The organism is Devosia oryziradicis (assembly GCF_016698645.1).
Taxonomy (GTDB): Bacteria; Pseudomonadota; Alphaproteobacteria; order Rhizobiales; family Devosiaceae; genus Devosia; species Devosia oryziradicis.
In genome coordinates this window covers 2,895,604-2,952,774 of the sequence record NZ_CP068047.1, presented here as the reverse complement: position 1 = coordinate 2,952,774, position 57,171 = coordinate 2,895,604, and the positions used below count along the sequence as shown (strand labels likewise).

Genomic DNA, 57,171 nt, shown 5'->3' with positions numbered 1-57,171 from the left:
TGACATTGGAGAGGATCGGCCCATCACGCTCGGAACTGTCCCGCGCACTGAGCCATGCCGGATCGGCGATGAAGGCCGACCATTTCCGCTCCCGCTCGGCCAGCGACTCCCAGGCCAGCAGATAGGTCAGGCGGTTGTTGCTCTCCCCGATGACCGTGGTGAAGAAACCCGCCTGCCGGATGCCATGCCGTTCCCAGATGCCCAGCGTATGCTCGCTGAACCGCTTGAGCAGCGCCGGCAGCTTGCCCGGCAGGCAGTCATAGATGCGCAGTTCGTAGATCATCCGCCTAGCTCCACGTCCGGTCCCATGAATACTCGTCGTCCCAGCGATCGGTCGGCTGCCAGATGCCGGTGACACCCTCCTGCAGATGCTGGCTGATGACCTCGTCCACCACGTCGTCGATCCCCAGTCCCGGCCGGTCCGGAACGTCGATGAAGCCGTCCTTGACCAGCGGCTTGGGCAGCCCGGTGACGATGTCGTCCCACCAGTCCACTTCGACGCTGTGATATTCGAGCGCCATGAAGTTCTCTGTAGCCACCGCGACATGCGCCGCGGCCATGGCTGCGATCGGACTCTCGGCCATGTGGATGGCCATGGCAACACCGCGGTCCTGCGCCATGTCGCCAATCTTCTTGGTTTCCAGAATTCCGCCCGAGGTCAGCAGGTCCGGATGGATCACCGCTACCCCGCCACTATCGAGCAGCGGCTGGAATCCTTCCTTGAGATAGATGTCTTCGCCCGTGCAGATCGGCACCGTCGTGGCGTCCTGCAACTGGCGGTACTGTTCGGTATATTGCCAGGGGATCACGTCCTCGAGCCAAGCGGGTACGTACTTCTCGATCCGCCGCGCCAGCCTGATGCCGTTCTGCAGCGAGATATGGCCCACATGGTCGATGGCCAGCGGCACTTCGTAGCCGATCACCTCGCGGACCTCGTGGATATATTGCTCGAGCAGGTCGATGCCCTTGTCGGTGAAATGCAGACCGCTGAACGGGTGCCGCACATTATGCGTGTCATAGACTGCATTGCGGGCGCGGCGATCCTCCATGGATTTGACGGGTCCGCGGCCGGGGTGGACGCGATAGCCTTCCAGCGAACCCGCCGGCGCCACCACCGCGCCGGGCACATCGGCGATCTGCATCAGGCCCAGGTCCATCTTGAGAAAGGTGAAACCCAGGTCCATGCGCGCCTTGAGCCGCTTGCCGGTCTCGGTGCCACTGGGCTTTTCGGCATCGGTGTCGCAATAGCAGCGCACCTTCTCGCGGAACCGCCCACCCAGCATCTGGTAGATGGGCACGCCATACGCCTTGCCGGCCAGGTCCCACAGCGCGATCTCGATGCCCGACACGCCGCCGCCCTGCCGACCGTGCCCGCCAAACTGCTTGATGCGCCGGAACAGCCTGTCGATGTCACAGGGATTTTCACCCAGCAGCCGGCTCTTGAGCATCAGTGCGTAGGTGGCGCTAGCGCCATCGCGCACCTCGCCCAGCCCGACAATGCCCTGATTGGTATAGATCTTGATCAGCGCCGAGGTGAAGGGCGCCCCCACGATCTCCGCCACGCGCAGGTCGGTAATGCGTAGATCGCTCGGATTCGAGCTGGTGCGGACATTGTTCTCGATGCGCTCTCCGGCGCTCATTTCACTCGTCATTGAAACGGCTTCTCCTCAAATGCCTATCGCGCTCGCCGGGGCGCTCAATCGAACGCCACCAGGTTTGCCGCCAGATAGTCCCGGTTCATTTCGATACCGAGCCCCGGCGTCTTGTTGAGCTTGAGCCTCCCGCCGGAATTGTCGAGCGGCTTATCGATCAGGTGGTCGTATTTGCTCAGGTTCCATTCAGAGGTTTCGAGCTTGTAGAAATTCGGCACGGTCATCATTACCTGCGCGCCGGCCACCACGTTGATCGGCCCGGCTGCGTCGTGCGGCGAAACCGGGATGTAGTAGGCTTCGCACAGTGCCGAGATTTTCTTGAGTTCGGTGATCCCGCCGGTCCACGTCACGTCGGGCATGATGTAGTCGGCCAGCCGGTTTTCGAGGATCGGCACGAAGTCCCATTTCGTATGGCCGCGCTCGCCCCAGGAGATGGGCACGTTGACCTTGTCGCGCACCTGCCGCAGGGCGTTGACGCTTTCGGGCGGGCAGGGCTCCTCGAACCAGTCGATGTCGCCGGCCTCCTCCAGTGAGTTGCAGAGGCGGATGGCCGTCGGCACGTCGAAGCGCCCATGCGCGTCGATCAGGATTTCGATATCCGGCCCCGCGGTCTCGCGGATCAGCGCCGTCAGCTCGGCCGCCTCGCGCTCGTCCTTTCGGGTCATGGAGCCCTCGAGATAACCCTCGGACTGCTCCCGCGCGATGCCGTTCTTGCCCTTCTGCCCCTGCTGGGCATAGGGGTCGAACTTGAGCGCGGTGTGTCCCGAGGCGACAATGTCACGGATCTCCTGGATCACGCCTTCCTTGCTGGTAAACTTGCGCTGGTCGGGATGCGTGTAGAGCTCGATGTCGTCGCGCACCGGGCCGCCCAGCAGTTCGTAGATCGGCCGGCCCAGCACCTTGCCCTTGATGTCCCAGAGGGCGATGTCGATCGCGCTCACGCATTCCACCGCGGCGCCGCGGCTGCCCATATAGGTGAAGTTGCGGAACACCTTGTGCCAGATGCGCTCGATCTGGGCAGGGTCGTCACCCTCTACGATCTTGCTGATCTGCCGCAGCATCACGCATAGCGCCCGATTGGCGACAAAGGTCGTGGTGGTGATCTCGCCCCAGCCGGAAACACCCCCGTCCGTCGTCACCTCCACGAACAGAAACTCGCCCCAATACGACGCCGAGGACTTGATCAGCCACGGCTTGACCCCCGTGATTTTCATCTGTGTTGCCTTTTCGGTGAGCTTGGTAAGGGTTGGTCCGCCGCGATCTACCCGGCCTTGGCGGCGTTGTAGGCCCGCATCTGCTCCAGGATATGCCGGCCCGAGGCCTCGACATGGCGGGCAACGCAGTCCGCGGCCTTGTCGGCTTCCCCCGCCTTGACCATCTCGATCAGCTCGCGATGCTCGCGGATGACCTGGCTGCGGCGCGCCAGCGTATAGGGAAAGCGTTGCGTCACGGCCCGCAGCACCTGCCGGTGCTTCCACCAGATTTCGGCAGCGTGCCGGTTGTAGTGCCGCTGGTAGACGACGGTATGAAACTGCACGTCGAGCCCGCTATGCAGCACCGGGTCGACGAAATTGTTCTCTTCGATCAACCTTTGGATACGCTCGAGTTCGGCAATGTCGGCTTCGGTGGCCATGCCCACGAACCAGCGCGTCAGGGCCGGCTCGATCAGCACGCTGATCTCATAGATATTCCTGACGAAGTCGTGGTCGATCGGGCGCACCCGCGCGCCGCGATTGGGGGAGAACACGACATAGCCTTCCCCGCGCAGCATCTGCAGCGCCTCGCGCACCGGGTTGGTCGATGTCCCCAGCCGCTCCGCGAGGTCCGCCACCACCAGGCGCTCATTAGGCTTGAGCTGGCCCGAAAGAATGTCTTCCCGAATGGTCTCGTAGAGCGAAACCGCTCTTTGGCTTGAGACATCGATCTCCTCGAAGCCCTCGGGCGGGGAAATCTTGAACTCGCTGGTACTGGCCAAACCGCGCTCCCAATCCGGCGTTTTCCGGTTGATAGCATACATGGCCGCCCGCAAACAATGTACGATCTTGACGTGTTGACACGCAATTCGCGATCTGAAAGCGTATGACACCAGCGGGGGTGTACATAAGAGCGCGAAGCCGGCCCGCCCCCAGGAGGCCCGACCATGCAACCGCATGGCGGAGGAGGAATCTGGAGGAATCAATGACAAGCCTGAAATTCGGTGCCGTTCTGCGCGGTGCTGTCGTCGCTGCCCTCATGACGTCGACCATGTCGACATCTTTGCAGGCGGCCCCCCCGGTCGACCTGAGCCAGTGGTCGCCTGAATATGTCCGTTCGATCGCCGGCACCGAGGAATTCGATACTGCCGAACTGTGCGGGGCCGTCACCCCGCTCGATTACGAGGGCAAGCTGACCTTCTGGTACCAAGGCGTCTTCGAGGGCGACCCCGACCTGCTGCGCCAGTACTACAAGGACTTTTTCGAGGCCTTCCGCGCCACCTATCCCAATATCGACCTACAGGAACAGGCGCTGACCTACAACGACCTGCTCGACAAGTTCCGCACCGCGCTGCTCGGCAATGCCGGCCCCATGGTCGTGCGCCTGCAGATCCTGGGTGGCGTCGAATTCGCTTCCAAGGGCTACCTGCAGGAACTGAGCCCCGAGGATGTCGGCTGGAAGACTGAGGACTTCTGGCCAGGCGCCATGAAGTCGGTGATGTGGGAAGGCAAGACCTACGGCATCCCCACCAACAACGAGACCATGGCGCTCATCTGGAATGCCGACATCTTCGAGCGCGCCGGACTTGATCCCGAAACCCCGCCCGCGACCTGGGATGATGTGGTCGCCTACTCCAAGCAGATCCACGACAAGCTCGGCATATCAGGCTACGGCCTGGTCGCCCGCAAGAATGCCGGCAACACGCCTTACCGCTTCATGCCGCAGCTCTGGGGCTATGGCGGTGGCGTCTTCGACGAGGCCGATCCGAGCCCGACTTACGGCGAGGTCCGCCTCGACAGTGAAGAGAGCAAGCGTGCTCTCCAGGCCTCCTATGACATGTATGTCCGCGATCAGTCGGTCCCGGTCTCGGCCCTGACCAACCAGCAGGCCGACAATCAGCCGCTGTTCCTGGCCGGCCAGCTTGCCATGATGATCAGCCATCCGTCCGACTACAACGTGATGCTCGACCTCCAGGCCAAGGCCACCGGCGCCGACAAGGACACGGCCCAGACCGTCATCGACAACATGCGCTACGGCCTTGTCCCGACCGGTCCGGACGGTCGCCGTGCCGTGGTGTTCGGCGGCTCCAACATCCACATCCTCAACCCCGAATATGTCGAGGGCGGCGAGGTGGACGAGGCGGCGGCCAAGGCGATGGTCTGCTTCTGGACCAGCCCCGAATGGTCGCTGAAGATGGCCTATGCCGGCTCCAATCCTGGCAACCTCAATGGCTTCAAGACCAAGTGGATGAAGGAGCGCCTGGACTCCATCAAGTTCCTCGACGTCACGACCTCGATGCTGCCCTACGGCGTCCCGTTCCCGACGCTGCCTGAAACGCCCGAGATCATGAACATCATCATTCCCGACATGCTGCAGAATGCCCTCACCGGCGCGATGACTGTCGAGGAAGCCGCCGATGATGCCGCCCAGAAGGTCAGGGACCTGACCGAGGGCGGCGGCCTCTGACACCCTCCCATGCAAACCGGCTGGTGGCATTCGTGCCACCGGTCACCCCCAGTTCGCCAGGCGCCGGAGCATTTCCATGACCAGCCATGCCAACGCTCCCCATGCCGGTATGCCCGCGCGACCGAGCATCCTGCGGCAGATGTGGCTCAATCGCGCCGACTACCTCTATGTGCTGCCGGCCATCGTGGTGATGCTCGTCGTCATCGCCTATCCCATCTACTACACCATCGACCTGAGCTTCTTCAAAACCCCGCCCGGGCTGCAGCTGCGCGACAAGATCTTTGTCGGCGCCGACAATTACACGGCCATCCTTTCCAGCGACGTCTTCTGGCGCGTCACCCTCAACACCGCGATCTGGACCTTTGCCTCGACCCTGATCGCTTTCGTCCTGGGCTATGCAGCCGCGCTGGCGCTGCATCGGGATTTTGCCGGCCGCGCCATCCTGCGCGCCATCCTCATCATCCCCTGGGTCATCAGCGCCGTTGCCGCCTCCTACATCTGGAAGTGGATCTACCACTCCGATTTCGGCATCCTCGGCGCCGTTCTGGTGCAGTTCGGCATTCTCGACCGCCAGCCCAATTTCATCGACAACGTCCACACCGTTCTGCCCTCCCTGATCGTGGTCAACATCTGGCGCGAGTTTCCCTTCGCCATGATCATGATCATGGCCGGCTTGCAGACCGTGCCCGAACAGCTCCTGCGCGCGGCAAAGGTCGATGGGGCCTCGGCCTGGCAGCGCTTCTGGCATGTGACCTTCCCGCATCTGCGCGGTGTCTCGACCGTCACCATCCTCCTGCTCGCCGTGGCTAACTTCAATTCCTTCATCATCCCCTGGATCATGACCGGCGGCGGCCCGTCCAATGCCTCCCACATCTGGATCACCCACATTTACGAGCTCGCCTTCGGGCGGCAGCGCTGGGGCGTCGCGGCGGCCTATTCGGTGCTGCTCTTCGTCATCCTGATGGCGCTGGGCTACTTCTATGTCCGGGCTCTGAGCGGCAACGAGAAGGAGCAGGGCGCATGACCACCACTCCCGATATCGCAACATCCCGCAGCCGCCGGAAGATTGACGGCTGGCGCTGGGCCGGCCGCATTTTCCTTGCGCTCATGCTGCTCTACACCGCCCTGCCCATGGTCTGGATGCTGCTGACCTCGATCAAATCGGGCTTCGCCGCCATGCAGTTTCCGCCGCAATGGTGGCCGACCGAGCCCACCCTCGCCAGCTACCAGAAGCTGCTCGATCCGCAGAACAGCGTGGGCCAGGATTTCCTGCGCTTCTTCTGGAACAGCCTCTTCGTCTCGGTCTGTACCACCATCCTGGCCGTCGCCGTGGCGGTGCCGGCCGCCTATGCCTTCTCCCGCTTCCGTTTTCCCGGCCGCCGCTTCCTGTTCTTCGCGGTCCTGCTGCGCAACATGTTCCCGGCGGTGATCTTCCTCGTGCCGCTCTTCATCCTGATGCGCGTGCTTGGCCTGGTGAACACCCACGGTTCGCTGATCCTGACCTATCTCACCTTCGGCCTGCCGCTCGCCATCTGGCTGCTCAAGGGCTTCTACGACAACATTCCCGTCCAGCTCGAACAGGCCGCCCGCATCGATGGCGCTACCCGCTTCCAGGCGTTCCTGCTCATCGTCACGCCGCTATCGGTCCCCGGCATCATCGCCACTGCCATCTACTCCTTCATCGGCGCCTGGAACGAATACATCTATGCCGCCACCTTCCTCACCAAGAACGAGCAGCTGACGCTCCCCGTCGGCATCCAGCGCTTCTTCTCCGAGAACACGACGGACTTCCCGGGCCTGATGGCCGCCAGCTTCATGATGAGCGTACCGGTCGTGGTGCTGTTCCTCGTCCTTCAGAAATACTTCGTGCGTGCCCTCACCGAAGGCGCCGTCAAACACTAGAAAGCTCTCCAATGGCCCAGGTGGTTCTCAAGGATCTCGTCAAGACCTATGGCTCGGTCTATGCCGCCAAGGACGTGTCGCTGACCGTGAACGATGGCGAATTCGTTGCCCTGGTCGGCCCGTCCGGCTGCGGGAAGACCACGACGCTCAACCTCGTGGCAGGGCTCATCCCAATCACTTCGGGCGACATCGTTATCGGCGACCGCGTGGTCAACGACCTCGATCCCAAGGATCGGGACATTGCCATGGTGTTCCAGAACTACGCGCTCTATCCGCAAAAGACCGTGTTCCAGAACCTCGCCTTTCCGCTGCAGATGCGACGGCTGCCCAAAAGCGAGATCGAAGCAAAGGTCAAGCAAGCTGCCAGCGTGCTTGACATCACCCACCTGCTCGAACGCAAGCCGCGCGAACTCTCGGGCGGCCAGCAGCAGCGCGTCGCCCTCGGCCGCGCCCTGGTGCGCGACCCCGCCGTGTTCCTGATGGACGAACCGCTCTCCAACCTCGACGCCAAGCTGCGTGTGCAGATGCGCAGCGAAATCAAGCGCTTCCACCAGGATCTAAACGCCACCATCATCTATGTGACGCACGACCAGCTCGAGGCCGTCACCATGGCCGACAAGATGGCCGTCATGAACGGTGGCCTGCTGCAGCAATACGACACTCCGGCCAACGTTTTCGCCAATCCAGTCAACATGTTCGTCGCCAGCTTCATCGGCAGCCCGGCGATGAGCCTGGTGCCGCTGGAAGCCGGTGAGGTGGACGGTCGCACGGTGCTGACCAGTGCCGAAGGCTGGAACCTGCCGCTCTCCGATGCCAATGCCCGCAGGGTTGCCGGCGCCACGTCCCGCAAGGTCGTCCTCGGCGCCCGCCACTCCACCATCAAGCTGCACAAGTCGCAGGTCGCCGGGTCGGTCCCGGCCAAGGTCTATACCGTCGAGCCCACCGGCGACATCACCTTCGTCCAGGCATTCCTGTCCGGCGCCATCGTCAATATCAGCCTGCCGCCTACCGCTTCGGTGGCACCCGATGAAATGGTTTGGCTGGAATTCGACCAGGACCGCATTCACCTGTTCGATGGGGCAACAGAAATGGCCCTGCGCGCCGACTGATCACCGAGACCACCATGTCCCTCAAGCTCAAGATCACCGCCATCAAGCCCTATCCGGTCTGGGTCGGCATCCGGAACCAGTTCTTGCTTAAGATCGAGACCGATCAGGGCATCAGCGGCTGGGGGGAGAGCGGGCTTTCGGGCCGCGAGAAGGCGGTAGCCGGCGCCATCGAGCACTACAGCCGGTTCCTGATCGGCCAGGATGCCATGCAGATCGGCCGCATCTGGCAGGAAATGTATCGCAGCCAGTATTTCGAGGGCGGCCGTGTGCTGCAGGCCGCCATTTCGGCCATCGATATCGCGCTGCACGACATCAAGGGCAAGGCCCTCGGCGTTCCCGTCTATGAACTGCTCGGCGGCAAGCAGCGCAACGCCATTCCCACCTTCGCCTCCACCGGCGACAGCGCCGGGGAGGGGGCCGTCGATCGCGCTCATGAGCTGCGCGAAATGGGCTTCAACGCCATCCGCTTCTTCCCCATCGGCCAGGATAGCCGCGACATCTTCGAGCCGCGGCAGTCCATTGCCGCCACCGCGCGCATCCTCAACAAGGCACGCGAAGAGCTGGGCGACGAGGTGGTGCTGGGCATTGACTATCACCACCGCCTGTCGGTGGCCGAAGCCGCCAGCTTCTGTGCCAAGCTGGACAAGGGTGTGCTCGATTTCCTCGAGGAACCCATCCGCGACGAGACGCCGGAAGCCTACGAGTCGCTGCGCTCGATGACCGACATTCCCTTCGCCATCGGCGAGGAATTCGCCAGCAAGTGGCAGTTCGTGCCCTACATTGAACGCGGCATCCACCAGTTCAACCGCCTCGACGTCTGCAATGTCGGCGGGCTGACCGAGGCCATGAAAGTGGCCGGCTGGAGCGAGGCCCATTATGTCGACCTCATGCCCCACAATCCGCTCGGTCCGGTCTGCACGGCCGCGACCGTGCACTTTGCGGCCGCGGTCCCTAATTTTGCCTGGCTCGAAACCCGCGCCCCCGAGCGCGCGCTCGGCTTCGACAACAGCGAGTTCTTCCCTGTTCAACCCCAGCTCGAGGGCGCGGTGTACCCCGTCAGCGACGCGCCGGGCCTGGGTGTGGAAGTCAATGAAGACCTTTTGGCCAGGCAGAGCTTCAAGTTCTGGGAAGCGCCACATTTGCGGCGCAACGACGGTTCGGTCACCAACTGGTAGATCAGCAATTCAAGTGGAGGAATGACGATGGCTATAGGCGCCGAAATTACGCGGCCGGCAAAGCACCTGATCGAAGGGCTTCGCGGCCTGGGTGCTGCGACCATCGCCGGCACGCTCGGCCATATGGGCTTCAAGAACCCGCACATGACCGGCATCCTGCCCCAGACCAAGGGCAAGGCCATCTGCGGTCCTGCTTTGACGCTCCAGTGCCTGCCACAGCGCCCGGACCTGTTCAGCGAAGGCGAATATGCCGACCCCGAGACGCAACTCCATCGCCATGTGCTCTATCACGTGCAGGAGGGCGACGTAGTGGTGGTGGATGCGCGCGGCGACATGCGCTCGGGCATTTTCGGCGATATGATGAGCACCTATTTCAAGGGCCGCGGCGGCGCCGGCATCATTATCGACGGTGTGATGCGCGACCGGCCCAATGTGGAAAAGCTCGATCTGGCGCTGTGGCTCAAGGGCTGGTCGCCCAACTATCACGTGCAGACCGACATCTACCCCAATGCCGTCAACGTCACGATCGCCTGCGGCGGCGTCACCGTGGTGCCGGGCGACATCATTGTCGCCGATGACGACGGCGCCGTGGTGGTGCCGGTCTCGATGGCCGAGCGCGTGCTCGAGGATGGCCAGAAGCATGCCGAATGGGAAGAATTCTCGCGCATGAAGCTGATGGCCGGCCAGTCCCTCCAACGCTACTACCCGCTCCACCCCGATGCCGAGGAAGAATATCAGGCCTGGCGCAGGCTCAACCCGGTCAAGCCAGTCTGAGGTGCGCTTCATTCACTAACCGGTCAGCAGGTGTTCGCAACGCTGTTCATCGCGCTTTCGGATATGGTATGGCAGCGGCCTCATGACCGCTGCACCCAAGCTTGACAGGCGCTTCAGCGTCGCACCGATGATGGACTGGACGGACCGGCACTGCCGTTTCCTCCATCGCCTGCTGACGCGCCACGCCCTGCTGTTCACCGAAATGGTCACCAGCGCCGCTATCGTGCATGGCGATGCCGACAGGCACCTGCGCTTCGATCCTGTCGAGCAGCCAGTCGCTTTGCAGTTGGGCGGCTCCGATCCAGCCGAGCTGGTCAAGGCCACCCGGCTCGCGCACGACTGGGGCTATGCCGAGATCAATCTCAATGTCGGCTGCCCATCGGATCGCGTGCAATCGGGCCGCTTTGGCGCCTGCCTCATGGCCGAGCCTGACCTGGTCGCCGACTGCGTTCGTGCCATGCGCGACGCCACTGACCGCCCGGTCACCGTCAAGTGCCGCATCGGCATCGACAATCAGGACACCGAGGAAAGCCTCGACCGCTTTGCCGATGCCATGGTCGCCGCAGGCGCCGACGCACTTTATGTCCATGCCCGCAAGGCCTGGCTCAAGGGCCTCAGCCCCAAGGGAAACCGCACCATCCCGCCGCTTGACTATGATCGTGTCCATCGCCTGCGCACGCGCCTGGCGCCGCTGCCGGTGATGATCAATGGCGGGCTCGAGACGCTCGAGGCAGCGGAAGCGGAAATGGCCTATATGGATGGTGTCATGCTCGGCCGCGCCGCCTATCACAGCCCCATGCTGCTGGCCGAGGTCGACCGACGCTTCTACGGCGCCACCACCCCGGCGCCGACACTGGAGGCGATCATCGCAGCCATGGCCGACTACGCGGACCGCGACGCCGCCGCCGAGGGCACGCGCATCAACAATATCGCGCGCCACATGCTGGGCCTCGCCAACGGACTGCCCGGCGCGCGCCAGTTCCGCCAGATCATGAGCGTGGATGCCTGCAAGCCCGGTGCCGATTCCGCGGTGATGTTCCGTGCCCTCGAAGCCGTCAACCGCCCGCGTCTTGCCGAAGCCAGCTAGTCGGCCAGTTCCAGCGAGTTCTGTGTCACGCTGTAGCGGCTGAGCGTTTCGAGAAACGTCATTCCCAGCAGGCTCATGTCCAGCGCACCGTCCTCCGTGACGAAGGCGACTACGCGCTCACGCACGATGCCACCCACTTCCATCCGGTCGATCCGCACCCGCGCCGCCCGGCCGGTGCCATTGGCGGTTGATACGGGGATGGTGTAGCTCAGCCCCTTGGTATCGATGCCTGCGGCCTCCGCGTCGGCTACCGTCAGTACCACTGCGCTCGCGCCGGTATCGAATATCATCGGCGTCGTGTGTCCGTTGACCGTGGCGTTGATCTCGAAATGCCCGCCAATGCCGCGGCGGAATGTGGCAATGCCGGCCTCGCTGTCGACCACGGCAACGCCGGGCTGCAATTCGCCTGCCACCCGCGCTGCCACGCCGGTCAGTTCGTCGCGATAGGCGTAGGTGAGCGCCGCGACCCCGAAGATCCCGACCCACAGCAACACGCTGCCGACCAGTTCGCCCATCTTGCGCCGCCGCGTGAACAGCCCGCCGGCAAAGATGATCAGGATGACGAGGAGCGGGACCAGTTGTGCTGTCTGCGCCTGGGTCAGGCCCACCATGCTGCCGGCATCCGCACTGATGAGCAGGGCGATGCCAACCGCGATGACCAGCGCAATGCCGATAAAGATCATGCCCGCGCCTCGCCTACGTTTGTGTCCATAGTCTCGATAAAGGCATAAGCGAGGGCGTTTTCAAGGCCATCAGGCAAATGGCAACAGCGCCGTCAGCACGGCGATCTCTACCAATGCCCCCAGCGCCCCGATCAGGTCGCCCGTCTGTCCGCCTACCAGCCGCCGGCAGAGCGCCATCCACCCCGCGATGACAGCAACCGCCAGCAGCATTGCCATGCCAAGCCCCACGACGCTCGTCCCCGGCCCAGCCAGCACGAAAAGCAGGATGGCCGCCAGAACCGCGCCGATGGCAAAGCTCTGGGGCGGCAATCGTCCGGCGGTCGCCGACGCGCCATCGTTTCGTGCCGGCGGTAGCGCGACGGCCAGCCACAGCGCACCCGAGCGACCCACAATATTGGCCGCCAGCCAAATCGCGCCCGCAGCGAGGGGATTGATCGCCGTCACAGCGCCCAGCGCCGTCACCCGCAGCAGAATGAACAGCGTCAGCGCGGCCACCCCATAGGTGCCGTGCCGGCTGTCCTTCATGATCTCGAGGCGACGCTCGACGCTATGCGCGCCAAACAGCCCATCGGCGGCATCCGCCAGCGCATCCTCCGCCATGGCGCCACTGGCGATGATCATCGCCGCCACGGCCAGAGCTGCTGCGAAATAGCTCGGCAACCCGATCAGCGTCGCCCCGATCAGCAGCAGAACCGGGCCGATGCCGATGGCGACACTGGCCAGGGGCAGCGCCATCGCGATCCGGCCTAAATCCGGCGTCTGATGCGGCGTCTCGCCCGTTGGCAGCCGCGAAAAGAACCGCAGTGCCATGATGAAATCGTCGCGCAATCCGACGCCGCCAGCGGGCGCACGTGGGCTGCTGGGCTCGTCGGGCTGGACCGAAGGTTCCTCGGCGTTCAATTGCTTTTCATCCTGCAATCGGCAACAAGTCGCGTCCTTCCTAACCTGAACAAGACCGACTCGCCATGCCCCAGCTCAGCCCCGCCTTTGCCGACGTCATCGAGCTCCTGACCATCCTCCCCGATGGCGACGAAGCTGCCGTGGCCGCGGTTCGCGCCCGCGATGCGCAGCTGACCAAGCCGGCCGGTTCGCTCGGCGCATTGGAGGGTCTGGTCGAGTTCCTGGCGCGCTGGCAGGGCAGGGCACAGCCGCGTCTCGACAATCCCATGGTCACCATCTTTGCCGGCAACCATGGCGTCACCGATCAGGGCGTCTCGGCCTTTCCGCGCGAAGTGACCGCCCAGATGGTCGCCAACTTCACCAATGGCGGCGCGGCCATTTCCCAAATCTGCGCCCTGCACGAAATCAACCTCCGCGTGTTCGAGCTCGCCCTCGAACTGCCCACCGGCGACATCACCCAGGAAGCCGCGCTTGACGACAAGATGTGCGCCGCCACCATCGCCTATGGCATGGAGGCCATTGCCGGTAAGCCCGACCTGATCTGCATCGGCGAAATGGGCATCGGCAACACCACCGTGGCCGCCGCCCTCTATGCCGCGCTCTATGGCGGAACCGGCGCCGACTGGGTCGGTCGAGGCACCGGCGTCGACGATGCAGGTCTTGCCCGTAAGGCGGACGCCGTCGATCGTGCGCTGGCCCGCCACGCCGGCGAGCTCGGCCACCCCTTGGCCATCCTCGCCCGCCTCGGTGGCCGCGAGATTGCTGCCATGTTGGGCGCCTTGCTGGCCGCCCGCCACCAGAAGGTGCCCGTCATCGTCGACGGCTTCGTCGCCACCTCGGCCGCCGCCATCGCCCATGCGGTCAATCCGGCTGCGATCGACCACTGCATTTTCGCCCATGTCTCGGCCGAAAGCGCCCATGCCCGCGCGCTCCAGGCCATGGGCCAGAGGGGCCTTCTCGATCTCGGCATGCGCCTGGGTGAAGGCAGCGGGGCAGCTCTGGCAGCCGTGCTGGCCAAGACCGCCCTGCACCTGCACAACAACATGGCGACGTTCGAGAGCGCGGCGGTGAGCGGCAGGGAAGGTTAGGCGGCGGCTCGCGGCGCCAGCATGATGCGGCCAAGTTCGCGGACCAGGCTGGTTTCCAGCTTGCCGACCGAGGCCATTGCGTCCATCACGATCATTGCCTGCGCCGGGCTTCTGGCTGGCTTGTAGCTGCGCCGTTCGATCAGTGCGGCATAGACGTCGCAGACCGTCAGTATTCTGGTCAGGTCGTCGATTTGCGGGGCATCCAGGCCATCGGGATAGCCCTTCCCATCAAGCAGTTCATGGTGGCTGCGGACGCTGGTGAGAATGTCCGAGTCGATCCCGCTCTTCTCCATCAGGTAGGTGCTGCCCACCACCGGATGAGAGCGCATGACCTTCAATTCGTCGTCGGTCAGTGCTCCTGGCTTGTCGAGGATTTCGATTGGAATTGCCGCCTTGCCGATATCATGCAGCAATCCGGCCACCGTGAGCTTGATCACGTCGCGGCGGGCCATGCCCGAACCGATGCCGAATGCCGACGCGACGCCGGTGACGAGCATGCAGTGCTGATAGGTTCCCACGTGGTAGCTCTTGACGGTGGCCAGCCATTCATTCGCCCCGACGCCCCTGATCGCGTCGGCAATTTGCCGGCTGGCGCCGTCCATTCCGGCCATGCTGAACGCCTTCCCCTCGACCAGCGCCTGGAAACTGCCGTCCATGGCATCCACGCCTGCCTGCACAGACTGGCGCACGGCGGCGCCAATGGCGCCATCGCCCTGCTCGATGCCGAAGTGAGTGGCGATCGCCGCGTGGATGTCGATGACGCTGGCGGAGGTTGGCAACACGGCCGTGGCGCCCAGCGCTCGCGCGTTTGCGGCTGCTGCGGGCGCGAGGGGATCGACCAGAAACAGGCGGCAGGCGCCACTGACGCGCGGCAGGATCGCTTTCAGTTTGCGCATCGTCTCGGGCGACCGCAAATCCAAGTCGATGATGAGACTGGGATCGACCAGCAGGTCCGCGGGGGCAAGGCTCGACAATGCGACGGCCTTGGCACCGATGCCGCTTGCAAATAGGCTTTGCCGTTCGCGAGGAGAACCGGCAACCACATAAAATAAAGCGTCGCGAGCGGCGTGATGACGCAATTGCCGAATTACTCCAATTCAGCAAATATAGGACGTAGGTATTTCTACTATATTAAGTTATAGTTCAGCCGGCTTCCGAAAATATTTCGAGCCGGTTGCGCTTTTCCACCACGGGCGCCAGCGCATCCATCACGCGGGCGCGCGGGAACGTAGCGATGACCTCTGTGCCGAAGCGCAGTTTGCTGAAGAGGTCAAAGCGGCCCTGATGCAGTTCCATGATCTTCTGCACGATGGGCAGTCCAAGGCCAGCGCCTTGTTCGGCGGTCTTCTGCGCCAGCGAGCCCTGGCCGAATGAGCTGAGCACGGTTTCGATCTCGTCCTCTGGAATGCCGGGGCCGTTGTCCTTGACCGAAATGAACTGTCCGCCATCGCCACTGCGCGTCACCACCAGCGTCACCTTGCCGTGCTGCGGGGTGAACTTGATTGCGTTGCTTAGCAGGTTCAGGATCACCTGGCGGATGGCGCGCTCGTCGCCCCAGAGCTTGGGCAGGTTGTTGCCCACATTGTAGACCAGCTCGATGCCCTTGGACTTGGCGCGCAGCTCCATCATGCGGCGGCAGTCCTCGGCGATGTCGACCAGCGACACAACTTCCTCGTTGAGCTCGTACTTGCCCGCTTCGATGCGGCTGAGGTCCAGCAGCTCGTTGATGAGGTTGAGCAGGTGCTGGCCCGAACCGTGGATGTCGCCGGCATATTCCTTGTATTGGGGCACCTGGTGCGGCCCCAGCAGCTCCGATTTCAGCACTTCGGAAAAGCCGATGATGGCGTTGAGCGGCGTACGGAGCTCGTGGCTCATGGTGGCGAGGAATTGCGACTTGGCGATATTGGCCTGCTCGGCATGGCGGCGCGCCTCGTCTGACATATGGCGGGCCTCCTCCAGTTCGCTGATCAGGGCGTCTTTTTCGGCCTGGTGCGAAATGGTCTCGAGTTCGGTGCCATGCATCTGGCGGGCCAGGTACACAAAGAAGATTTCGCCACAGATCGCCACGGCAGCCAGCGTGTAGTTGAGCGTGCCGCCCAGCGCGATGAGGTTGCCCGAAACCGTGAGCGTGACGGGCAGGGTGCTCATCAGGGTGGCCGGCGGCAGGGTATGGGTGGTGATCGCATTGGCCGCAACGCTCACCAGCACCATGGCGAACATCACCGGCGTCAGCGCATCGGCCGGTGCCACCAGGGTGAACATGGCCAGCAGGGACCAGGCCAGCCCATAGACCAGCTCACCGGCCACAAAGGTTGCGGTCCACTGGCTGGCATTGAACTTGGCCGCCTCCGTGCCCTTGAAGCGCTGCGCCATCAGGGCCACGATCAGCAGGCTGAGGGTCACCAGGCCAGCCCATAGCGTGGTGAACACCACCGGCACCCAGAAGCTGGCCATGATGCCCAGGATAGCGACGATGGCCGCCATCGGCAGCGCCGCGTTGAGGCGGGACTGCGCATAGTCGTGCATCAGTTCGAAATCGAAGTCGGCGCGCGTTCCCGAGCTCGAAGTAAGGCGCTGGCGCGCGTCGAGCACGGTCTTCTGCGCAGTGCGCTTGCTGTCCCGCCCCATTTGCGAGCGAACGTCATCGATGACAGCCGGCTGCGAAGCCATGGACTCGGTACTCGTTACTAAATGATGCGAACAAAACACGCATTCGCTACGCTGGTGCCAACACTAGCCAGCACGTAGTTAACGGGTGATGAAATCGGTCCCCGACTCAACCATCGCAAATCTCTGTTTCGTGGCCCCGGCGGCGCAATCGTCGCGATCGGAGTGCTCATCCTCGCGGCCATGGTCGCAGCGGCCCTCGATCAGCCGCCGGCGCCTGTCTCGGGCTCAGCCAGGGCCAGCGATGGCGACAGCTTCCGCCTGGGTCCGGATCGCGTCAGGCTGCTTGGCCTGGACGCCCCCGAACTGTCGCAGGATTGTTTCCATGCTGATGGCCAGAGCTGGCCATGCGGCCGCGCCGCGCGCGATCGCATGGCGCGATTGCTGGCTGGAGGCCCGGTCCATTGCCGCCCCGAGGATGTCGACCAGTATGGTCGCCTGCTCGCCACCTGCCAGGTGTCCGGCCACGATATCGGGGCCATGATGGTGGCGGAGGGCCTCGCCGTCTCCTCGGGACGCTATTGGAGCGAAGAGGCAAACGCGCGTCGCGACCGCGCGGGGATTTGGGCCGGGGACTTTGACGCCCCGCGCCAGTGGCGGGACGATCATCCGCAGGGTCGGGGATTGCTGGGCTGGTTGGCGACGATCGGACTCTAGGTTAACAATGTGTAGTTGCCGATCACACAGTTCGCCCGCGCAAGATTATTGCTAATCAGGTCGGGACGTGGCAGGTAACCCGCCAATTTCGGAGTGAATTGAGCCGGAATTGGAAATCTGATTTCGCGGGGGCGATATGGCACTGGACAAGATCGATCGGAAGATTCTCACCCTTCTGCAGAAGGACGCCACCATGCCGGTGGCTGAAATCGGCCGCAAGGTGGGGTTGTCCACCACGCCGTGCTGGCGCCGCATCCAGAAGATGGAAGAAGACGGCGTCATTCAGCGCCGCGTGGCCGTGCTCGATCCCGCAAAGGTCAATGTCGGCGTCACGGTCTTTGTTTCGGTCAAGACCAACGAGCACAACGACGCCTGGATGCGCAAATTTTCCGCCGTCATCGATGAATTCCCCGAGGTGGTCGAATTCTATCGCATGAGCGGCGAGGTCGACTACCTGATGCGGGTCGTGGTGCCTGATATCGGTGCCTATGACGCCTTCTACAAAAAGCTCATCAGCAAGATCAACCTGACGGACGTCAGCTCGGCCTTCGCCATGGGCCAGATCAAATACACCACTGCCTTGCCGCTCGACTTTGCCATCGTCGTGGACGACGACAAGTAGCGCCCGATGCTGATTGGCTTCGAACATGTCGGCATGACCTGCAGCAACCTCGACCGCACCATCGCCTTTTATTGCGACCTGCTGGGCCTGACCCTGGCCTTGCGCAAGACGAGTGACCGCGGTGAGATGGTCTTCCTCGATACGGGCAGCGGCATGCTCGAAATCGCTTGCCCCAATGCCGACATCTCGCGCTCGCGCGACGTGCCACCCCACGAAGCGGGCGTCCGGCATATCACCTTTGCCTTCGACGACGTCGATGCGATGGTCGAAAAATGCGAGGCCGCCGGCATCGAAGTCATCGAAGCGCCCCGTCCGGCCTTCTTCACCGAGATGATCCGCCGTGTCGCCTTTGTCCGCGACCCCGATGGCATTCTGGTTGAGCTGGTCGAACGGGCCGACTGGCGATAGGGGGGCCACAAGTGTCCAATATCCAGCTCGTCGTGCATCATGACGATCTCGGGGCCAGCCACGGAGCCAATCTGGCCTTTGTCGAGCTGGCCGACCTGGGTGTGGTCACCTGCGGCTCGGTCATGGTGCCGTGCCCCTGGTTTCCCGAAATGGCCGCCATCTGCCGTGATCGACCTGATCTCGATGTGGGCGTCCATCTCACCCTCAATGCCGAGTTTGCCGGCTTTCGCTGGCGTCCGCTGACGGGCGTCGCCACAAACGGCCTCACCGACACCGACGGCTTCATGTGGCGCCGCGTTCAGGACGCCCGTCATGCCGATGTAGCCGCCGTCGAGGCCGAATTGCGCCGCCAAGTCGAAACGGCGCTCGCCGCCGGCATCGACGTCACCCACCTCGATTCCCACATGGGCACGGTGACCATGCCCGAATATGTCGAGATCTACCTCAGGCTGGGCGAGGAGTTTCGGCTGCCGGTGGTCTTTGCGCGTGATGTCGGGGACAGCGCTGGGTCCGGCCCCGCATATGATGCGATCGTCGAGCGGCTGGTCGCCCGCGGCAATCCGGATTTCCAGCGCTTCATCATGTCGCCCTTCGGCAATCTGGCGCCTGATGCCACCACCTATGCCGGGATTTTCCGCCGCGCTGTTCCCGGCCTCAACTGGGGCGCCTTCCACTTCGCCCAACCCGGCGACATCGAGATGTATTCCGATGACGCGCCCATGCGCGTAGCCGAATACGAGCTCTTTCGTTCCGGTCGTGCGCAGGAGTTGCTCGACGCGGCCGGGGTCGAGATCATCGGCATGCGCGGCTTCCGCGATGCCATGCGGGCCTAGCCGAGGGCCGCGATCGCCTCACCCAGCGTCGCCAGCATGTCCAGGCGCGTTCCATCCGGCAGCACCAGCCGCAGCCGCTGTACGCTGTGGTCGTTGTAGAGGCTGACCATGAAGTCTTCGACCGAAAGGGTGCCGTAGTCGGCAATTGGCACTGGCACCGCCTCGATAACCGGCCGCGGCCCACCCTCGCGCCACGCACAGAGCGCGAACACCGGCGCCAGCGCCGGGCTCCTGGCCGCCAGCCCCGCCCGGAATTCCAGGATGTCGTCCGGCTCCGGCAGCGCCGCGAACTGCCGGTCCACATAGGCGTCGATCAGCGCCGCCACCAGCATCGCCTTGCGCACCGACAGTGGCGCCGCTAGTGCAGCCCGCCACGCCGCGTCGAGATAGTCGCGATGCGCCTCCAGCCTATCCAAGATGCTGGCGGAAGAAGTCGAGCGTGCGGGCCGAGGCTCTGGTGCAGGCTGCCTCGTTGAAGTTGGATGCCCGCTGGTTGTTGCAGAAGCCGTGTGCCGCCGGATAGGTGTAGATGTCGGCTTCCGGATGGCGGGCCTTGAGCGCTTCGATCTGCTCGAGCGGAATGCCGGTGTCCTGGTCGCCGTAATGCATCTGGATGGGAATGCGGGGCATGAGGTCGATATAGTTCGGCACCCCGCCACCATAGTAACCCGATGCTGCGCTAAGCCCCATTCCCTCGTGGGCGGCCGCCCGCCAGGTCACCGCACCACCAAAGCAATAGCCGGTAATGCCCACCTTCCCGCCGGCAGCGGCAGCCCCGATCGCTGCCGCCACATCCAGCAGCGCAGTCTTGTGGTCGAATTTCTTCATCAGCTCGCCGATGATGACGAACTGTTCGGGCCCGTAATCGTCACTCTCGTAGCCGAATTCGACACGGTCGAACATCGCCGGCGCCACCGCGAGGAACCCATGCCGGGCATACCGGTCTACCACGTCGCGGATGAATTTGTTGAGGCCCCAGACTTCCTGGATCACCACCACGCCCGCTCGTGGCTTGCCTTCGGGCATCGCGCGATAGGCATTGAGCGTGAAGCCGTCGCTGGCCGTCAATGTGATGCGTTCGCCCATCCTAGCCTCCGGTCACACTCATATGCCGGCCCAGCGCCGGCTCGGGGCGGGTCCGGTCGATGACGAAATCGTGCCCCTTGGGCTTGATCAGCATGGCGTGGTCCAGCGCGGCATCCAGCGCCGGCGGTCCGCCATCGCGTAGCGCGTCGCGCAGGTTCACCTGGTCATCTTGCCCCAGGCAGAGGTAGAGCTGCCCGGTCGCAGTCAGGCGCACGCGGTTGCAGCTCTCGCAGAAATTGTGGCTCATCGGGGTGATGAAGCCCAGCACGCCGCCGGTCTCGGCCACATGCACATAGCGCGCCGGTCCCCCCGTCCGCTTGTCGAGCTTGCTCAGCGTGTAGCGCCTTGCCAGCTGGTCGTGCAGTTCGCGCAGCGGCAGGTAGCTGTCGACCCGGTCGATGCCGACCTCGCCCAGCGGCATGCCCTCGATCAGCGTCAGGCCCATGCCGCGGCCATGCGCCCAGGCCATCATGGGCTCGATTTCGTCGTCATTGACGCCGCGCATCGACACCATGTTGATCTTGATCGTCAGCCCCGCCGCCTGTGCCGCGTCGATCCCGTCGAGCACGTCTTCGAGCCTCCCGCGGCGGGTAATCGCGCGGAAACGGTCGCTGTCGAGCGTATCGAGCGACACGTTGAGCCGTCGTACGCCTGCATCGGCCAGCCCCCGCGCATGCTTGCGCAATTGGCTGCCATTGGTGGTGAGGGTCAGCTCCTCCAGGCCATGCCCGATCTGGCCGCCCAGGGTCGTAACCAGCTCCATGATGTCGCGCCGCACCAGCGGTTCGCCGCCCGTGAGCCGGATCTTGGTCACCCCGCGGGCGATGAACGCACCCGCGATCGCCTCGATTTCCTCAAAGCTCAGCACATCGCGCTTGGGCAGGAACGTCATGTCCTCGGCCATGCAATAGACACAGCGGAAGTCGCACCGGTCCGTCACCGATATGCGCAGATAGGAAACATGCCGCCCATAGCGGTCGACAAGCGGGCGGGCAGGGGAGGCGGATGCGGTCATGGCCGCAACCTAATCCCCGTCTTTGACTTTTCAAAGCCACCCGCAAACAAAAAGGCCGCCCCAAAAGGCGGCCCTTGTCAATTCTGCGCCAGTACCAAGTCGGTCAGGCCAGCATCACCTGCTCAGCGCCGGTATTAGTGGTTGACGACGATGAGGGCGCCCACCTGAACGCGATCGTAGAGATCGGTGATGTCGTCGTTGGTCAGGCGAATGCAGCCCGACGAGACGGCCTGGCCGATCGACCACGGCTCGGACGTGCCATGCACGCGATAGAGCGTCGAGCCGATATAGAGCGCGCGGGCGCCCAGCGGGTTGTTGGGGCCGCCTTCCATATAGGCCGGCAGGTCCGGGACGCGCTTGCGCATCTGCGGCGGGGGCGTCCAGCCTGGCCACTCGGCCTTGCGGGTAATGCGGTGGGTGCCGGACCAGGTGAAGCCGTCGCGACCGACGCCGACGCCATACTTCATCGCCTTGCCACCCTCGAGGACGAGGTAGAGGCGGCGTTCGTCGGTTTCGATGACGATCGTGCCGGGCTTGTGGTTGGTCACGTAGTCGACGATTTCCTTGCGGATGGGGCTGCCACTGCGCGGGCTTGGCGCGGCGATGGTCGCCTCGTCCACCCAGCCGCCGGTGTTGCGGTCGTATACCAGCGCAGCCGTGGCAGGCATGACGCTGCTAGCCGACAAGATAATCGACAGCCCGATTGCTATCGTTGACTTGATATTGAACATCTGACGACTTGGCCTCTGGAACATATGGGCATTCGACTCGCCCACGTGACAATTGCGGTTGCTTACGCGGTTTGCGTTATAGCGAAAAGAGGCGGGTGCCTCGGAATCGCCACACTCGCGCCACCTTCGCAAAAGTGTGTTGCTGCGAGGTTACAGTTCTCGTTCACCAATCCGTGATTTCGCGGTTTTTTCGGCATTGACACGCACGTCGCGCCCCTGCATTGCCGGTGTCACTGGAGGGCCCATGAGCGAAGATCTGAAGCGTCAGGCCGCTGCGATGGCGTTGACCAACCTGCGACCCGGCATGCGCCTGGGTCTGGGGACGGGCTCCACGGCTCGGCACTTCGTCGACCTGCTGGGCGAAAAGGTTGCTGCCGGGTTCGATTGCATCTGTGTGCCGACCTCCGAAGTCACCGCGCGCCAGGCGCTCTCCCTCAATATCCCGCTGTCTGATCTCGAAACGCTGGACCGGCTCGACCTGACCGTCGATGGCGCCGACGAGATCGACCCCGATCTCAACCTCATCAAGGGGGCCGGTGGCGCCCTGTTGCGGGAGAAGATCGTCGCCGCGGCTTCCGACGCGATGGTCGTGATCGCGGACGACTCCAAGCTGGTTCCCGCGCTGGGTCCGCGCTTCCCCCTGCCGATCGAGGTCAATCGTTTTGGCCTGGGTGCCACCCAGCGCGCGGTGGCCGACGTCATGGCCAGGCATGGCGCCCAGGGCCCGCTGCGCCTGCGCGAAACCGCGCCTGGCTCCCCCTATGTGACGGACGGGGGACATCTCCTGCTGGATGCTTTTTTTGGCCGTATTTCGCAGCCAGAAGCGCTGTCGCGCGACTTGCTCGACATTGCCGGGGTTGTACAGCACGGGCTGTTCCTCAAAATGTGCAAGACGGCTTATGTGGCGACCCCGGATGGCGTAAGAACCCTGACGAGCGGCACGAACTGATGGATCGGGACAAGATGGGTTTTTCAACGATGACCAGTATGATCATGCGCGCCAAGGCGCTGCTGGCCGTGGCGCTGAGCGCCGCCATTATCGCCGTGGCTGCGCCGGCAGCCGCACAGGAAGTTCCGCCCGACCAGCTCGCTCTGGCGCGCAAATATGTCGAGCTCACCGATAGCGCGGGTGTCTACGAGATCGCGCTGGTCGACATCGGCATGGGCACGCTGAGCCAGCTGACGACACAGAACCCCGAACTGGCCAAGGAAATCGATCTGGCGATCGGCGCCGTGCTGGAGACCTATCAGAGCCGCAAGGGTGAACTGCTCGACCAGTTCGCGCGCGTCTATGCCACGCGCTTCACTGTTGAAGAGCTCCAGGAGATCGTCACCTTCTATGAATCGCCCACCGGCCAGAAGCTTGCCTCGGCCAATACCGAGGTCAATTCCGACCTCCAGGCGGTCCTGCAGGTATTCACCAACAACACGCGTTCCGAATTCTACGCCAAGGTCCGCGCCGAACTCCGCGCCAAGGGTTTCGACGTCTGATCGCTCGAGCCCAGCTATTGGTGCACACCAGCCATCCGGCCCCGCCTTGTGCGGGGCCTTTGTTTATGCGAAGTGCCTGCCGATATATCGTCATATGCCGATGAATATTGCCCAAGGAGCCATCCATGTCCGCCGATAGCTATGATCTTGTTGTCATCGGCGCCGGCTCCGGCGGCGTTCGCGCCGCCCGCATGGCCGCGACCTATGGCGCCAAGGTTGCCATCGTGGAGGAGTTCCGCGTTGGCGGCACCTGCGTCATCCGCGGCTGCGTGCCCAAGAAGCTCTACGTCTATGCCTCGCGCTTCCACGACATGTTCGACGTCGCGTCCAGCTTCGGCTGGCAGGTCGACGCGTCCTTCGATTGGCCCACGCTCGTGGCCAACAAGGAAAAGGAAATCACCCGGCTCGAAAGTGCCTACACGGCCAACCTGGAAAAGCCCGGCGTCGAGATCATCAAGGATCGTGCCGTGGTCACCGGCGCCAACAGCGTCCACCTGGTGGGGCAGGATCGCGACCTGACCGCCAGATACATCCTGGTGGCCACTGGCGGGCATCCCTATATCCCCCCCATCCCGGGCGCCGAGCTGGGCATTACCTCCAACGAGGCCTTTGACCTTCCCGCTCTGCCCCATTCCATTCTCATTGAGGGTGGTGGCTATATCGCGGTGGAATTTGCCACCATCTTCGCCGGCCTTGGCGTCAATACCACCATCATCTATCGAGGCTCGCGCATCCTGCGCACCTTCGATGATGACATGGCCATCGGCCTTGAAGCCGGCCTCACCGACCGCGGGATCAAGCTCATCTACCAGACCACGATCAAATCGCTGGCCAAGTCGGGCAACGACATCGTCGCCACCTTCAGCGATGGCGTCTCCGCCCCCTATGGCGCGGTGATGTTCGCCACGGGCCGCACCCCGAACGTCAAGGGTCTTGGGCTCGAGAAGGTCGGCGTCAAGCTCACGGCCATGGGCGCGATCGCGGTCGACGCCTATTCACAGTCATCCGTGCCCTCGATCTACGCGGTAGGCGATGTCACGGGCCGCGCCGCGCTCACCCCGGTCGCCATCCGGGAGGGCTGGTACTTCGCCGAGACGGTCTTCAACAACAATCCCCTGGCCGTCGATCACAGCCAGATCCCGACCGCCGTATTCGCTGACCCTGAAATCGGCGTCATCGGCCTGACGGAGACCGAAGCCGCCACCCATGGCGATATCGACGTCTATGTTGCGCGCTTCCGGCCCATGATGAACACGCTCTCCACCCGCACCGAGCGGATGGTGCTCAAGCTCATCGTCGGCGCCAATGGCGGCAAGGTCCTTGGCTGCCACATCCTGGGCCCGGGCGCCGCCGAGATGATCCAGCTCGTCGCCATCCCCTTGGGCATGGCCGCCACCAAAGCCGATTTCGACCGCGCCATGGCCCTCCATCCCAGCGCCGCCGAGGAACTGGTGACCTTCAAGGCCCCCAGCTACACCTATCGCAACGGGCAGAAGGTGGGCGGCTGACCGACTGTGAGGCACCATCTCCGACAACCCCCGGCCGGACGGAAGCGTGTGCGCGACCGGCCCGGTGCTGCTCCAAAAACCGGCACCCCGAGACGGCTTCCGTCTCACTAACTTTCACTTTCGGCGCGAAGGCCGTCTCGGGGTCCGCCCGTTGCCATCTGGCATACGGCTCGCTGCGCTCTTGGGCATGCGACTTTGAAACCCGCGATCCGGCGGCGCGTCCGCATGCGACCAATATCTCACCCCGAATATCCTTGTCCGTCGCCGCTGCCCTTGGTATTCCGCCCGCAACAATGCGTAACGCCGCGTGAACGAGACCTGACATGAGCACCTGGACCCCCGATAGCTGGCGCAATAAGCCCATCTCCCAGGTTCCGGCCTATCCCGATCCTGCTGCCCTGGCCGAAGCCGAGCGTCAGCTTGCCACATTCCCGCCGCTGGTCTTTGCCGGCGAAGCCCGTGATCTAAAGGCGCGGCTTGCCGCCGTCGCCCGCGGCGAGGCCTTCCTGCTCCAGGGTGGCGACTGCGCCGAGAGCTTTGCCGAGCACGGTGCCGACCATATCCGCGACTTCTTCCGCGTATTCCTGCAGATGGCCGTTGTGCTGACCCATGGCGCATCCAAGCCCGTGGTCAAGGTCGGCCGCGTCGCCGGCCAGTTTGCCAAGCCGCGTTCCGCCGATACCGAAACCATCGACGGCGTCGAACTGCCCTCCTATCGCGGCGACATCATCAACGATATCGGCTTCACCGAGGCCTCGCGCCTGCCCAATCCGGACCGGATGCTGCAGGCGTACCGCCAGTCGGCGGCCACGCTCAACCTGCTGCGCGCCTTCTCCATGGGTGGCTACGCCGAACTGACCCGCATCCACGAATGGACCGTCGGGTTCATGAAGGGCTCCAACTGGTATCCGCGTTACGAGGAAGTCGCCCGCAAGATCGACGACGCCATCACCTTCATGGGTGCCCTCGGCCTCAACCCCGACAATACCCCGGCTCTGCGCCAGACCAGCTTCTTCACCAGCCATGAAGCGCTGCTGCTCGGCTATGAGGAAGCGCTCACCCGTCGCGACTCCATCACCAATGACTGGTACGCCACTTCCGGCCACATGCTCTGGATCGGCGACCGCACCCGCCAGCCCGATGCCGCTCATGTCGAATATTTCGCCGGCATCAAAAATCCCATTGGCATCAAGTGCGGCCCGTCGCTGTCGGCCGATGATCTCCTGCGCCTGCTCGATCGGCTGAACCCAACCGACGAGGCCGGCCGCATCACCCTGATCAGCCGCTACGGCTCCGACAAGATCGCCGATCACCTGCCGCGCCATATCGAAACCGTGCAGAAGGCCGGCCGCACCGTCGTCTGGTGCTCCGATCCCATGCATGGCAACACCATCAAGGCGTCGACCGGCTACAAGACCCGCCCGTTCGACCGGGTTTTGTCCGAAGTTAAGTCCTTCTTCGAAATCCACCGCGAGATGGGCACGTATGCCGGCGGCGTCCATATCGAGATGACCGGCGACGACGTCACCGAATGCACCGGCGGCAGCTTTGCCACCGTTACCGAGGCCTCGCTGTCGGATCGCTACCACACCTATTGCGATCCCCGCCTCAATGCCAGCCAGGCCCTTGAACTGGCCTTCCTCGTCGCCGAAGAAGTCCATGCGCAAAAGCCGCCGCGCCAGCGTCTTGCTGCCGGCGAATAATTATCTCGGTTCGTGAACCGCTTGGTGGGCCGCGCGTTGCACGATCAACGCGCGGCCTTCATAGTGGGCTATCCGCCGACCCGTCCATGAAAGCCGCGCATGCCCCAGTCCTTGTTCCCCTCGGCCAGTCCTGAGGCACGCGCCCGCCTCGAGCAGGACCCGACGCTCAAGCTGCTCAACGACTTCGATTGGTCGAGCACGCCGCTGGGCGCGATTCCCGACTGGCCTGCAGGCCTCAAGGGCGCCGTTCGGCTGATGATGGTGGCTTCCACCCCCATGGTCATGATGGTCGGAGACCAGGGCATCCTTATCTACAACCACGCCTACGCCGAATTCGCCGGCAACCGGCATCCTGCCATCTTCGGCATGCCGACGCTCGAGGCCTGGCCGGAAATCGCCGATTTCAACCGCGACAACATCGAGCGCGGCCTCCGCCGACAGTCCTGGAGCCTGCGCGACCAGGAGCTCGTTCTCAACCGTCACGGCCAGCTGGAATCGGGCTGGATGGACCTCCACTACAGCCCCATCATGGGCGATGACGGCCAGTCCCTGGGCACATTGTGCATCGTGCAGGAGACAACCGACCGCGTGCTGACCGAGAAGTCCCTCGCGCGCAGCGAGGAGCGACTGTCGCTGGCCCTCGATGGATCGGGCCTCGTCGGCACGTGGGACTGGGATATTGCCAACGACATCGTCACAGCCGACGACAAGTTTGCGGCATTGTACAATCTCGACCCGCTCCGTGCCGGCCTGGGCGTGCCGATCTCCGAATTCCTGGCCGCGATCCATCCCGAAGATGTTGCGCGCGTAAACGAGCAGATCGAAGTTGCCCTGCGCGATCGCATCCCCTTCCGCAGCGAATACCGCCTCGTCTCCGCCACCGACGGGGAAGTCCATTGGGTCATCGCTTCGGGCCGACCGCGCCTCGGCGCCGATGGGGCGCCGATCCGCCTGCCTGGCGTCGTCGTCGATGTCACCGAGCAGCGTCGTACCTCCGACGCCCTGGCTGCCAGCGAGCTGCGCTTCCGGACCCTGGCCGACACCATGCCGCAAATGGTCTGGTCGACGCTCCCCGACGGCTTCCACGACTACTACAACAAGCGCTGGTACGAATTTACCGGCGTCCCCGAGGGGACGACCGATGGCGAAGGCTGGAACGGCATGTTCCATCCCGAAGACCAGGAACGCGCCTGGCAGGCCTGGCGTCACTCGCTGGAGACCGGCGAGCCGTACCAGATCGAATATCGCCTGCGGCACCACAGCGGTGCCTATCGCTGGACGCTGGGCCTGGCACGGCCTATCCGCGACGCCAGTGGCCAGATCGTCCGTTGGTTCGGAACCTGCACCGATATCCACGAGACCCGCCTGGCTGCCGAGGAACGCGAACTTGTGGCCCAGGAACTGAGCCACCGGATCAAGAACATCTTCGCCGTCCTGACCGGCATCATCAGCCTGTCCGCGCGCAGCCGGCCCGAGGCCAAGGTCTTCGCCGACGAATTGCGCCAGCGCATCTATGCCCTCGGGGAAGCACACGATTTCCTCCGTCCGCACAGCCACATTTCGCGTCCGCCGGAAAACCAGGGTTCGCTCAAGTCGCTGATCGACCGCCTGATGCAACCCTATCGCCAGGACGGTGAAGGCCGCCTGGTCTTCGAGGGGGACGATGCTGTCGTCGACGACGGGGCGGCGACGCCCCTGGCTTTGCTGTTTCACGAACTGGGCACCAATTCCGCCAAGTATGGCGCCCTGTCTGCCGCTGGCGGCAGGGTCGAGATTTCCGGCCGCGCGGATGGCGAGCGCTACCATTTGACCTGGAAGGAAGTAGGCGGTCCACCCATAACCGGGGAAGTGGAACTGAGCGGCTTCGGATCACGCCTCATCGTGCTGAGCATCGAGGGACAGCTGCGCGGGCGCATGGAGCGGTTGTGGGAGCCCGGCGGGCTCCGGGTCGAGATCGACATGCCGACCGACGCGCTCCGGCGTTCGGCGCGGCTCGCCTAGCTCAACCGGTCGCGCTGAGCGCGGTAGCTTCCTCGAACAGGCGCAGCCGGGCAGGGGGCGCAATTTCAATGCCTGCGCGCCGGCCCAGGGCATAGGTCAGCGCTTCGCGCAGGTCGCCGTCGCTGACCGGTTTAGCCAGCACGCCCAAGGCGCCGGCTACGCCGTTTCCGAGCTGGCTGGGGTTTGCGGTCAGGAACAGCACGGTGGCGCCATGCGCCTGGGCCAGCGTGCCCCCGATGCGGATTCCGCTGGGTCCATCCTGCAGGTTGAGATCGACCAGGGCGACGTCTGCCTGCGAGGCCAGCACCATCGCCGAACGCTCGTCATGGGCTATGCCCACCGACGTCAGGCCCATCTCTTCGATCACATGTTCGATTTCGGTAGCGACGAAAATCTCGTCTTCGACCACCAGTACCCTGGTTACCATCACTAACTCTTCGTCGCACTCTGCCTTCTGGCCTCTGGGCAACTCCCCGCGATCTGCCGGGTTGCTTTTGAGGTGCATCACAATGCCAATTTGCGCGCAGGGGGTTACCAAAGTCCCAACCTGTTGCGTCGCCGCAAGTTTCCTGGAGCGACCGCCCACGCGCTTACTCTCCCCTTGCGGTACCGGATGCGGGGGCGGTATGGCAAGGCACCGACAGCGTCCGCCCACCACCCAGTTAGGCCAGCCCGTGACCGACCGCCTCCGAATTGCGCTTGCTCAGCTCAATCCCAAGGTCGGCGACCTCGCCGGCAACCTGGCATTGGCCCGTGGGGCCCTGGCCGATGCCGTTGCCGCCAAGGCCGACATCCTCCTGCTCTCCGAGCTTTTCCTCACCGGCTATTTCCCTGACGATCTGCTGTTCAAGCCAAAATTCATCGCCGACGCCATGCAGGCAGCGCGCGACCTTGTCGCGGACACGGCGGGGACCGACGTTGTCCTCATCCTGCCCACCGTGTGGCTGGAAAAGACCGGCCTTCACAACGCGGTCGTGGTTGCTGAAGACGGCCGGATCATCGCTACCCGCCTCAAGCGCGAACTGCCCAATTCCGACGTCTTCTACGAACGGCGCTATTTCGTGCCGGGCCCGCTGACCGAGCCGGTGCTGATCAAGGGCGTGCCGATCGGTATCCCGATCTGCGAAGACATCTGGCACCCGAGCGTCTGCGAGCACCTGGCCATGCGCGGCGCCGAGATCATGCTCTGTCCCAATGGTTCTCCTTATTGGACCAACAAGCAGCATGTCCGCAAAGACCTCGTCCGCGCCCGCGTCGCCGAAGACGATGTGCCCATGCTCTATCTCAACCAGGTTGGTGGCCAGGACGAACTGGTGTTCGACGGTGCCTCCTTCGGCATGGAACCGGGCAACAAACTGGTCTTCCAGGGCAAGTCGTTCCAGACCGACTTCATCGTCTCCGACTGGGTGCGCGGCGACAACGGTTGGGTCTGCGTCCAGGGCGAGGTCGTCGACCTCACCACCACCGACGAAGCGCCCTGGCTCGCCTGCGTGCTCGGACTGCGCGATTACGTCCACAAAAATGGCTTCAAGCAGGTCGTGCTAGGTCTCTCCGGCGGCATCGACAGCGCCGTCGTTGCGGCAATGGCCGTCGATGCTCTCGGCGCTGAAAACGTCCACTGCATCATGCTGCCCTACCGCTACACATCCGAGGCCAGCCTCAAGGACGCCAAGGATTGCGCAGAGCGCTTGGGCGTTCGCTACGACGTCGTTTCCATCGGCGATCCCGTCGACCAGGCACTGGCCGAGCTGGCCCCGATTTTCGACAACCGCCCTGCGGACCTTGCCGAGGAAAACATCCAGTCGCGCATGCGTGGCGTTGTGTTGATGGCGGTGTCCAACAAGCTGGGCTCCATGCTCCTGACCACCGGCAATAAGTCGGAAATGGGCGTCGGCTATGCCACCATCTATGGCGACATGAATGGCGGGTACAACCCGCTCAAGGACATGTTCAAGATGGATGTCTATCGCTTGGCCGGCTGGCGCAACAGCCATGTGCCCGGCGACTGCAAGGGCCCGGCAGGCGAGGTCATTCCCCAAGCCATCATTGCCAAGGCGCCCTCTGCCGAACTGCGCCCCAACCAGACCGATCAGGACAGCCTGCCGCCCTATCCGGTGCTCGATGCCATTCTCAAGGGCATCGTCGAGGATGAGTTGTCCCTCGCCGAGATCGTCGCCCAAGGCTATGACCAGGCGCTCGTCGAGCGCATCGAGCGCCTGCTCAATATCGCCGAATACAAGCGCCGCCAGTCTGCTCCGGGCCCCAAGCTGACCGTCAAGGCTTTCGGCCTGGGCCGCAAATACCCGATCACCAACGGTTACAAGGATCGGACGATAGGATGACCAGCCCGATACCCACCGTTCGCTGGGCGCCGTCTCCCACCGGCCGCATCCATCTGGGCAACGCCCGCCCGGCCTTGCTCAACTGGTTCTTCGCCCGTCGCCACGGTGGCCGCTACGTGCTGCGCATGGACGATACCGACGTCGCCCGCTCGACGCGCGAATCCGCCGATGGCATCGAGCGTGACCTGGCTTGGCTGGGCATCACGCCCGATCTTCTGGTGCGCCAATCCGAGCGTCTGGAACTCTACGACGTTGCGCGCGACCGCCTGATCGCCAGTGGTCGGCTCTACCCGTGCTACGAAACCGAGGAAGAGCTTGATCGCAAACGCGCCCGGGCGCGTCTGCTCAACAAGCCGCCAATCTATGATCGTGCCGCGCTGAACCTTACGGCAGAGGATCGCGCGCGTTTCGAGGCCGAAGGCCGCAAGCCGCATTGGCGCTTCAAGCTCGATGGCCGCCCGGTCCATTTCAAAGACCTCATCAAGGGTCCGCAGACCGTCAACACGGCCTCGATGTCCGATCCGGTGCTGGTGCGCGAGGACGGCACTTACCTCTATACGCTCTGCTCGGTCGTCGACGACATCGATCTGGGCATTACCCACGTCATCCGGGGTGAGGACCACGTGTCCAATACCGGCACGCAGATCGAGATCTTCGAGGCCCTGGGGGCCGAGGCACCCGTCTTTGGGCACCACAATCTTCTGACCGACGCGGACGGGCAGGGCTTCTCCAAGCGTCTTGGCTCCCAGTCCATTAGCGACTTCCGCGACGAGGGCTACGAGCCCATGGCTGTAGCCATCATGGCGAGCCTCACGGGCACCAGCCTGCCGATCGAGGCCTACGAAACCCTCGATGAGATCGCCAACCGCCTCGATTTCTCGATGATCTCGCATGGTGCTGCCCGCTTCGATCCGGCTGAGCTGGATAGCCTCAACGCCCGCCTGCTGCATGTGCTGCCCTATGAGGGTGCCAGTGCCCGCCTTTCGGCGCTGGGTCTCGAAGGAGAGGCCATGTGGCTGTTGCTGCGCGAAAACCTGCGCAAGTTCCACGAGATCGCCGAATGGTCCAGGCTGGTGACCGGACCGATAGAGCCCGTCATTGCCGATGAAGATCGAGACTTCTTGGCGTTGGCCAAGGCGCTGCTGCCGCCCGAGCCGTGGGACGAGACCACTTGGAGCCAGTGGACCGAGGCCATCAAGGCGGCCACCGGTCGCAAGGGCAAGGCCCTCTTCCTGCCGCTACGACTGGCCCTTACCGGCCGTCACGACGGCCCCGAGCTTAAGTCCCTGCTCCCGTTGGCTGGGCGTAAGGCGTGTCTGGACCGACTACCCTGACCACCTTGTCGCCGAACTGCACCAGGCGCAACTCGGTCTCCGCCTTGGCTTGAACCGGTCGGGTCACCGGCGTTTCCCCCGGGCCAGCAGGGCGGGGGCGAGGCAGCGGCACATCGACCAGGGTTGCGGTTTCGAGCGGCGCCTGAACCGGCACCTCGGCCGCCTGCACGGGCGCCACGCCGCGCGGATCACGCAAGGGCAGGGGGAACGTCACGCCATTGACCTCGATCATCGTGCGCGTCGAACCATCCGCGCCGGTCGCAACACTGAGCGCACCGTCCGATTTCGGGGCCACCTTGCAGTTCGCACCCGGGCTGGTGTCGACTGCCTCGCGATAGCGGAACGCCGTCGGCAGCGCCGTATAGGGCTCGCCATACATGTTGCGCATTTGCTCGGGCTCCTGGCCCGGATTGTCATAGAAGTAGAGATCGACCGCCGTGGTCGGACAACTCTGCTGGCAGGTCATTGCATCATTGCTGACATAGTCGGGTAGGGTTGCGTAGCTGATGGGCCAGAAATAGCCATCGCTTAGCCGGACGCACACCGTGCGCACGGTCTGGTAGCCGGAATAGCCCCAGTAGTCGCCGCCATCGATCATCTGCCCATCGGTGAAGTCGCCCTGCGACGTGGTGCCAAAGATCCGGTCGAACACCGACTGCCGCTCGGTCGTGAAAGTCGCGCTCGAACCCTGGTTGGCGCCGCAGCCGAAGCGCGCCATTTCCTGCAGGATTGCCTCGCGCTGGGCGCCAACGGCGTTGGCCGTTTCCACCTGCTGGTTCACGCCGGCCGCCACTTCACGCAGCCGCAGCACTTCGCGACCGATCTGCCGGCATTCCGGCGTCAGCTGGCGACCGGCCTTGGCATCGTCATTGCATCCGTCACGGATATAGCGGCTTTCCATGGCCTGCACATCGCGCTGGGCCTGCCGGGCAGCCTGCGAATTGCCGCCCATCTGCTGGTAGGACGAGTTGTTGTCGAACTGGCGCAGGGCCTGTTCGAGCTGGAAGCACTGCGCTGCCTGCGCATAGGCCGTGTTCACGTCCAGCACCAGGCAGATCGCCGCCAGCACCATCAATACAAGGGCGCGTACGCCGTTCCTGCCCAAGCTGCGAACTATCCTCTTCGCGGCGCGCCGCGCGCCGATCCACCCGGCCCTTAAGACAACGATAGGACCGATTGCAACACTATAGTGGCGCGGCTGCCCACGTGGTAGCGCTGCAAGGCCACACAGTTGCGAGATTGCGCCGATGAAGCTTGCCACGCTCAGGAACAGCCGCCCGGACGGCCAGCTTGTCGTTCTCTCGGCTGACCTCACCCGCTTCGTCTCCGCCGGCCGCATCGCTCCCACGCTGCAGGCAGCCCTGGACGATTGGAACGCCCTGTTGCCGGGCCTTTCCGCGCTTGCCGCCCAGCTTGACGCCGGCGCTATCGCCGGTCAGCCATTCGACCCGGCCATGGCTCTGGCGCCGTTGCCGCGGGCCTACCAGTGGATCGACGGCGCCGGCTATCTCAGCCACCTCGAGCGCGTTCGCAGCCTCAAGGGTAGCAAGGACGAGGAACTCCAGTCGGTCAGGCCGCTGCTCTATCAGGGCGGTTCCGATTCGCTCTCGGCGCCGACCGACCCCATCCGGGTGACCGATCCCGACCTGGCCATCGACTTCGAGGCAGAGGTGGCGGTCATCATCGGCGCCGTGCCCATGGGAGCCACCAGGGACCAGGCATCCGCAGCCATCAGGCTGGTGACCGTCTGCAATGACGTATCCCTTCGGCGCCTCGTCGCCGACGACCTGCAGAACGGCTTCGGCTTCTTCCACGCCAAGCCCTCCACCAGCTTCGCGCCAATCGTGGCTACGCCCGAAAGCTTGGGCGGTGCCTGGCGCGACGATCGCCTTCACCTCCCGGTGCGCATCGAGGTCAACGGCACCCTCTATGGCCAACCCAATGCCGGCGCGGAAATGCACTTCGATTTCGCCGACCTGATCGTCGAGGCTGCCCGCACCCGAAACCTTGCATCGGGTACGATCGTGGGCGGCGGTACCGTATCGGTTCGCCACGATGAGAGCCTACCGATCAAGGCCACCGGCATCGGCTTTGCCTGTATCGCCGAAGCGCGCACTGTCGAGAAACTCAAATACGGCCGTGCCCGCACACCCTTCCTCAAGCCCGGTGATACGGTCCGCATCGCGGCCGTTGCGGGCGACGGCCAGTCGGTTTTCGGGGACATCGTGCAACGGGTGGCGCTTGCCTGACGCCACCAGGCAAGCGCTAACGCCTTGCAATACCTGGTAACATTCCCGTGTAGACGTTGGGCATGTCATTTTCACATGCCACTTTGCCCAGGCTGCGGCGTTGTCGCTGTGTGTTTGTTGAGGGTGCACTCATGTCGATCAAGAAGATTTCTGCCATCGCAATTGCCGGGCTGTTGGCTGCCAGCGTTGTCGCGACCGTGGCGCAGGATGCGTTTGTGGCTCCCGCTACTCCCGAGGAAGCTGTTGAAGCCCGCCAGGCCCTGATGCGCGAAGATGGCGGCATTCTGCGCAGCGCTGCCGGCCTCAGCGGCGCCGAGGCCGTCGCTGCCATGCAGACCATCAAGACCAATTACAGCCACATCCCGGCCCTGTTCCCTGAAGGCTCGATCGTGGGCGACAGCGAGGCCTTGCCCGCCATCTGGGAAAACTGGGACGCCTTCGTGGCCATTGCCAAATCCGGCGAAGACGCCGCGGCGGCAGCTGCTGCAGCGGCCGAAGCGGGGGACGCGGATGGCTACGCTGCGGCCCTCAAGACTTTGGGCGGTACCTGCGGGGCCTGCCACCAGCAGTTCCGCGGCTGAACTGCCCAGTTTCACTGATCGCCTCCAAAGCGATTGGCGGCCCGCCGGGCCGCCTTTTTTCTTTCCGCTTGCTTTCCGTTGCGCCTGCAGTCAATCTCCGGCCCATGAAGACCGGCATCATTCTGATTACCCGCTGCATTATTACCTGCTAACCAACTGTTGGCGGCGCGGTCTTCTTCATCCAAATAACCTGATACTCGAAGAGCCGTCTGCCAGCGCCCATTCGCATGGCCAGGGACGGACCATATGACGACGCCACAGCTGACGCTCTACAACACGCTCACCCGCAGCAAGCAGGCCTTCACGCCGCTCGATGCGAACAATGTGCGCATGTATGTGTGCGGTCCGACGGTCTATGACTTCGCCCATATCGGCAATGCCCGCCCGGTTATCGTGTTCGACTTGTTGTTCCGCCTGTTGCGGCACGTCTATGGCGCCGATCACGTCACCTATGTCCGCAACATCACCGACGTGGACGACAAGATCAACGCGCGCGCCCTGCGCGACTTTCCGGACCTGCCGCTCAACGACGCCATCCGCCGGGTGACCGAGAAGACGGAAGCCCAGTTTCTGTCGGATGCCACCGCGCTCGGCGCCCTCGAGCCGACGGTCCAGCCCCGCGCCACCGACAACATCGCCCAGATGCAGGAATTGATCGGCAGCCTGATCCAGCGCAGCCACGCCTACAACGCGGCTGGCGAGGTGCTGTTCGACACCACTTCGATGCCGGATTATGGCCAGCTCTCGGGCCGCAACCTCGAGGACAATCTTGCCGGCGCCCGGGTCGCAGTGGAGGCGCACAAGAAGAACCCGGCCGATTTCGTCCTGTGGAAGCAGTCCTCCGACGACGAGCCGGGCTGGGACAGTCCCTGGGGTCGCGGTCGCCCCGGCTGGCATATCGAGTGCTCGGCCATGTCCGAGCGCTATCTCGGCCAGACCTTCGACATCCACGGCGGCGGGCTTGACCTAATCTTCCCGCACCACGAGAACGAAATTGCCCAGTCGCGCTGTGCCCACGGCACCCACGCCATGGCCAATGTCTGGATGCACAACGGCTTCCTTCAGGTCGAAGGCCAGAAGATGAGCAAGTCGCTGGGCAACTTCGTCACCATCAACGATCTGCTTGAAACCGGCGCCATGGGCGGCCGTGCCTGGATCGGCGATGTGCTGCGCTTGGCGATGCTGATGACGCATTATCGCGAACCGATCGACTTTTCGGTCAAGCGCCTCGAAGAAGCCGAAGCCAAGCTGCGCGACTGGCAGCGCGCCGCCCGCGGCGCGGAGCTGGCCGATGGCGACGCGCCCGACGAATCGGTGGTCCGCGAATTGGCCGACGACCTCAACTTCCACCGCGCCTCGGTGGCGCTCGACTTCATCGCGAAGAAGGCGAACCGCGACGAAGGCAATGCCCGCCATTGCCTTGCCGCCACCCTCCGCTTCCTCGGCTTTGGCCTGGATACACTGCTGACCTCCGATGACGGCTGGGAAGAGCCGCCCCACATCGCCAATGCCATTGCCGAGCGCCTGGCCGCACTCGACAGCAGGGATTTTGCCCGCGCCGATGCCATCCGCAACGAACTGGCAGAGCAGGGTATCGCCTTGATGGACTACAAGGACGAGGCAGGCCAGCGCCGTACCCGATGGGAGATGAAGCGGTGAAGTCGCCGTCACAGGCGCATACCGGTGGCTGTCAGTGCGGCGCCGTGCGCTTCAGCGTCACCCGCCTGGGCCGCCCGTCGATCTGCCATTGCCGCATGTGCCAGAAGGCCTTTGGCGGCTTCTTCGGTCCGCTGGTCACTGCCCACAACGCGCAATGGACCCGTGGCGTGCCCAAGTGGTTCCAGTCATCCAACGCCGCCCGCCGCGCCTTCTGTGGCGATTGCGGCACCCCGCTGGCCTATGAAACCCGCTTTGGCCTGGAACTGGCCATCGGCGCATTCGACGATCCCGAAGTCGCCGCGCCGGTCATCCAGGTCAATCCCGCCGACAAGCTGAGTTTCTTTGACGGATTGACCGCGCTGCCCCTCCGTAGCGAGGCACCCGACGAATGGCGCGATTTCCTTGCCGGCATCCACTCCAACCAGCATCCGGACCACGACACCGATGACTGGCCGCCGCGGGGAGCACAATCATGAGCCAGACCTGGTCCGGCGGCTGCCAGTGCGGCGCAATCCGCTATCGCTTCACCCGCAAGCCCTCCGGCGCGCATATCTGCCACTGCCGCATGTGCCAGAAGGCCTTCGGAGCCTTTTACGCCCCGCTGGTCGGCGGCCCAGCGGAAACCTTCGAGCTCACCCGCGGCGCGGTGAGCATCTTCCGCTCGTCCGACCAGGCCGAGCGCGGCTTCTGCGCGAGCTGCGGCACCCCGCTGACCTTCGCCTACACAGACGGGGACTGGATGAGCGTCTCCATCGGCTCGCTCGATGATCCCGCGGCCTTCCCACCTGTCGACCAGCACGGCGTCGAAAGCCGCCTGAGCTGGGCCAACGGCCTTGGCCAGCTGCCCGATCGGGAAAGCACCGAGTCTGAGGCGCCCGATACGGCTGCCTTCATCAAGTCCACCAACCATCAGCATCCCGACCACGACACCGCCAGCTGGCCAGAATAGTCCTGAGTAGCCATGTCCCGAGAACGCCTTTACATCTTCGACACCACCCTGCGCGACGGCGCCCAGACGGCCGGCATCGAGTTCTCTCTCGAGGACAAGATCTCCATTGCCGGCCTGCTGGAGGATCTCGGCGTCGACTATGTTGAAGGCGGCTATCCCGGTGCCAACCCGGTTGACACGGAGTTCTTCGAGCAGCGCCGCACCAGGCGTGCAAAATTCACAGCCTTCGGCATGACCAAGCGGGCAGGGCGCTCCGCGGCCAATGACCCTGGCGTGCAGGCACTGCTCAATTCGCGAGCCGATGCCACCTGCTTTGTCGCCAAGACCTGGGACCACCAGGTCAAGGTCGCGCTGGAGATTTCGCTCGAGGAAAACCTCGCCAACCTGCGCGACACCGTGGTCGCCGCTGTCGCCTCCGGCAAGGAAGCGCTAATCGACTGCGAGCACTTCTTCGATGGTTTCAAGGCCAATCCCGACTATGCCCTGTCCTGTGTCCGGGCTGCGCTCGATGCCGGTGCGCGCTGGGTCGTGCTCTGCGACACCAATGGCGGCACCATGCCGTCCGAAGTACGCGATATCGTGGGCAAGGTGCTGTCGGTTGCACCAGGCGATCGCCTCGGCATCCATGCCCATGACGATACCGGCCAGGCCGTCGCCAACACGCTGGCGGCGGTGGAAGCCGGCGTTCGTCAGATCCAGGGAACGCTCAACGGCATTGGCGAGCGTTGCGGCAACGCCAATCTCGTCACCATCATCCCGACCCTGGTGCTGAAACCCCATTTTGCCGAACGGTTCGAAACCGGCATCGACACCACGCGCCTGGCCCGGTTGACGCAGATTTCGCGCGCCTTCGACGATCGGCTCAATCGTGCCCCGATGCGGCAGGCTCCCTATGTTGGCGCTTCGGCATTTGCCACCAAGGCCGGCATCCACGCGTCCGCCTTGCTCAAGGACTTCTCGACCTACGAGCACGTTCCGCCCGAAAGCGTCGGCAACGAACGCTCCATCATGGTCAGCCAGCAGGCCGGCAAGTCCAACCTGCTGACGGCCCTGGCGCGCCACGGCATCGAACTGAGCAAGGATGACCGCCGGCTCGAAAAGCTCCTGGCCACCGTCAAGGAACGCGAATCGCGCGGCTACTCCTATGATGGAGCCGACGCCTCGTTTGCGGTGCTCGCCCACGAAGTGCTTGGCACTTTGCCCAGCTACTTCACCGTCGAAAACTATCGTGCCAGCGTGGAGCGCCGCCACAACGCGCAGGGCGAGGAAATCACCGTCACCGAAGCGGTGGTCAAGATCCGCGTCGAAGGCGAGTTGCTGATGTCGGTGGCCGAAGGCAACGGCCCGGTCAACGCCCTCGATCTGGCCATGCGCAAGGATCTCGGCAAATACTCCGCCCGCATCGAAGACCTGGAACTGGTCGACTTCAAGGTGCGTATCCTGGACGGCGGCACGGGCGCGGTCACCCGTGTACTGGTCGAGAGTCGCGACGGGTCCGGCGAGCGCTGGTACACGATCGGCGTGTCCGCCAACATCATTGATGCGTCCTTTGAAGCTCTGTATGAATCGATAACCTATAAGCTGTTGAAGACTGAAGCGGCGCAGGGGACGACAGAAAAAGTGGCTTAACCGGGTGGCCCGTCCGCGGGGACAGCCGCCGCAATCGTCCTGGAGGACAAACTGGCCGAAACCGCTCCGAAAAGACCGCTTGCACTGACCCTTGGGGCAGCAGCGGTTACCCTGGCCGTCATTGTGGGTGTTCTGGCTGGTCCTTCCGTTGTCAATTGTTTCAATTCCACCGACGGCATGGGCGTGTGCCTGCGCGGCAAGATGACGGACGCCGGCATCCTGCCCCGGCCCACGGTCACTGCCACGACTGATGTCGAAACACCTGCCACCGACGTTGCCGTCGTCGAGCCGCAGACTGAAACCGCGGTGGGTGAGCCGGCGCTGGACGTCACTCCGGCGCCTGACGTTCCCGATGACCTGATCGCGGCCACCTTTGGCCTGCTCCGCGCCGAGCCCGATGGCTCGGTTGTCATTGCCGGCAGCGGCACGCCGGGTACTGAAGTCGAAGTCTATTCCGGCGAGTCCCTGCTCGGTAAGGCCACGGTCGAGTCGAGCGGTGATTGGGTCCTGGTCCCCGACGCGCCGATCCCGCCCGGCGGCGCCGAAATCACCCTGGCCGAAGCAGGCAAGACCGGCCGCGCCGCCCAGTCCTTCGTCGTCGTGATCAACGAAGACAAGGCCAGCGAACCGCTGGTCGTCGCCAGCACCCCTGGTGCCATCAGCGAGGTCCTGCAGGGCCTTGATCGCCCAAGCGCCGGGACCACGACCCAGCTCGCTGCCGCCGATCCTGTCACGCCACCGGTGGCAGCACCCGCCGCCACCCCAACGGCCCCGCCGGTCGAGCCCACCTCCGCGCCTTCGACACCTCCGCCAACCGAGGCCGCTGTCCCGCCGGCAGAACCTGCGGCAACCGAGCCGGCTGCCGCCCCGACCACGGCCCCACCCGTCGAGCCCGCCCCGGCGTCAGCCGTCGAGCCCGCCGCGGCGCCTACCACGACACCACCCATCGAGCCGGCGGCAGACCCTGCTGCCGAGCCCGCCGAGTCTCTAGCCGCAGAGCCCGCGCCTGAAGAGCCTGCGCCCAACGAGCAGCCAGCGCCCGAGGCCTCACCCGTGGCCGTCGCCGCCACGGACCCTGTTGCTCCCACCCCCGCGCCCGAACCTCCGGCGGCCGTCGTTGCCGCCGTGCCGCCCACGATCGACGCCATTGAGATCGAGGGCGATCGCACCTTCTTTGCCGGCGCTGGCCCGGAAGGCGCGACCATGCGGCTCTACGTCGACGATTCCTACATTGCCGATGCAACGGTCGAGGCTGGCCGCTGGCTTGTCGAAGCTGGCAAGGTGCTCACCAAGCCCGAGCAGCGCGTGCGCATCGATATGCTCGAAGGCGATACGGCCGACGTCGCCGCCCGCGCCGAGGTCGATTTTGTTGTCGACCTTCCGGAAGTGGCGGTTGCCGAGGCTCCCGCGGCCGCAGTCGAAACGCCCGCCGTCCCGGCGCCAGGCGAACCTGCGGTTGAAGTGCCTGAAGAGCCGGCCGCAGTACCTGCGGAGCCGGACGCCGCACCGGCCGAGCCTGCGACCCCGCCAGCTGAGCCCGTAGCACCGGCCGAACCTGCACCCGCTGCTACGCCCCCGGCGGAACCGCAACCTGTTGCAGAGCCGGCACTGCCGAGCGAACCGGCTCCCGCTGCCGAGCCTGCCCCGGCGCCCGCTGAACCTGTGGCCGTTGCTGAGCCTGGGGCGCCGACCCCGCCGGCAGTGGAACCGGCTACTGAACCGGCACCCGCCGCGCCGGCTCCGGCGCCTGCCGCCGAACCCGAAGTGCCTACGCTCGTGGCGGTCGCCGTGGGTGGTCCCGACGCGGAACGCTTTGCCTCCGGCAAGGCGATTATCCGCCGCGGCGACAACCTCTGGACCATTGCCCGCCGCGTCTATGGCGAGGGTATCAAGTACACCACCATCTACGATGCCAATACCGGCCAGATCAGGGATCCGGACCGCATCTATCCCGGGCAGGTATTCGAACTGCCCAATTAACTGCGCACAAAATGGCCCGCCCTCCGGCGGGCCATTGATTATTTGCGCACCACACCCCATTTTATCGTCAAATGACGATCAACCATGGCGAAGCGATGCGCGACGACGATATTGCCACCATCATGCGAGCGATGGGCCACCCCGTTCGGCTCAACATTCTGCGCATCCTGGCCAAGCAGGAGCGCGGCGAGTGCTGCTGTGCCGACGTTACCGACGAGCTGACGCTGGCCCAGTCGACGGTCAGCCAGCATATCAAGGTCCTGCTCGATGCGGGCCTCATCGTGCGCAAGCCGCGTGGCACGCGCAATTGCTACATCGTCCAGCATGACCGGTTGGCCGCCCTGGGCGACGCCTATTCCGGCATGGTCGCGGGCTTTTCTCCCGCACCATCCAAACTGGAAGCGGAACCCGCCTGATGTCATCTGACAGCGCTGCGCCCAAGCCGTCCGTTAGCGCGGACGAAGGATCGTTGTTTGCTACGGTCCGCCACCTCTGGTCCTATATGTGGCCATCGGACCGTCCCGATCTGCGGCTGCGCGTGATCCTCGCCATCGGCGCCCTGCTGGTCAGCAAGGTCGCGACCACCCTTGTTCCATTCGCCTACAAGGGCATCATCGACAGCCTGGATGGTTCTGCGCCCAATGGCGCCGTGATCCTTGGCTTGGCCGTGCCGATCGTCCTGGTGGTTGCCTATGTGCTGGGCAACATCATCGATGCCGGCTTCCAGCAGTTGCGCGATGTGCTGTTCGCCAGCGTCGGCCAGCATGCCGTGCGCAAGCTGGCCTTGCAGACTTTCCATCATCTGCATCGCCTGTCGCTGCGCTTCCACCTGGCCCGCCGCACCGGCGGCCTCAGCCGCGTGATCGAGCGTGGCACCAAGGGCATCGAGACCATCGTGCGCTTCACGATGCTCAACATTGCCCCCACCATCGTCGAATTCGTTGTCACCGCGATCATCTTCGTCTGGATGTTCGGTATCACCTATCTGGGTGTGCTGGTGTTGATGATCTGGGGTTACCTCTATTTCACCATCAAGGCCTCCAACTGGCGCATTTCCATCCGCCGGGACATGAACAACTCCGACACGGACGCCAACGGCAAGGCCATCGACAGCCTGCTCAATTTCGAGACGGTGAAGTATTTCGCCAACGAAAAGATGGAGGCCGAGCGCTACGACGCCTCCATGGCCGGCTACGAGCGGTCCGCCATCCGCATCTGGACCTCGCTGGGTTTCCTCAACTTCGGCCAGGCGCTGATCTTCTACGCCGGCTTCCTGATCATTGCCGTGATGTCGATTGTCGGCGTCATGAACAACACGCTGACCCTGGGCGATTTCGTCCTGCTCAACACCTTCCTGATGCAGATCTACCGGCCGCTCAACTTCATCGGCTTCGTCTATCGCGAGCTGCGGCAGGGCCTGACTGATATCGAGGAGATGTTCAAGCTGCTCGACCAGGATCCGGAAATTCAGGACGCGTCGGACGCCAAGCCGCTGGCGGTCACCGGTCCGGTCATCCGCTTCGACAATGTCAGCTTCCACTACGATCCCGAGCGTCCCATCCTCAAGGGCGTCAGCTTCGAGGTCCCCGCCGGCAAGACCGTCGCCATTGTCGGGCCCACCGGCGCTGGTAAGTCGACCATATCGCGGTTGCTCTACCGCTTCTACGACGTCACTGGCGGCTCGATCACCATTGATGGCCAGGATCTGCGCCAGGTCACGCAGGAAAGCCTGCGTTCGGCCATCGGCATGGTCCCCCAGGATACCGTGCTCTTCAACGACACGATCGGCTACAACATCCAGTATGGCCGACCCACGGCAAGCATGGACGAGGTCCGTGACGCGGCCGCCATGGCGCAGGTCGGGCCGTTCATCGAAACGCTGCCCAAGGGCTATGACACCCCGGTTGGCGAGCGCGGCCTGAAGCTCTCGGGTGGCGAGAAGCAACGCGTCGCCATCGCTCGCACCATTCTCAAGGCGCCATCCATCCTCATCCTCGATGAGGCGACTTCGGCGCTCGATACCAAGACCGAGCGTGACATCCAGTCGGCCCTCGATGTTGTGTCCAAGAACCGCACCACCGTGGTCATCGCCCACCGCCTGTCGACCGTCGTCAATGCCGACGAAATCCTGGTCCTGCGCGACGGCGTGATTGCCGAGCGCGGCAACCATGTGGCCCTGCTGGCCAAGGACGGGCTCTACGCCCAGATGTGGAACCGCCAGCGCGAGGCCACCGAGGCCGAGGAAAAGCTGCTGCAGACCGCCAACGATCCGGACGGCTTCGTCAAGCGCGGCCTGCCGGCAGCGGAGTGACGCCTTCGCCTAGCCGGAGCTCCTTCCCACTGCTGCAGCGTAGCTCGCCGGTCACCACTTCGCCAGTGCCGGTCTCACTAGGTCATTGGCTCCCGGAACAGGATTGGGCCTGCAAACGCTGCGCGCCTGTTGGTGCGGCGCGACGGCCTCAGTCCGACCATTAGGATCGCCAGCAGATGCTGCGCCTGCCACGGCCACCAAGCCACAGGCACTGCTGACGGTGACGCCCCAATGCACCGCCTATAACAAAAAGGCCCGCATCGCTGCGGGCCTTTTCAATTCGTATGCGCCAGCCTATTCGGCGGCTTCCGGCCGGCTGACCACGGTCACGCCGTTCTTTTCCTGCTCCACCAGGCCAGCATCCTTGCTGACGATGTAGCGCTTGGTGCTGTCGGCATCGGCCGGGATTTCCACGGCCATGCCGTCAAAACCCGCGGGCACGGCCATCGCCGGCTGGCGTCCGCGACCGGTGACGAACCGGCCCAGGCGGGCGAATTGATGGCCGATCCACTTGATCTGGCCCCACAGCACATTGGGGGCCACCACCATCACGGGCACCATAACCAGCGTCAGGGCTGTCGAAACGAACAGGCCCGACACCAGCGCGGCGCTGAGGTGGATGAACCACGACCCGGCAATACCGCCCACCACGATCTCGCGACGGATGAAGTCGAACTCGACATTCATCGCCATCGGGATCACGCCAAGCGCCGTCACCGTCGCAGTGAGCAGCACGGGCCGCACGCGCTGGCTGATCGTCAGCAGCATCGCCTTGATCGGCTCGACATGCTCGTCGCGGTTGTAGTGGTTGTAGGTATCGATGAGCACGATGCCGTTCTTCACCACGATACCGGCCAGCGCCACGATGCCCAGACCCGTCATGATCGCCGAGAAGCTCATCCCGGTGACCGCCATGCCCAGCAGCACGCCGCCCAGCGACATGATCACCGTGGAGAGCGTCACCAGCACCTGCCAGAAGCTGTTATATTCCAGCAGCAGGATCAGGAAGATCAGGAACATCGCGGCGCCGAATGCCGACACGATGAAGGCATTGGTGTCATCGACCTGCTCCGCCGCGCCGCCATAGACGATCTCGACCGTGGAGGGCCAATCCTGCGTCGCCTGCCAGGCCTTGATCTGCTCGATCTTGGCATCGGCTGTCACGGGCTCACCGGCCGCATTGGTCGGGTTGAGGTTGGCGGCGACCGTCATGGCATAGACGCCATTGCGCCGTGAGATATTGGCCACCTTGGGCACGGCCTTGCGCTCGATGAAGTTGCTCACCGGCACTAGGCCCTGCGGGGTCACGATCCGCAGCGAGTCCAGGGCATCGAATGTACGCTCGCCCTCGGGCAGGCGGACGCGGATGTCCAGTTCGTCGCCGCCATCGTCGGGGCGATAGCTGCCCAGTTTGACGCCCGAAGTCACCAGCTGCACATAGGGGCTGAGCTCACGCACGCCGATGCCATACTTGGCCGCGGCTTCGCGGTCGATCGTCACCTGCCAGTCGATACCCGGGGCAGGGCGGCCGTCTTCGATGTCGATCGTGTCGCCCAGTTCGTTCTCGACATAGTCGCGCAGCTTGGCGACGGCCGGAGCGATGTCGTCATAGACCGTGCCTTCCACGCGCAGGTTGATGGCCTTGCCGGCCGGCGGGCCGTTCTCCTGGGCGGCAATCTGCACGTCCAGACCCGATATATCGGCCACCCGGTCACGGATGTTCTGGAAGATTTCCGCCGCCTTGACGCGCTCGTTATAGGGCAGCAGCTGCAGGTTGAACGAACCGATCGTATCCGGCGGGCCGCCCGAGCTCATCGCGTCGCCACCACCGCCAAAGCTCATGATGACGTCCTGGATGCCCTCGACCTGGAGGATTTCGTTCTCCACCTCGACCAGCATGTCGCGGATTTCGATCGGCGAGTAATTGCCGCGCGTGATCACGTTGACGGTGCCGAATTCCGGCTCCGAAGCGGGGAATGCCTCGGTGGTCGGGTTGCTGTTCATGTAGATCACGAACATAGACACGATCAGCGCGAAGCCGACGCCGAGAGTCAGGACGGGCTGGTGCAGCAGGTGCTGCATCGTCCGCACATAGATGCCGGTGATGCCGCGGACCTTCTTGGGGTCGAACTTGTCGGCATACATAACGATGTCTGCCGCTTCCTTGTGATGCGGATCGACCTTGCTCGATGCAATCAGCGCACCGATGATCGGCATGAAGATGAGCGCCGAAACCAGCGAGGCGCACATCACCACGATCACGATGATCGGCAGGTAGCTCATGAACTTGCCGATGATGCCCGGCCAGAACAGCAGGGGCACGAAGGCGCCGAGCGTCGTGAAGGTGGCCGAAACCACCGGCACGAACATCTTGCGGGCAGCCAGGATGAACGCCTCCTTCTTGGAGACGCCTTCCATCAGCTTTCGCTCGGCATATTCCACCACCACGATCGGGTCGTCCACCAGCACGCCCACCGCGAGCACCAGCCCGAACATGATCATCATGTTGATGGTCATGCCCAGCATCTGGACGACGAGGAACGCGATCATGAATGAGATCGGGATCGACATGCCGATCATGATGGCTGCGCGCCAGCCAAGGGTGGCCACGCATGTGATCAGCACGAGCGCCACTGCGGTCAGCACCGCCGCTTCCAGGGAGCGGAACAGCCCCTTGGTCGAATCCGCCTGGTCGATCAGGAAGCTGGTTTCAATGCCCTGCGGCCAGTCGGCGGTGAATTCCTCGGTCACCCGGCGCACGTCGTCCGAAACCGTGATGACGTTGGTGCCGAGCTTCTTGATGACGCCAAGGGTGATGGCCGGTTGCCCATTCACGTGGGAATAGGACGTCGCGTCCTCGAACGTGCGGGTGATGGTCGCGACATCGCCGAAGGTGACCACGGTGTCGCCCGAAGTCTTGAGCGGCAGGGTGAACACGTCCTGGGCATTCTTGATCAGGCCTGGAACTTCGACGTTGAACGATCCCTGGCCGCTGTCGAGCGTACCGCCCGGAACAACCATGTTGTTCTTGGACAGCGCGTCGAACAGCTCTGCCGCCGTCAGGTTATAGGCTTCCAGGCGATTGAGATCGATCGTGACCTCGAGCACCTCGTCGCGCGACCCGCCCAGGGTCACGCTCTGCACGTCGCCCATGCCTTCGAGTTCGTCCTGCAGGTCCTTGGCCCGCCGGACCAGCTCGCGCTCCGGAACGGTGCCATAGACGGCGACCGAAATGGTCGGCATGTCCGAGAACGAGATTTCGGTCACGGTCGGTTCGGTGGCGTCGTCAGGCAACACCGCCGAGATGCCGTCCATCTTGGCGCGGATATCGGCCAGCGCCTTGTCCTTGTCGGCATTGACGTTGAATTCGAGGAACACCGAGGCATGGCCGGTCGTCGCGGTGGACGAGTAGTTTTCGAGCCCGTCGATTTCCTTGATCCGGTCTTCGATCGGCTTGGCCAGCAGCTGTTCGGCATCGCGCGGCGACACCCCGGTCTGCGCAACCGAGATGTAGAAATACGGGATGTCGATGGCCGGGAAACTTTCCTTGGGCAGCGAGGTATAGGCTGCCAGGCCTGCGCCCAGCAGCAATACCATGACCGTCAGAACAACTCTGGGCATCCGCAGGATGCGTTCGATAAAGTCCAGCATGGTATCAGCTCGCTGTTACGTTGGTGGCTTCGGCAGGAACGTTGGTGGCATCGACGGTCTGGCCGTCGGTGACATACTCCTGGCCGACGGTGATCACGTCGACCGATACTGGCAGGCCCAGCACCCACACGCCCTCGCGGGTGTCGCTGGCAATGGTCACGGGCAGGAATTTGACCACGTTGTCGACCACCGAGCTCACGCCCAGCACGCCATCGTCGTTCAGCGTCAGGACAGATTGTGGCAGCAGGTGCGCCGGCGCGGTCCCCATGTTGACCGTGGCGGTCGCGGTGATGCCGTCGCGAATGGCGCCGCCGGCATTGGGCATCTCGATTTCTACCGGGAACGAACGCGTTGCCGGGTCCGCGGTCGACGAAATGAAGGTCACCTTGCCATTGACTTCCTGCCCGGTGATCGTCGAGATCTTGGCGGGCAGGTCGAGCTTGGCGAGGCCAATGCGGGCTTCCGGCACCTGGCCGATAAAGACCATCGGATCGAGCTGGACGATCGTAGCGCAAGGCTGCCCCATGCCAAGCATCGATCCAGCAGTCGCCAGCGGGTCCTCAACCACGCCGGCCACCTTGGCCCGCACCTCGGTGCGGTCGAGTTCGGCCTGGGCATTGTCAAGGCCGGCCTGTGCCGAACTGATGGCCGCCTTGGCGGCGCTCAGCGCAACCTCGAGCTGGCGGGCGGTGTTGGGTGCAGCCAGGCCCTTCTGGCGCAACTCTGCATTGGTGTCGAAATCGGACTGGGCCTGTGCCAGCGACGCGTTGGCCTGCTCCAGGCCTGCCTTGGCCTGCGCCACGGCGGCCGCGCGAGTGCCTTGGTCGAGGGTGCACAACAGGTCGCCGACGGCCACGTTCTGCCCCTTGGTCACATGGACAGTGTCGACGACGCCGGCGGTCTCGGCGACGGCGCTGACCGAAGCCTTGGCGCGGGTACGGCCGCGCAGCGGCACTTCGATCGGCATCGGCTTGGCGACATAGGTGGACGTGCGCACCGATTGCAGCTGGGTATTGGCGCCCAGTTGCTGCTCGTTGCGCTGCGCGATGGTCAGGTGCGGGTCGACCGCGTGCTCCGTCTTGTGTTCGGCAAGAACGCCCGATTCAGCCAGCTGGGTGGCGATCGGCCCATGTTCTTCACCCTCGATCACCGAGATGATGGGCCGCTCGCCCTTGCCCGGACCGTTGCCACCCATCACCAGGGTGCCGGTGCCCAGCCAAATCCCTGCCAAAACCAGGATCAGGAAGGCAATGCCGTAGGAAAACAGTGCACGCATTGAGATAAGCCCCTTTACTCAGCCGCGTCTTTTTTTTGCTCGGCTCGCGCCAAGTTGATCAGTTCGTGCATATGGGAGCGCATGTGCCGTTCGGCAACCTCCATCACTGCACGTCCGTAATTAATTACCCACCGGTCCGAAGCACTGGTTTCCCGGTCGGAAAACGCTTCTTCGAGCTGACGATGATTGGCGATGTTCCTTTCCAGGAACTCATTGGCGCGCGCCTCGACGAGGTCGCGCGGCAGGATGTGTGCAAAGCGCGCAAACAGCAGGAACGGGCTGCGGAACACGTCATCGCCGAGCGGGCCGGACAGCTCCTCGGCAAAGGCGGCGCGGCCCTGTTCGGTAATGGAATAGACCTTCTTGGACGGCTTGCCGCTCTGCTGCTCGGTGCGGCTGACCACCAGCCCCTCTTCCTCGAGCCGGGCAAGAGCAGGATAAATCGAGCCGAAGCTGGCCTCGATGAAGTACGAGCATTCCCCCTCGACGCAAAGCCGCCGGATTTCATACCCGGTCGCTTCGCCCTCATAGAGGATCGATAGACAGAGAGTTCTGACGTTCATGCGCTGGCTCCGCCGGGACATATGCCGGACCGATATATGCCGGTTCTGTATAGTCCCGCGATGAATCGCGCAAGTTCTGCTACCCAGCAGTTCCGGCAGAGCAGTTAAGAGCAGGTTGCATGGCTAGCCTCAGAGGGCGAGGAGCCTTGTCATTTCCGCTGCCGCGCGCTGCGCCAGTTCGCGGCCCGATGCCGCAACGAAATAGGGGTTGAGGAACGCCAGGTCGCCCTTCCCATAGCGCATGCGCTCACCATCGAGCGTCACCACGGCCCCGCCTGCCGCTTCTAGCACCGCTTGCCCGGCCGCCGTGTCCCATTCCGATGTCGGGGTAAAGCGAGGGTAAAGCTGCGCGTCGCCGCGCGCCAGCAGGCAGAACTTCAGCGACGAACCGACCGAGACGTCGGCTTCCACGTCAAGCGTCTCGCACAACGCAGCCAGCGCGGCATGCCCGTGCGAGCGGCTCGCCACGATCCGCAGTCGCTCTGCCGAGGTCACGGCAATCCTGGTACGTGTCGGATCTGAACCGGGCTGCGTGTTGCAGAACCAGGCGCCCGAGGCATCGCCGATAAATGTCTCGCCCGTTGCCGGCGCCAGCACCACGCCAAGCACGGGGACGCCATGTTCGACCAGCGCGATATTGACCGTGAATTCGCCGTTTCGCTTGATGAATTCCTTGGTGCCATCCAGGGGGTCCACCACGAAATAGCGATCCCCCAGCACGGGAATGATCCCGGCAGCCACGCTCTCCTCGCCCAAGACCGGGATGCCCGTCGGTCGCAGCATCGCCAGGATCACCGCCTCGGCTGCGGCGTCTGCCTCCGTCACGGGCGAGCCATCGGCCTTGGCGATCGCCGCAATCGGCCGCGCATAGACTTCGAGGATCACCCGTGCTGCCGCAATGGCTGCGTCCAGGGCGAGCGTAGTGAGGTGATGGTCGGTCGGCGCCTGCATGACAGCGGTCATCAGCGTTCCACCACCACGTCGAGCCCTAGGTCCAGCGGCTTTGCCGCCATGGTGATCTGGCTGGTGGAGATATAGTCGACGCCTGTTTCGCCGATCGAGCGCACCCGATCCAGCTTCACTCCGCCCGACGCTTCGAGTTTGGCGCGCCCGGCATTGATCGCCACGGCCTGCCTCAGCGTGTCATTGTCCATATTGTCCAGCAGCACGACCCTCGCTCCGGCCGCCAAGGCTTCCTCGAGTTCGGCCAGGCTCGTCACTTCGATCTCGATCGCGACCAGGTGCCCGGCAAAGGCCTCGGCTGCCCGGTAAGCCGCGGAAACGCCGCCGGCCACGGCAATATGGTTGTCCTTGATCAGGATGGCGTCATCCAGCGAGTAGCGGTGATTGGCGCCGCCCCCGCAGCGCACCGCATACTTCTGGAAAGCCCGCAGCCCTGGGGTCGTCTTGCGCGTATCGCAGATCTGCGCGCCCGTGCCGGCAACCGCATCGGCATATTCGCGCGTCAGCGTCGCAATGCCGCTCAGGTGGTTGAGGAAATTGAGCGCCACCCGCTCCGCCGACATCACCAGCCGGGCCGGGCCCGCCACTTCAGCTACCAGGCCGCCGGCGGCGACGCGATCGCCATCGGCCAGTGCAGGGGTGAAGGTCACGCCGTCTCCCACCAGCCGGAACGCCGCCGCCGCCAGGTCGAGCCCGGCAATCACGCCCGGTTCTCGGGCCGACAGGCTCGCCGTCGCCCGGGCCTCTGGCGCCAGGGTCGCCTGGCTCGTCAGGTCACCGGCCAGCCCGAGGTCTTCCTCGAGCGCGGCGGCAACAGCGCGCTCCACCAGCAGGCGCGGCAATTGGGCGGGCAGGCGATCGGGGCGCGACATCGTCGAGGTCTCTCAAATCTCGCGCTGATGTACGCGCGCCGTGCAGCACTGGCAACTAGTGGTGTTGCCTCATGGTGTGGTCTGCTTCGATGATACCCTTGGTCAGGCTGCCATTGGCGGGATAGAGCGGGATCAGGCAGGCCTGCAATGCGTGGTAGATATCGGGCTTGCCCACGAACAGCCGCGATGTCGGCCGCAGGTCTTCCGTCAGTTCGCTCAGCCAGCCACCGCGCTTGTGGTCGATCACGTGGTTCTCGGCATAGTCCCAAAGCTTGCGGTACCAGGCCTGGAAGTAGTCGCCGTTGTCAAAGGCCGAGATATAGGCGGCCGCTCCGATGGCTTCGCTGGTCGGCCACCACAGCTTCTCGCGCATGATGGGCTTGTTGTCCCAGTCCAGCGTATAGAAGAAGCCGCCATGCACCTTGTCCCAACCCAGCTCGATGGATTGGACGAACAGCTCCCGCGCCGCGCCGGTCATCCACGAATGCCGCTTTTCGCCCAGCACCCACAGCTGGTACAGCAGTCGCGCCCATTCCAGCCAGTGCCCGGGCGTGGTGCCCGAGGGGCGGAACATCTCGTTGCCCTCGTAATTCTTGTCGAGCACCCAATGCTGGTCGAAATGCTCGGCCACGCGATGCCCCAGCGGCACCGCATTGCGGGCGATGATCAGCTCGGCGATCCGTTCCGCCTTGCCCAGGTAGTCGCGATTGCCCGTCGCCTCGAACGCCGCCATCAGCGCCTCGGTCATGTGCATGTTGGCGTTCTGCCCGCGATAGGGCAGCAGCTGCGACCAGTCCTGGTTGTATTCGTCCTTCACCGATCCGCTCTTCTCGTCCCAGAAGCGCGCATTGATGATGCCGGTCACGTCGGCGATCATCTGGTCTGCCAGCGGATGGCCCACGAGCTTGGCGCTCGATGCCGCCAGCAGGACGAAGGCATGCCCGTAGGCCTGCTTGGCGCCATTGGTCACGCCGTCATCGTCCAGGCTCCACACATAGCCGCCATGCCGCCCATCCCGATGCTTTTCCCAGATGTAACGCATGCCGTGGTCGACGATCTCGTCCGAACCTGGCCGGCCGATCAGGCTACCCAGCACAGCGCAATGCACCATGCGCGTGGTGACGTGAATCTGGCGATTGGCATTGTCGGCGTCCAGCGGATTGCCCTCGTCGTCCAGCTCGAAGAAGCCACCCTTGGCATTCATCGACGGGGCTTCGAAGAAATCGAACAGGTTGTTGGCCTGCCGCATCAGATACTGCCGGTGGAAAGGACGGTTCGACCAGGGGCTCGAATTGGTCTTGGGCAGCGTCAGCTTGGCGTCGGTCATGATAGCTCCCGGCCGGCGGAAGGATCACCGGCTCCTCATGACGGCGAGCTATAGCCAGTCAATAAGAACGTTGCAATTCCGCAAGAGCAGTCCAATTGCGACTATCCCCTCCCATACCAGCCCTCCACCCGCGTCACTTCCTCAGCAGACCCGAGAATGACCGGCACACGCTGGTGAATGCCCGTGGGCACCAGGTCCAGTATGCGCTCCCTGCCGGTGGTGGAGCGGCCGCCCGCGGCCTCGATCAGCAGCGCCATCGGATTGGCCTCGTAGAGCAGCCGCAACCGGCCGCCCTTGCTCACCGTCTCGCTGTCGAGCGGATACATGAAGATGCCGCCGCGCATCAGGATGCGGTGGATATCGGCCACCATGGAGCCGACCCAGCGCATATTGTAGCGCTTCCCGGCCGGGCCGGTTTCGCCCGCGACATTCTCGGCGACATAGCCGCGAGTCGCGGCGTCCCACAGCCTTTCGCGCGCAGTGTTGATCGCATATTCGCCGGAGCTGGAGCTCACCTGGAGCCCCTCCTGCGTCAATTGGAACGTGCCGTCTGCGTCCAGTGTGAAGACGGTGGTGGATTGGCCGAACGTCACCACCAGGCTTGTCGCGGGTCCATAGGCCGCATAGCCGGCGGCCAACTGTGACGATCCGCGCTGCAGCAGGCCCTTGCTGGCATCCAGCACGGAAAAAATCGTGCCCACGGTGACGTTTACGTCGAGATTTGAAGATCCGTCCAGCGGGTCGGTCGCCACCATGAAGCGGCCCTGATTCTGGATGTGAACCGCTTCATCCAGCTCCTCCGAGACGAGAAGCGAAATGTCCGGATTATGGCGTATGTGATTCAAAACAATGTCGTTTGAGATCACATCCAGCGCCTTCTGCGCCTCGCCCTGCACATTAGTATGGCCCGCCAGCCCCGTTTGCCCGGTGATCGGCGCTCTCCGCAGCACCTCGGCGATTTCGGCACTGGCGGCAGCCATTGTGGCGACCACGGAGGCCAGCTTGGGGTCCACGGGTTGGGCGGCAAGCCAGTCGGAAAGCGTGGTCATGGTGAGCTCGGCATTGGGGCAGGGTACCCCCACTGTCCCCATGCCGCTCACCGGCACAAGGCAGACTTTGGCATAAGGCGCTACTTGCTCCACATGCCCCGCATCTGTGCGCCGATATCCATTTTGACCGGCGCCGGCGACAGGCCCTCGATATAGGCCGGCGTCACCGGTGGCCAGAGGATGTCCTCGAACAGCGGCACCATCGCGCGGGGAATGAACCGCGTCCGCTGTGCGTAGAGATGCTTGTCGCCATGCTTGTGCTGCTGCGTCACGAAAAACCGCTGCGGCACGATCAGGTTCAACTCGTCCCGTGCCCGCGTCATCGCCACGTAGAGCAGCCGCCGCTCTTCCTCGAGCTCATGCGTCGAGCCGGTCCCCAGGTCCGAGGGAATGCAGCCGTCCACCACGTTGAGCACATGCACCGCCTTCCATTCCTGCCCCTTGGCCGAATGAATGGTGGAAAGGATCAGGTAGTCCTCGTCCAGATGCGGGACGCCCGACTGGTCGCTGGTTGCATCGGGCGGATCCAGCGTCAGCTCGGTCAAAAACCGCTCGCGGCTCGGATAGCCCCCCGCGATCTGTTCGAGCTGCATGATATCCTGCATGCGGATCGCAGCGTCCTCGTAGGCCTGCTCCATCAGCGGCTCATACCAGAGCCGCGCATAACCGAGCTCCAGGGGCCAGCCGGCATCCTTGCGCGACAGGCGGCCCAACATATCGACCAGGCCAGTCCAGCCCTCGGCGGCGCGCGGCGGCGCCGGAATTTCCCCCAGCACCCAGATCGGGTCCGGGCCGGTGGCCATGGCGTCGAGCACCTTGCCCGCCGTTCCGGGGCCGACGCCCGGCAGCAGTTGCAGCACCCGGAAGCCCGCCACCCGGTCGCGCGGATTTTCTGCCCAGCGCAAAATGGCCAGCAGGTCCTTGATGTGCGCCGCGTCGAGGAATTTGAGCCCGCCGAATTTGACGAACGGAATGTTGCGCCGGGTCAGCTCGATTTCCAGCGGTCCGGAATGGCTCGAGGTGCGGAACAGCACGGCCTGGTTCTTGAGCGACATGCCGCCCTCGCGCGCCTCCAGCACCTTGTGCACCACGTAGCGCGCCTGGTCCGCCTCGTCCCGCACCGTCACCAGCAGCGGCTTGGCGTCCGACAGGCGGTCGGTCCACAGGTTCTTGGTAAAACGCTCGCTGGCCATGTCGATCACGGCATTGGCCGCGCTGAGTATGGGCTGCGTCGAGCGGTAATTCCGGTCCAGCGTCACGATGTCGGCCGCTGGGGTGAATGCCGCTGGAAAATCGAGGATGTTGCGCACGGTGGCGGCGCGGAACGAATAGATAGACTGCGCGTCATCACCGACCACTGTCAGGCCTTCGCCGCCGGGTCGCATCGCGAGCAGCACGCTGGCCTGCAGCCGATTGGTGTCCTGGTACTCATCGACCAGAACATGATCGAATTTGCCCGACACGGCGGCCGCAATGCCAGGGTCGCTCATCATGCCGGCCCAATAGAGCAGCAGGTCATCGTAATCGAGCACGTTCTGCCGCTGCTTGGCCTCGACATAGGCGCCGAACAGCGTCCGCAATTCGCCCGCCCACATCGCGCACCAGGGAAACGTCTCTTTGAGCACAGTCTCCAATTCGCCCTGTGCGTTGACCACGCGGGAATAGATGGCCAGGCACGTCCCCTTGGTCGGAAACCGGCTCTTGGCTTCGCTCATGCCCAGCTCATGCCGAACCAGGTTCATCAGGTCCGCCGAGTCTTCCCGGTCATGGATGGTGAAAGCCGGATCGATGCCGATCTGTGCGGCGTGCTCGCGCAGCAGCCGGGCACCGATGCCATGGAACGTGCCCGCCCAGGTCAGCGCGTCCGTCAGCAAGCTCGAATTCTTGCCCATGACCTGGGCCGCGATTCGCTCTACCCGCCGGCTCATCTCGCTTGCTGCGCGCCGCGAGAATGTCATCAGCAGGATGCGCCTGGGGTCGGCGCCGTTCACCATCAGGTGCGCGACGCGATGAGCCAGTGTGTTGGTCTTTCCCGACCCGGCCCCCGCGATCACCAGCAGTGGCCCCGGCCGTTCCTGCCCGGTGCCATGCTCCACCGCCCGGCGTTGTTCCGGGTTGAGCGCATCGAGGTAGTTGAGGCTGGCGAGCACGAATCGAGACCTTGTGAGAGCGGACCCTCACACAAGGCTATTCTGCTTTTGTTCGCAATGGGTGAAGGAGGTCCCACTGCTTCAACTATCGCGATGTCATTCCGGCGAAGGCCGGAATCCAGGTCCGCATCCCACCTCGACCACAGCGCTCGCGGTGGATGCACAGCATGGATATCGGCTTTCGCCGGGATGACATCGTGGTTGGTAGAACCCTCGAGCCTCAAGCCTCCTGTGCAAGGTCCGCCAGCAAGCCTGCTGCCACCGAGAGCCGAGACACGGTCAACTCGCCCTGCGTCAGCTCCGCCACCGCGGCAGCCGTACGCGCGATAGCAGGTCTGGCGGCCCACCCGGCAAGGCCACCGTCGCTCTTTAGCACGTCGGCCGTCAGGTCGCGCTGCGCGCGCATGACATTGGCCAGCGCCCGGTCCAGCGCCATGCGGTCGAACCGGTCGCTGAGCTGGATGCCACGTCCCTGCTCGATGACCGGCCAGAGCTGGAACGCCGCGAACACCCCGAAAAAGGCCGCGGCGCCGTCGCCAACCGACACGCCAGACCGTTCGCTGACCAGCACGATGTCGCTGGCATAACTGAGCACCGGCAGCTCCGCGATCCGCCGGGCGGTTTCCCCCGGCACGCCCTTGGCCATCAGCTCTGCCACCCGGCCGGCAACGTCCTGCGCCAGCGAAGCGGGCAGGGTGGTGTCCAGCATCGACCGCAGGGCCGCTGCGCCTGCTGCATGCCGCTCGACGAGGGTCTTGAGGCCCTGCGTCACATCCGCGTTGCGCAGGAACCACAGGCTCTCCTGCCGCAGCACCTCCATCACCTCGGCATAGAGCGCCAGTTGTACCTTGCCGGCCACGGCGCCATCCAGCGCATCGATGGCGCTGTTGAGATCAGGCAGCCCATAGACGTCGCGCGTGGCGGCGTACGCCAGGGCGACCTCGCCGGGGCTGGCGCTGGTCGCTGCGGTCAGCTCGGTTACGAATGCCGGGCCGCCGCGATTGATCATGGCATTGGCCAATACGGTCGCGATCACTTCGCGCCTGAGCCGATGGTGGGCTACGGCGTCGGGATAGGTCTGGTGCAGCGTTTCCGGGAAATACCGATAGAGCTCTCCCGCCAGGTAGGCATCATCGATGCTCTTGCTCTCCAGCAGGTCGGCATAAAGCGTCAGCTTGGCATAAGCCAGGATGACCGCCAGCTCCGGTCTCGTGAGTGCCTTGCCCGTGGCTGCCCTCGCATCCAGCGCCGCATCGCCGGGTAGGAACTCCACCGCGCGATCCAGCAGCCCACGCTCCTCCAGTTGCCCGATAAGCTCACGATGGTCGGGCAGCTCGCTCAATCCTGCGCGCCGCGCCAGCGATATCGCCAGTCCCTGCATGTAGTTGTTGCGCAGGCAAAGCGCCGCGACCTCGTCGGTCATGGTCACGAGAAACGCGTTGCGCGCGGCAAGGTCCAACCGTCCATCGGCCAGCAGCGGCGCCAGCGCAATCTTGATATTGACCTCGAGGTCACTCGAATTCACCCCGGCCGA

The 57,171-nt window shown here is 64.1% G+C and carries 51 protein-coding genes (2 of these 51 cut by a window edge); 28 read left to right on the top strand and 23 right to left on the bottom strand.

Annotation, left to right across the window (positions count from 1 at the left end; all coding sequences use genetic code 11):
- The 4 genes in view from JI749_RS14710 to JI749_RS14695 are tightly spaced (at most 47 nt apart) and all read right to left on the bottom strand, a layout consistent with a single transcriptional unit that may run on beyond the window.
- On the bottom strand, positions 1–283 hold the 5' portion of the coding sequence (locus tag JI749_RS14710) for an NIPSNAP family protein (protein ID WP_201655485.1). 44 nt of this gene lie to the left of the window's left edge; 283 of the gene's 327 nt are visible here — the first part of the coding sequence; its start codon is at positions 281–283; the stop codon falls past the left edge of the window.
- Between the two features lie 4 nt (positions 284–287).
- Positions 288–1,652 (bottom strand): mandelate racemase/muconate lactonizing enzyme family protein, encoded by a 1,365-nt coding sequence (locus JI749_RS14705; protein WP_407644886.1) that lies wholly within the window; start codon positions 1,650–1,652, stop codon positions 288–290.
- 44 nt (positions 1,653–1,696) lie between these two features.
- Positions 1,697–2,866, bottom strand: coding sequence for a mandelate racemase/muconate lactonizing enzyme family protein (locus tag JI749_RS14700; protein WP_201655482.1), 1,170 nt, complete (start codon positions 2,864–2,866; stop codon positions 1,697–1,699).
- Between the two features lie 47 nt (positions 2,867–2,913).
- On the bottom strand, positions 2,914–3,627 hold the full coding sequence (locus tag JI749_RS14695; RefSeq protein ID WP_201655479.1) for a GntR family transcriptional regulator: 714 nt from the start codon (positions 3,625–3,627) through the stop codon (positions 2,914–2,916).
- Between the two features lie 203 nt (positions 3,628–3,830).
- On the opposite strand from JI749_RS14695, the gene JI749_RS14690 reads away from it, so the two are divergent.
- The 7 genes from JI749_RS14690 (at position 3,831) to dusA (ending at position 11,359) form a co-directional block, all read left to right on the top strand.
- The gene (locus JI749_RS14690; protein ID WP_201655476.1) at positions 3,831–5,312 is read left to right on the top strand and encodes an ABC transporter substrate-binding protein; all 1,482 of its coding nucleotides are present in this window, start codon (positions 3,831–3,833) and stop codon (positions 5,310–5,312) included.
- Positions 5,313–5,388: 76 nt separating this feature from the next.
- Positions 5,389–6,336, top strand: coding sequence for a carbohydrate ABC transporter permease (locus tag JI749_RS14685; RefSeq protein ID WP_201655473.1), 948 nt, complete (start codon positions 5,389–5,391; stop codon positions 6,334–6,336).
- Positions 6,333–7,214, top strand: a complete 882-nt coding sequence (locus JI749_RS14680) for a carbohydrate ABC transporter permease (protein WP_201655470.1) — start codon at positions 6,333–6,335, stop codon at positions 7,212–7,214. The genes JI749_RS14685 and JI749_RS14680 overlap by 4 nt, the downstream gene beginning before the upstream one ends.
- Positions 7,215–7,225: 11 nt before the next feature.
- Positions 7,226–8,323, top strand: a complete 1,098-nt coding sequence (locus tag JI749_RS14675) for an ABC transporter ATP-binding protein (RefSeq protein ID WP_201655467.1) — start codon at positions 7,226–7,228, stop codon at positions 8,321–8,323.
- A gap of 14 nt (positions 8,324–8,337) precedes the next feature.
- A complete protein-coding gene (locus JI749_RS14670; RefSeq protein WP_201655464.1) occupies positions 8,338–9,498 on the top strand; it encodes a mandelate racemase/muconate lactonizing enzyme family protein in 1,161 nt (386 codons plus the stop codon).
- Positions 9,499–9,525: 27 nt separating this feature from the next.
- On the top strand, positions 9,526–10,272 hold the full coding sequence (locus JI749_RS14665; protein WP_201655461.1) for a ribonuclease activity regulator RraA: 747 nt from the start codon (positions 9,526–9,528) through the stop codon (positions 10,270–10,272).
- Between the two features lie 82 nt (positions 10,273–10,354).
- Positions 10,355–11,359 (top strand): tRNA dihydrouridine(20/20a) synthase DusA, encoded by a 1,005-nt coding sequence (dusA, locus tag JI749_RS14660; protein WP_201655458.1) that lies wholly within the window; start codon positions 10,355–10,357, stop codon positions 11,357–11,359.
- Here dusA and JI749_RS14655 read toward each other — a convergent pair.
- A complete protein-coding gene (locus tag JI749_RS14655) occupies positions 11,356–12,042 on the bottom strand; it encodes a retropepsin-like aspartic protease family protein (protein WP_201655455.1) in 687 nt (228 codons plus the stop codon). The genes dusA and JI749_RS14655 overlap by 4 nt on opposite strands.
- Positions 12,043–12,111: 69 nt before the next feature.
- Complete coding sequence (locus JI749_RS14650) at positions 12,112–12,942, bottom strand: adenosylcobinamide-GDP ribazoletransferase (protein ID WP_201655452.1); 831 nt, start codon at positions 12,940–12,942, stop codon at positions 12,112–12,114.
- 65 nt (positions 12,943–13,007) lie between these two features.
- Here JI749_RS14650 and cobT point away from each other — a divergent pair, with 65 nt between their 5' ends.
- The gene (gene cobT / locus JI749_RS14645; RefSeq protein ID WP_201655449.1) at positions 13,008–14,030 is read left to right on the top strand and encodes a nicotinate-nucleotide--dimethylbenzimidazole phosphoribosyltransferase; all 1,023 of its coding nucleotides are present in this window, start codon (positions 13,008–13,010) and stop codon (positions 14,028–14,030) included.
- On the opposite strand, the gene JI749_RS14640 is transcribed toward cobT, so the two are convergent.
- Both JI749_RS14640 and JI749_RS14635 read right to left on the bottom strand, forming a co-directional pair.
- Complete coding sequence (locus tag JI749_RS14640; RefSeq protein WP_201655445.1) at positions 14,027–15,004, bottom strand: HD-GYP domain-containing protein; 978 nt, start codon at positions 15,002–15,004, stop codon at positions 14,027–14,029. The genes cobT and JI749_RS14640 overlap by 4 nt on opposite strands.
- A 169-nt stretch (positions 15,005–15,173) precedes the next feature.
- Positions 15,174–16,700 carry a sensor histidine kinase gene (locus JI749_RS14635; protein WP_201655442.1) on the bottom strand — a complete coding sequence of 509 codons (1,527 nt, stop codon included), beginning with the start codon at positions 16,698–16,700 and terminating at the stop codon, positions 15,174–15,176.
- Between the two features lie 162 nt (positions 16,701–16,862).
- On the opposite strand from JI749_RS14635, the gene JI749_RS14630 reads away from it, so the two are divergent.
- From JI749_RS14630 to JI749_RS14615, 4 genes are all read left to right on the top strand, one after another.
- Positions 16,863–17,354 carry a thermonuclease family protein gene (locus JI749_RS14630; RefSeq protein ID WP_201655439.1) on the top strand — a complete coding sequence of 164 codons (492 nt, stop codon included), beginning with the start codon at positions 16,863–16,865 and terminating at the stop codon, positions 17,352–17,354.
- A 142-nt stretch (positions 17,355–17,496) separates the two neighbouring features.
- Positions 17,497–17,976 carry an Lrp/AsnC family transcriptional regulator gene (locus tag JI749_RS14625; protein ID WP_201662886.1) on the top strand — a complete coding sequence of 160 codons (480 nt, stop codon included), beginning with the start codon at positions 17,497–17,499 and terminating at the stop codon, positions 17,974–17,976.
- 6 nt (positions 17,977–17,982) lie between these two features.
- Positions 17,983–18,384 (top strand): VOC family protein, encoded by a 402-nt coding sequence (locus tag JI749_RS14620; RefSeq protein WP_201655436.1) that lies wholly within the window; start codon positions 17,983–17,985, stop codon positions 18,382–18,384.
- Between the two features lie 11 nt (positions 18,385–18,395).
- Positions 18,396–19,217: a polysaccharide deacetylase family protein gene (locus JI749_RS14615; RefSeq protein ID WP_201655433.1), complete on the top strand. Its 822-nt coding sequence runs from the start codon at positions 18,396–18,398 to the stop codon at positions 19,215–19,217.
- On the opposite strand, the gene JI749_RS14610 is transcribed toward JI749_RS14615, so the two are convergent.
- The 4 genes from JI749_RS14610 to JI749_RS14595 all read right to left on the bottom strand — a co-directional run bounded on the left by JI749_RS14610 (position 19,214) and on the right by JI749_RS14595 (position 21,986).
- Positions 19,214–19,633 (bottom strand): hypothetical protein, encoded by a 420-nt coding sequence (locus JI749_RS14610; RefSeq protein ID WP_201655430.1) that lies wholly within the window; start codon positions 19,631–19,633, stop codon positions 19,214–19,216. The two genes, JI749_RS14615 and JI749_RS14610, sit on opposite strands and share 4 nt — an antisense overlap.
- The gene (locus JI749_RS14605) at positions 19,626–20,303 is read right to left on the bottom strand and encodes a dienelactone hydrolase family protein (RefSeq protein ID WP_201655427.1); all 678 of its coding nucleotides are present in this window, start codon (positions 20,301–20,303) and stop codon (positions 19,626–19,628) included. The genes JI749_RS14610 and JI749_RS14605 overlap by 8 nt, the downstream gene beginning before the upstream one ends.
- A gap of 1 nt (position 20,304) precedes the next feature.
- Entirely contained in the window at positions 20,305–21,318 is a 1,014-nt protein-coding gene (gene moaA / locus JI749_RS14600; protein ID WP_201655424.1) for a GTP 3',8-cyclase MoaA, read from the bottom strand.
- Positions 21,319–21,452: 134 nt separating this feature from the next.
- On the bottom strand, positions 21,453–21,986 hold the full coding sequence (locus JI749_RS14595; RefSeq protein WP_201655421.1) for a L,D-transpeptidase: 534 nt from the start codon (positions 21,984–21,986) through the stop codon (positions 21,453–21,455).
- 307 nt (positions 21,987–22,293) lie between these two features.
- Between JI749_RS14595 and rpiA the strand changes: the two genes are divergently transcribed.
- The 5 genes from rpiA to JI749_RS14570 all read left to right on the top strand — a co-directional run bounded on the left by rpiA (position 22,294) and on the right by JI749_RS14570 (position 28,752).
- The gene (rpiA, locus tag JI749_RS14590) at positions 22,294–22,998 is read left to right on the top strand and encodes a ribose-5-phosphate isomerase RpiA (protein WP_201655419.1); all 705 of its coding nucleotides are present in this window, start codon (positions 22,294–22,296) and stop codon (positions 22,996–22,998) included.
- A 29-nt stretch (positions 22,999–23,027) separates the two neighbouring features.
- Positions 23,028–23,540 carry a DUF2059 domain-containing protein gene (locus tag JI749_RS14585; RefSeq protein WP_201655416.1) on the top strand — a complete coding sequence of 171 codons (513 nt, stop codon included), beginning with the start codon at positions 23,028–23,030 and terminating at the stop codon, positions 23,538–23,540.
- 125 nt (positions 23,541–23,665) lie between these two features.
- Positions 23,666–25,048 (top strand): glutathione-disulfide reductase, encoded by a 1,383-nt coding sequence (gene gor, locus JI749_RS14580; RefSeq protein ID WP_201655411.1) that lies wholly within the window; start codon positions 23,666–23,668, stop codon positions 25,046–25,048.
- Positions 25,049–25,371: 323 nt separating this feature from the next.
- Positions 25,372–26,751: a class II 3-deoxy-7-phosphoheptulonate synthase gene (locus tag JI749_RS14575; protein WP_201655408.1), complete on the top strand. Its 1,380-nt coding sequence runs from the start codon at positions 25,372–25,374 to the stop codon at positions 26,749–26,751.
- 99 nt (positions 26,752–26,850) lie between these two features.
- Positions 26,851–28,752, top strand: coding sequence for a PAS domain-containing sensor histidine kinase (locus tag JI749_RS14570; RefSeq protein ID WP_201655405.1), 1,902 nt, complete (start codon positions 26,851–26,853; stop codon positions 28,750–28,752).
- Position 28,753: 1 nt separating this feature from the next.
- Here the strand turns inward: JI749_RS14570 and JI749_RS14565 are convergent, their stop codons facing one another.
- Complete coding sequence (locus tag JI749_RS14565; RefSeq protein WP_201655402.1) at positions 28,754–29,179, bottom strand: response regulator; 426 nt, start codon at positions 29,177–29,179, stop codon at positions 28,754–28,756.
- A gap of 199 nt (positions 29,180–29,378) precedes the next feature.
- On the opposite strand from JI749_RS14565, the gene JI749_RS14560 reads away from it, so the two are divergent.
- Both JI749_RS14560 and gltX read left to right on the top strand, forming a co-directional pair.
- Positions 29,379–31,094, top strand: coding sequence for an NAD+ synthase (locus tag JI749_RS14560; RefSeq protein WP_201655399.1), 1,716 nt, complete (start codon positions 29,379–29,381; stop codon positions 31,092–31,094).
- Complete coding sequence (gltX, locus tag JI749_RS14555; protein ID WP_201655396.1) at positions 31,091–32,428, top strand: glutamate--tRNA ligase; 1,338 nt, start codon at positions 31,091–31,093, stop codon at positions 32,426–32,428. Before JI749_RS14560 ends, gltX begins: the two co-directional genes overlap by 4 nt.
- Here gltX and JI749_RS14550 read toward each other — a convergent pair.
- The gene (locus JI749_RS14550) at positions 32,373–33,533 is read right to left on the bottom strand and encodes a DUF2865 domain-containing protein (RefSeq protein ID WP_201655393.1); all 1,161 of its coding nucleotides are present in this window, start codon (positions 33,531–33,533) and stop codon (positions 32,373–32,375) included. The two genes, gltX and JI749_RS14550, sit on opposite strands and share 56 nt — an antisense overlap.
- Positions 33,534–33,675: 142 nt before the next feature.
- Here JI749_RS14550 and JI749_RS14545 point away from each other — a divergent pair, with 142 nt between their 5' ends.
- The 9 genes from JI749_RS14545 to JI749_RS14505 all read left to right on the top strand — a co-directional run bounded on the left by JI749_RS14545 (position 33,676) and on the right by JI749_RS14505 (position 43,786).
- A complete protein-coding gene (locus JI749_RS14545) occupies positions 33,676–34,677 on the top strand; it encodes a fumarylacetoacetate hydrolase family protein (RefSeq protein WP_201655390.1) in 1,002 nt (333 codons plus the stop codon).
- A gap of 131 nt (positions 34,678–34,808) precedes the next feature.
- Entirely contained in the window at positions 34,809–35,258 is a 450-nt protein-coding gene (locus JI749_RS14540; protein ID WP_201655387.1) for a c-type cytochrome, read from the top strand.
- 246 nt (positions 35,259–35,504) lie between these two features.
- Positions 35,505–36,917 (top strand): cysteine--tRNA ligase, encoded by a 1,413-nt coding sequence (cysS, locus tag JI749_RS14535; protein WP_201655384.1) that lies wholly within the window; start codon positions 35,505–35,507, stop codon positions 36,915–36,917.
- A complete protein-coding gene (locus JI749_RS14530; protein WP_201655381.1) occupies positions 36,899–37,393 on the top strand; it encodes a GFA family protein in 495 nt (164 codons plus the stop codon). The genes cysS and JI749_RS14530 overlap by 19 nt, the downstream gene beginning before the upstream one ends.
- Positions 37,390–37,866, top strand: a complete 477-nt coding sequence (locus JI749_RS14525; RefSeq protein ID WP_201655378.1) for a GFA family protein — start codon at positions 37,390–37,392, stop codon at positions 37,864–37,866. The genes JI749_RS14530 and JI749_RS14525 overlap by 4 nt, the downstream gene beginning before the upstream one ends.
- A 12-nt stretch (positions 37,867–37,878) precedes the next feature.
- Positions 37,879–39,495 (top strand): citramalate synthase, encoded by a 1,617-nt coding sequence (cimA, locus tag JI749_RS14520; protein WP_201655375.1) that lies wholly within the window; start codon positions 37,879–37,881, stop codon positions 39,493–39,495.
- A gap of 201 nt (positions 39,496–39,696) precedes the next feature.
- On the top strand, positions 39,697–41,475 hold the full coding sequence (locus tag JI749_RS17545) for a LysM peptidoglycan-binding domain-containing protein (protein ID WP_201655372.1): 1,779 nt from the start codon (positions 39,697–39,699) through the stop codon (positions 41,473–41,475).
- Between the two features lie 71 nt (positions 41,476–41,546).
- Entirely contained in the window at positions 41,547–41,891 is a 345-nt protein-coding gene (locus JI749_RS14510) for an ArsR/SmtB family transcription factor (protein WP_201655369.1), read from the top strand.
- Complete coding sequence (locus tag JI749_RS14505; protein WP_201655366.1) at positions 41,891–43,786, top strand: ABCB family ABC transporter ATP-binding protein/permease; 1,896 nt, start codon at positions 41,891–41,893, stop codon at positions 43,784–43,786. Before JI749_RS14510 ends, JI749_RS14505 begins: the two co-directional genes overlap by 1 nt.
- A gap of 294 nt (positions 43,787–44,080) precedes the next feature.
- On the opposite strand, the gene JI749_RS14500 is transcribed toward JI749_RS14505, so the two are convergent.
- The 9 genes from JI749_RS14500 to JI749_RS14460 form a co-directional block, all read right to left on the bottom strand.
- On the bottom strand, positions 44,081–47,437 hold the full coding sequence (locus JI749_RS14500) for an efflux RND transporter permease subunit (protein WP_201655363.1): 3,357 nt from the start codon (positions 47,435–47,437) through the stop codon (positions 44,081–44,083).
- A 4-nt stretch (positions 47,438–47,441) separates the two neighbouring features.
- Entirely contained in the window at positions 47,442–48,713 is a 1,272-nt protein-coding gene (locus JI749_RS14495; RefSeq protein ID WP_201655360.1) for an efflux RND transporter periplasmic adaptor subunit, read from the bottom strand.
- Between the two features lie 14 nt (positions 48,714–48,727).
- Positions 48,728–49,276, bottom strand: a complete 549-nt coding sequence (locus JI749_RS14490) for a PadR family transcriptional regulator (RefSeq protein WP_201655357.1) — start codon at positions 49,274–49,276, stop codon at positions 48,728–48,730.
- 129 nt (positions 49,277–49,405) lie between these two features.
- Complete coding sequence (gene cysQ, locus JI749_RS14485; protein ID WP_201655354.1) at positions 49,406–50,239, bottom strand: 3'(2'),5'-bisphosphate nucleotidase CysQ; 834 nt, start codon at positions 50,237–50,239, stop codon at positions 49,406–49,408.
- Positions 50,239–51,111, bottom strand: a complete 873-nt coding sequence (gene nadC / locus JI749_RS14480; protein WP_201655351.1) for a carboxylating nicotinate-nucleotide diphosphorylase — start codon at positions 51,109–51,111, stop codon at positions 50,239–50,241. Before nadC ends, cysQ begins: the two co-directional genes overlap by 1 nt.
- A 55-nt stretch (positions 51,112–51,166) precedes the next feature.
- Positions 51,167–52,438: an AGE family epimerase/isomerase gene (locus JI749_RS14475; RefSeq protein ID WP_201655346.1), complete on the bottom strand. Its 1,272-nt coding sequence runs from the start codon at positions 52,436–52,438 to the stop codon at positions 51,167–51,169.
- Positions 52,439–52,539: 101 nt separating this feature from the next.
- Complete coding sequence (locus JI749_RS14470) at positions 52,540–53,487, bottom strand: class 1 fructose-bisphosphatase (protein ID WP_201655343.1); 948 nt, start codon at positions 53,485–53,487, stop codon at positions 52,540–52,542.
- Positions 53,488–53,567: 80 nt separating this feature from the next.
- The gene (locus JI749_RS14465; RefSeq protein WP_201655340.1) at positions 53,568–55,637 is read right to left on the bottom strand and encodes an ATP-dependent helicase; all 2,070 of its coding nucleotides are present in this window, start codon (positions 55,635–55,637) and stop codon (positions 53,568–53,570) included.
- A 220-nt stretch (positions 55,638–55,857) separates the two neighbouring features.
- Positions 55,858–57,171 carry the end of an NAD-glutamate dehydrogenase gene (locus JI749_RS14460; RefSeq protein ID WP_233280776.1) on the bottom strand. 3,369 nt of this gene lie beyond the right edge of the window, so 1,314 of the gene's 4,683 nt are visible here — the last part of the coding sequence; the start codon falls outside the window, past its right edge; its stop codon occupies positions 55,858–55,860.

What these genes read in the sequence shown, in the direction of transcription:
- JI749_RS14525 (WP_201655378.1), top strand. Translation starts at nt 37,390, where the DNA reads ATGAGCCAGACCTGGTCCGGCGGCTGCCAGTGCGGCGCAATCCGCTAT.
- JI749_RS17545 (WP_201655372.1), top strand. Translation starts at nt 39,697, where the DNA reads ATGACGGACGCCGGCATCCTGCCCCGGCCCACGGTCACTGCCACGACT.
- JI749_RS14605 (WP_201655427.1), bottom strand. Translation starts at nt 20,303, where the DNA reads ATGGGCGAACGCATCACATTGACGGCCAGCGACGGCTTCACGCTCAAT.
- JI749_RS14635 (WP_201655442.1), bottom strand. Translation starts at nt 16,700, where the DNA reads ATGGCTTCGCAGCCGGCTGTCATCGATGACGTTCGCTCGCAAATGGGG.
- JI749_RS14545 (WP_201655390.1), top strand. Translation starts at nt 33,676, where the DNA reads ATGAAGCTTGCCACGCTCAGGAACAGCCGCCCGGACGGCCAGCTTGTC.
- cimA (WP_201655375.1), top strand. Translation starts at nt 37,879, where the DNA reads ATGTCCCGAGAACGCCTTTACATCTTCGACACCACCCTGCGCGACGGC.
- cobT (WP_201655449.1), top strand. Translation starts at nt 13,008, where the DNA reads ATGCCCCAGCTCAGCCCCGCCTTTGCCGACGTCATCGAGCTCCTGACC.
- JI749_RS14690 (WP_201655476.1), top strand. Translation starts at nt 3,831, where the DNA reads ATGACAAGCCTGAAATTCGGTGCCGTTCTGCGCGGTGCTGTCGTCGCT.
- JI749_RS14475 (WP_201655346.1), bottom strand. Translation starts at nt 52,438, where the DNA reads ATGACCGACGCCAAGCTGACGCTGCCCAAGACCAATTCGAGCCCCTGG.
- JI749_RS14585 (WP_201655416.1), top strand. Translation starts at nt 23,028, where the DNA reads ATGACCAGTATGATCATGCGCGCCAAGGCGCTGCTGGCCGTGGCGCTG.
- JI749_RS14505 (WP_201655366.1), top strand. Translation starts at nt 41,891, where the DNA reads ATGTCATCTGACAGCGCTGCGCCCAAGCCGTCCGTTAGCGCGGACGAA.
- JI749_RS14570 (WP_201655405.1), top strand. Translation starts at nt 26,851, where the DNA reads ATGCCCCAGTCCTTGTTCCCCTCGGCCAGTCCTGAGGCACGCGCCCGC.
- JI749_RS14620 (WP_201655436.1), top strand. Translation starts at nt 17,983, where the DNA reads ATGCTGATTGGCTTCGAACATGTCGGCATGACCTGCAGCAACCTCGAC.
- JI749_RS14530 (WP_201655381.1), top strand. Translation starts at nt 36,899, where the DNA reads ATGGGAGATGAAGCGGTGAAGTCGCCGTCACAGGCGCATACCGGTGGC.
- cysS (WP_201655384.1), top strand. Translation starts at nt 35,505, where the DNA reads ATGACGACGCCACAGCTGACGCTCTACAACACGCTCACCCGCAGCAAG.
- JI749_RS14680 (WP_201655470.1), top strand. Translation starts at nt 6,333, where the DNA reads ATGACCACCACTCCCGATATCGCAACATCCCGCAGCCGCCGGAAGATT.
- JI749_RS14595 (WP_201655421.1), bottom strand. Translation starts at nt 21,986, where the DNA reads ATGCCTGCCACGGCTGCGCTGGTATACGACCGCAACACCGGCGGCTGG.
- JI749_RS14675 (WP_201655467.1), top strand. Translation starts at nt 7,226, where the DNA reads ATGGCCCAGGTGGTTCTCAAGGATCTCGTCAAGACCTATGGCTCGGTC.
- dusA (WP_201655458.1), top strand. Translation starts at nt 10,355, where the DNA reads ATGACCGCTGCACCCAAGCTTGACAGGCGCTTCAGCGTCGCACCGATG.
- gltX (WP_201655396.1), top strand. Translation starts at nt 31,091, where the DNA reads ATGACCAGCCCGATACCCACCGTTCGCTGGGCGCCGTCTCCCACCGGC.
- JI749_RS14665 (WP_201655461.1), top strand. Translation starts at nt 9,526, where the DNA reads ATGGCTATAGGCGCCGAAATTACGCGGCCGGCAAAGCACCTGATCGAA.
- JI749_RS14655 (WP_201655455.1), bottom strand. Translation starts at nt 12,042, where the DNA reads ATGATCTTTATCGGCATTGCGCTGGTCATCGCGGTTGGCATCGCCCTG.
- JI749_RS14685 (WP_201655473.1), top strand. Translation starts at nt 5,389, where the DNA reads ATGACCAGCCATGCCAACGCTCCCCATGCCGGTATGCCCGCGCGACCG.
- gor (WP_201655411.1), top strand. Translation starts at nt 23,666, where the DNA reads ATGTCCGCCGATAGCTATGATCTTGTTGTCATCGGCGCCGGCTCCGGC.
- JI749_RS14470 (WP_201655343.1), bottom strand. Translation starts at nt 53,487, where the DNA reads ATGACCACGCTTTCCGACTGGCTTGCCGCCCAACCCGTGGACCCCAAG.
- rpiA (WP_201655419.1), top strand. Translation starts at nt 22,294, where the DNA reads ATGAGCGAAGATCTGAAGCGTCAGGCCGCTGCGATGGCGTTGACCAAC.
- JI749_RS14495 (WP_201655360.1), bottom strand. Translation starts at nt 48,713, where the DNA reads ATGCGTGCACTGTTTTCCTACGGCATTGCCTTCCTGATCCTGGTTTTG.
- cysQ (WP_201655354.1), bottom strand. Translation starts at nt 50,239, where the DNA reads ATGACCGCTGTCATGCAGGCGCCGACCGACCATCACCTCACTACGCTC.
- JI749_RS14670 (WP_201655464.1), top strand. Translation starts at nt 8,338, where the DNA reads ATGTCCCTCAAGCTCAAGATCACCGCCATCAAGCCCTATCCGGTCTGG.
- JI749_RS14705 (WP_407644886.1), bottom strand. Translation starts at nt 1,652, where the DNA reads ATGACGAGTGAAATGAGCGCCGGAGAGCGCATCGAGAACAATGTCCGC.
- JI749_RS14565 (WP_201655402.1), bottom strand. Translation starts at nt 29,179, where the DNA reads ATGGTAACCAGGGTACTGGTGGTCGAAGACGAGATTTTCGTCGCTACC.
- moaA (WP_201655424.1), bottom strand. Translation starts at nt 21,318, where the DNA reads ATGACCGCATCCGCCTCCCCTGCCCGCCCGCTTGTCGACCGCTATGGG.
- nadC (WP_201655351.1), bottom strand. Translation starts at nt 51,111, where the DNA reads ATGTCGCGCCCCGATCGCCTGCCCGCCCAATTGCCGCGCCTGCTGGTG.
- JI749_RS14510 (WP_201655369.1), top strand. Translation starts at nt 41,547, where the DNA reads ATGACGATCAACCATGGCGAAGCGATGCGCGACGACGATATTGCCACC.
- JI749_RS14500 (WP_201655363.1), bottom strand. Translation starts at nt 47,437, where the DNA reads ATGCTGGACTTTATCGAACGCATCCTGCGGATGCCCAGAGTTGTTCTG.
- JI749_RS14540 (WP_201655387.1), top strand. Translation starts at nt 34,809, where the DNA reads ATGTCGATCAAGAAGATTTCTGCCATCGCAATTGCCGGGCTGTTGGCT.
- JI749_RS14575 (WP_201655408.1), top strand. Translation starts at nt 25,372, where the DNA reads ATGAGCACCTGGACCCCCGATAGCTGGCGCAATAAGCCCATCTCCCAG.
- JI749_RS14560 (WP_201655399.1), top strand. Translation starts at nt 29,379, where the DNA reads ATGGCAAGGCACCGACAGCGTCCGCCCACCACCCAGTTAGGCCAGCCC.
- JI749_RS14700 (WP_201655482.1), bottom strand. Translation starts at nt 2,866, where the DNA reads ATGAAAATCACGGGGGTCAAGCCGTGGCTGATCAAGTCCTCGGCGTCG.
- JI749_RS14490 (WP_201655357.1), bottom strand. Translation starts at nt 49,276, where the DNA reads ATGAACGTCAGAACTCTCTGTCTATCGATCCTCTATGAGGGCGAAGCG.